At 41.2% G+C, this 57,671-nt stretch carries 49 protein-coding genes (1 of these 49 only partly in view); 24 read left to right on the plus strand and 25 right to left on the minus strand.

Features of this window, described 5'->3' with window-relative positions; all coding sequences use genetic code 11:
- The first annotated feature begins 13 nt into the window (after positions 1-13).
- The 6 genes from NK987_RS14245 to NK987_RS14270 all read left to right on the plus strand — a co-directional run bounded on the left by NK987_RS14245 (position 14) and on the right by NK987_RS14270 (position 7,428).
- Positions 14-2,125, plus strand: a complete 2,112-nt coding sequence (locus tag NK987_RS14245) for a peptidylprolyl isomerase (protein ID WP_259264395.1) — start codon at positions 14-16, stop codon at positions 2,123-2,125.
- Positions 2,126-2,231: 106 nt separating this feature from the next.
- Entirely contained in the window at positions 2,232-2,498 is a 267-nt protein-coding gene (locus NK987_RS14250; protein ID WP_258422439.1) for a DUF493 domain-containing protein, read from the plus strand.
- A 12-nt stretch (positions 2,499-2,510) separates the two neighbouring features.
- Positions 2,511-2,738: a 4a-hydroxytetrahydrobiopterin dehydratase gene (locus NK987_RS14255; RefSeq protein WP_258422440.1), complete on the plus strand. Its 228-nt coding sequence runs from the start codon at positions 2,511-2,513 to the stop codon at positions 2,736-2,738.
- A gap of 2 nt (positions 2,739-2,740) precedes the next feature.
- Entirely contained in the window at positions 2,741-3,454 is a 714-nt protein-coding gene (rsmI, locus tag NK987_RS14260) for a 16S rRNA (cytidine(1402)-2'-O)-methyltransferase (protein ID WP_259264396.1), read from the plus strand.
- 116 nt (positions 3,455-3,570) lie between these two features.
- Entirely contained in the window at positions 3,571-4,368 is a 798-nt protein-coding gene (locus NK987_RS14265; RefSeq protein WP_259264397.1) for an inositol monophosphatase family protein, read from the plus strand.
- Between the two features lie 75 nt (positions 4,369-4,443).
- A complete protein-coding gene (locus tag NK987_RS14270; RefSeq protein ID WP_259264398.1) occupies positions 4,444-7,428 on the plus strand; it encodes an AsmA-like C-terminal region-containing protein in 2,985 nt (994 codons plus the stop codon).
- Between the two features lie 44 nt (positions 7,429-7,472).
- Here the strand turns inward: NK987_RS14270 and NK987_RS14275 are convergent, their stop codons facing one another.
- Positions 7,473-8,378 (minus strand): AEC family transporter, encoded by a 906-nt coding sequence (locus tag NK987_RS14275; RefSeq protein ID WP_259264399.1) that lies wholly within the window; start codon positions 8,376-8,378, stop codon positions 7,473-7,475.
- Between the two features lie 136 nt (positions 8,379-8,514).
- Between NK987_RS14275 and NK987_RS14280 the strand changes: the two genes are divergently transcribed.
- The gene (locus NK987_RS14280) at positions 8,515-8,745 is read left to right on the plus strand and encodes a hypothetical protein (RefSeq protein ID WP_258422445.1); all 231 of its coding nucleotides are present in this window, start codon (positions 8,515-8,517) and stop codon (positions 8,743-8,745) included.
- Here NK987_RS14280 and NK987_RS14285 read toward each other — a convergent pair.
- Positions 8,742-9,116 (minus strand): UDP-glucuronosyltransferase, encoded by a 375-nt coding sequence (locus NK987_RS14285; protein ID WP_259264400.1) that lies wholly within the window; start codon positions 9,114-9,116, stop codon positions 8,742-8,744. The two genes, NK987_RS14280 and NK987_RS14285, sit on opposite strands and share 4 nt — an antisense overlap.
- 144 nt (positions 9,117-9,260) lie before the next feature.
- On the opposite strand from NK987_RS14285, the gene NK987_RS14290 reads away from it, so the two are divergent.
- The 6 genes from NK987_RS14290 (at position 9,261) to rpiB (ending at position 15,383) form a co-directional block, all read left to right on the plus strand.
- A complete protein-coding gene (locus NK987_RS14290; protein ID WP_259264401.1) occupies positions 9,261-9,623 on the plus strand; it encodes a hypothetical protein in 363 nt (120 codons plus the stop codon).
- A 78-nt stretch (positions 9,624-9,701) separates the two neighbouring features.
- The gene (locus tag NK987_RS14295) at positions 9,702-11,969 is read left to right on the plus strand and encodes a TonB-dependent receptor (protein ID WP_259264402.1); all 2,268 of its coding nucleotides are present in this window, start codon (positions 9,702-9,704) and stop codon (positions 11,967-11,969) included.
- A gap of 19 nt (positions 11,970-11,988) precedes the next feature.
- Positions 11,989-12,672, plus strand: coding sequence for an SGNH/GDSL hydrolase family protein (locus NK987_RS14300; protein ID WP_259264403.1), 684 nt, complete (start codon positions 11,989-11,991; stop codon positions 12,670-12,672).
- A gap of 136 nt (positions 12,673-12,808) precedes the next feature.
- Complete coding sequence (gene glyA / locus NK987_RS14305; RefSeq protein WP_258422450.1) at positions 12,809-14,077, plus strand: serine hydroxymethyltransferase; 1,269 nt, start codon at positions 12,809-12,811, stop codon at positions 14,075-14,077.
- A gap of 15 nt (positions 14,078-14,092) precedes the next feature.
- Positions 14,093-14,953, plus strand: a complete 861-nt coding sequence (gene tatC / locus NK987_RS14310; protein WP_258422451.1) for a twin-arginine translocase subunit TatC — start codon at positions 14,093-14,095, stop codon at positions 14,951-14,953.
- Positions 14,946-15,383 (plus strand): ribose 5-phosphate isomerase B, encoded by a 438-nt coding sequence (rpiB, locus tag NK987_RS14315; RefSeq protein WP_258422452.1) that lies wholly within the window; start codon positions 14,946-14,948, stop codon positions 15,381-15,383. The genes tatC and rpiB overlap by 8 nt, the downstream gene beginning before the upstream one ends.
- A gap of 245 nt (positions 15,384-15,628) precedes the next feature.
- Here rpiB and NK987_RS14320 read toward each other — a convergent pair whose 3' ends face one another.
- Positions 15,629-15,964 (minus strand): zinc ribbon domain-containing protein YjdM, encoded by a 336-nt coding sequence (locus NK987_RS14320; RefSeq protein ID WP_258422453.1) that lies wholly within the window; start codon positions 15,962-15,964, stop codon positions 15,629-15,631.
- A gap of 300 nt (positions 15,965-16,264) precedes the next feature.
- On the opposite strand from NK987_RS14320, the gene NK987_RS14325 reads away from it, so the two are divergent.
- A complete protein-coding gene (locus NK987_RS14325; RefSeq protein ID WP_259264404.1) occupies positions 16,265-17,056 on the plus strand; it encodes a M15 family metallopeptidase in 792 nt (263 codons plus the stop codon).
- 17 nt (positions 17,057-17,073) lie between these two features.
- Here the strand turns inward: NK987_RS14325 and NK987_RS14330 are convergent, their stop codons facing one another.
- From NK987_RS14330 to NK987_RS14420, 19 genes are all read right to left on the minus strand, one after another.
- On the minus strand, positions 17,074-17,466 hold the full coding sequence (locus NK987_RS14330) for a hypothetical protein (protein WP_259264405.1): 393 nt from the start codon (positions 17,464-17,466) through the stop codon (positions 17,074-17,076).
- Positions 17,467-17,501: 35 nt separating this feature from the next.
- Positions 17,502-18,602: an eCIS core domain-containing protein gene (locus NK987_RS14335; protein WP_259264406.1), complete on the minus strand. Its 1,101-nt coding sequence runs from the start codon at positions 18,600-18,602 to the stop codon at positions 17,502-17,504.
- A 43-nt stretch (positions 18,603-18,645) separates the two neighbouring features.
- Entirely contained in the window at positions 18,646-19,956 is a 1,311-nt protein-coding gene (locus tag NK987_RS14340; protein ID WP_259264407.1) for an ATP-binding protein, read from the minus strand.
- A gap of 7 nt (positions 19,957-19,963) precedes the next feature.
- The gene (locus tag NK987_RS14345; protein WP_259264408.1) at positions 19,964-21,508 is read right to left on the minus strand and encodes a contractile injection system tape measure protein; all 1,545 of its coding nucleotides are present in this window, start codon (positions 21,506-21,508) and stop codon (positions 19,964-19,966) included.
- 11 nt (positions 21,509-21,519) lie between these two features.
- Positions 21,520-25,341 carry a PKD domain-containing protein gene (locus NK987_RS14350; RefSeq protein WP_259264409.1) on the minus strand — a complete coding sequence of 1,274 codons (3,822 nt, stop codon included), beginning with the start codon at positions 25,339-25,341 and terminating at the stop codon, positions 21,520-21,522.
- A gap of 2 nt (positions 25,342-25,343) precedes the next feature.
- Complete coding sequence (locus NK987_RS14355; protein WP_259264410.1) at positions 25,344-28,325, minus strand: hypothetical protein; 2,982 nt, start codon at positions 28,323-28,325, stop codon at positions 25,344-25,346.
- Positions 28,325-31,915 (minus strand): hypothetical protein, encoded by a 3,591-nt coding sequence (locus NK987_RS14360; RefSeq protein ID WP_259264411.1) that lies wholly within the window; start codon positions 31,913-31,915, stop codon positions 28,325-28,327. Before NK987_RS14360 ends, NK987_RS14355 begins: the two co-directional genes overlap by 1 nt.
- Before the next feature lie 6 nt (positions 31,916-31,921).
- Complete coding sequence (locus tag NK987_RS14365; RefSeq protein ID WP_259264412.1) at positions 31,922-32,338, minus strand: GPW/gp25 family protein; 417 nt, start codon at positions 32,336-32,338, stop codon at positions 31,922-31,924.
- Between the two features lie 3 nt (positions 32,339-32,341).
- Positions 32,342-32,635, minus strand: a complete 294-nt coding sequence (locus NK987_RS14370; protein WP_259264413.1) for a PAAR domain-containing protein — start codon at positions 32,633-32,635, stop codon at positions 32,342-32,344.
- A gap of 6 nt (positions 32,636-32,641) precedes the next feature.
- On the minus strand, positions 32,642-34,411 hold the full coding sequence (vgrG, locus tag NK987_RS14375) for a type VI secretion system tip protein VgrG (protein WP_259264414.1): 1,770 nt from the start codon (positions 34,409-34,411) through the stop codon (positions 32,642-32,644).
- Positions 34,412-34,421: 10 nt separating this feature from the next.
- Entirely contained in the window at positions 34,422-35,138 is a 717-nt protein-coding gene (locus NK987_RS14380) for a CIS tube protein (protein ID WP_259264415.1), read from the minus strand.
- On the minus strand, positions 35,138-35,308 hold the full coding sequence (locus NK987_RS14385) for a DUF5908 family protein (RefSeq protein WP_259264416.1): 171 nt from the start codon (positions 35,306-35,308) through the stop codon (positions 35,138-35,140). Before NK987_RS14385 ends, NK987_RS14380 begins: the two co-directional genes overlap by 1 nt.
- Before the next feature lie 10 nt (positions 35,309-35,318).
- Positions 35,319-35,816 (minus strand): phage tail protein, encoded by a 498-nt coding sequence (locus NK987_RS14390; RefSeq protein ID WP_259264417.1) that lies wholly within the window; start codon positions 35,814-35,816, stop codon positions 35,319-35,321.
- Positions 35,817-35,818: 2 nt separating this feature from the next.
- Positions 35,819-36,250, minus strand: a complete 432-nt coding sequence (locus NK987_RS14395; RefSeq protein WP_258422468.1) for a phage tail protein — start codon at positions 36,248-36,250, stop codon at positions 35,819-35,821.
- A 46-nt stretch (positions 36,251-36,296) separates the two neighbouring features.
- Complete coding sequence (locus tag NK987_RS14400; protein WP_258422469.1) at positions 36,297-37,712, minus strand: phage tail sheath family protein; 1,416 nt, start codon at positions 37,710-37,712, stop codon at positions 36,297-36,299.
- A gap of 31 nt (positions 37,713-37,743) precedes the next feature.
- Positions 37,744-38,361 (minus strand): hypothetical protein, encoded by a 618-nt coding sequence (locus NK987_RS14405; protein ID WP_258422470.1) that lies wholly within the window; start codon positions 38,359-38,361, stop codon positions 37,744-37,746.
- Positions 38,362-38,363: 2 nt separating this feature from the next.
- On the minus strand, positions 38,364-38,954 hold the full coding sequence (locus NK987_RS14410; RefSeq protein ID WP_258422471.1) for a Pvc16 family protein: 591 nt from the start codon (positions 38,952-38,954) through the stop codon (positions 38,364-38,366).
- A gap of 135 nt (positions 38,955-39,089) precedes the next feature.
- Positions 39,090-39,749: a response regulator transcription factor gene (locus tag NK987_RS21430; RefSeq protein ID WP_275982547.1), complete on the minus strand. Its 660-nt coding sequence runs from the start codon at positions 39,747-39,749 to the stop codon at positions 39,090-39,092.
- Between the two features lie 241 nt (positions 39,750-39,990).
- On the minus strand, positions 39,991-41,397 hold the full coding sequence (locus NK987_RS14420) for a hypothetical protein (protein WP_258422472.1): 1,407 nt from the start codon (positions 41,395-41,397) through the stop codon (positions 39,991-39,993).
- Between the two features lie 92 nt (positions 41,398-41,489).
- Between NK987_RS14420 and rbfA the strand changes: the two genes are divergently transcribed.
- The 6 genes from rbfA (at position 41,490) to NK987_RS14450 (ending at position 49,258) form a co-directional block, all read left to right on the plus strand.
- Positions 41,490-41,864, plus strand: coding sequence for a 30S ribosome-binding factor RbfA (gene rbfA / locus NK987_RS14425; RefSeq protein ID WP_259264418.1), 375 nt, complete (start codon positions 41,490-41,492; stop codon positions 41,862-41,864).
- A gap of 17 nt (positions 41,865-41,881) precedes the next feature.
- Positions 41,882-43,105, plus strand: coding sequence for an FtsX-like permease family protein (locus NK987_RS14430; RefSeq protein WP_258422474.1), 1,224 nt, complete (start codon positions 41,882-41,884; stop codon positions 43,103-43,105).
- 757 nt (positions 43,106-43,862) lie between these two features.
- On the plus strand, positions 43,863-45,929 hold the full coding sequence (locus NK987_RS14435; RefSeq protein WP_259264419.1) for a S9 family peptidase: 2,067 nt from the start codon (positions 43,863-43,865) through the stop codon (positions 45,927-45,929).
- Positions 45,930-46,005: 76 nt separating this feature from the next.
- Entirely contained in the window at positions 46,006-46,998 is a 993-nt protein-coding gene (locus tag NK987_RS14440; RefSeq protein ID WP_259264420.1) for a formylglycine-generating enzyme family protein, read from the plus strand.
- Positions 46,999-47,025: 27 nt separating this feature from the next.
- Positions 47,026-48,339, plus strand: a complete 1,314-nt coding sequence (locus tag NK987_RS14445; RefSeq protein ID WP_259264421.1) for a Gfo/Idh/MocA family protein — start codon at positions 47,026-47,028, stop codon at positions 48,337-48,339.
- A 1-nt stretch (position 48,340) separates the two neighbouring features.
- Positions 48,341-49,258: a hydroxypyruvate isomerase family protein gene (locus NK987_RS14450; protein WP_259264422.1), complete on the plus strand. Its 918-nt coding sequence runs from the start codon at positions 48,341-48,343 to the stop codon at positions 49,256-49,258.
- Positions 49,259-49,783: 525 nt separating this feature from the next.
- Here NK987_RS14450 and NK987_RS14455 read toward each other — a convergent pair.
- On the minus strand, positions 49,784-50,953 hold the full coding sequence (locus NK987_RS14455) for a hypothetical protein (RefSeq protein ID WP_259264423.1): 1,170 nt from the start codon (positions 50,951-50,953) through the stop codon (positions 49,784-49,786).
- Between the two features lie 410 nt (positions 50,954-51,363).
- On the opposite strand from NK987_RS14455, the gene NK987_RS14460 reads away from it, so the two are divergent.
- The 4 genes from NK987_RS14460 to NK987_RS14475 all read left to right on the plus strand — a co-directional run bounded on the left by NK987_RS14460 (position 51,364) and on the right by NK987_RS14475 (position 55,977).
- Entirely contained in the window at positions 51,364-51,894 is a 531-nt protein-coding gene (locus NK987_RS14460) for a PH domain-containing protein (RefSeq protein WP_259264424.1), read from the plus strand.
- 129 nt (positions 51,895-52,023) lie between these two features.
- A complete protein-coding gene (locus tag NK987_RS14465) occupies positions 52,024-53,703 on the plus strand; it encodes a PQQ-dependent sugar dehydrogenase (protein WP_259264425.1) in 1,680 nt (559 codons plus the stop codon).
- Between the two features lie 278 nt (positions 53,704-53,981).
- Entirely contained in the window at positions 53,982-55,328 is a 1,347-nt protein-coding gene (locus NK987_RS14470) for a PhoH family protein (protein ID WP_258422483.1), read from the plus strand.
- Positions 55,329-55,620: 292 nt separating this feature from the next.
- On the plus strand, positions 55,621-55,977 hold the full coding sequence (locus NK987_RS14475) for a hypothetical protein (RefSeq protein WP_259264426.1): 357 nt from the start codon (positions 55,621-55,623) through the stop codon (positions 55,975-55,977).
- 73 nt (positions 55,978-56,050) lie between these two features.
- Here the strand turns inward: NK987_RS14475 and NK987_RS14480 are convergent, their stop codons facing one another.
- Positions 56,051-56,806, minus strand: a complete 756-nt coding sequence (locus NK987_RS14480; RefSeq protein ID WP_241125922.1) for a LytR/AlgR family response regulator transcription factor — start codon at positions 56,804-56,806, stop codon at positions 56,051-56,053.
- Positions 56,807-56,951: 145 nt separating this feature from the next.
- A protein-coding gene (locus NK987_RS14485) for a LytR/AlgR family response regulator transcription factor (RefSeq protein ID WP_258424157.1) crosses the window boundary here: on the minus strand, positions 56,952-57,671 show its 3' portion. The gene runs 15 nt beyond the window's last position; only the last 720 of its 735 coding nucleotides appear in the window; its start codon lies beyond the right edge, outside the window; it ends in the stop codon at positions 56,952-56,954.

Raw genomic sequence — 57,671 nt, forward strand, 5'->3', positions numbered from 1 at the left:
AAAAAACAGGAGAATGGCTTTAATTAAAAAAATCAGACAAAGAACAGGTCTTGCAATCGGTGTTATAGCAGTTGGATTAATATTTTTCCTCGTCGGAGGGGATCTATTGGGCCCTAATTCTACTCTTTTGGGTAGTAGCGCAAACAATGTGGGAGAGATTGCAGGTGAAGACGTTTCCTATGAGGAATACATCCGAAAGATCGAAGAGATCAAAATTTCTTTCCAACAAAATACAGGAAGAACTCCTTCCGAAAATGAAATGAGCACTTTGCGCGAGCAAGCTTGGCAGGCATTGATTGTCGACAAAGTTTTTGCAGAGCAATATGAAGCCTTAGGTCTGACCATCTCCGATGCTGAATTGGTAGATATGGTTCAGGGAAAAAACATCATCGCCGAATTGAGGCAGCAACTGACCAATCCCGCAACGGGAGAATTTGACAGGTCTCAGCTGATTTCTTTCTTGCAATCCCTCGAAACCGCAGGTCCTGAGCAAGTGGCGTTCTGGGAGCAGCAGGAAAAAATGTTTGCAAAAGGAAGATTAAGAATCAAGTACGACAACCTGCTTTCAACTTCTGAGTATGCAAACTCCAAAGAGGGTAAACTTGAGCACAGGATGGCAAACAGCATTGCAGATGTGGATCATTTATTCATTCCTTTTTATGCAATTTCAGATTCCTCAATTGAAGTTTCTGACAGTGAATTGAAGGCTTACATATCCAAATATCCAGAAAAATTCAAAGTCAAAAATGCAGCTGACTTGGAATATATCAGTTTTGAGTTGATTCCAAGTTCTGAAGATTCTTCCGCTGTTATTTCAGAAATTAAAAAGTTGACAGAAGAATTAAGAGCTTCCGACGCTGATTCTGCTTTTGTATTACGTAATTCAGAAGGACAAAATCCTTTTGTTGTAGTTGCTCCCGGCGAAGAATTGCCAAATACATTGACTTCTAATGTAGACGATATCCAAGTAGGTGAAACTTATGGCCCATTCCTTACAAACAGGTCCTCATATGTTACCCACAAGGTGACTTCAAAATTTGAAGGAACTCCTAGAATGAGAGCTGCACATATTTTATTTGGCACGCAAGAATTATCAGAAGACGCAAAAGCTGAAGTAAAACAAAATGCAGAAAGAGTCCTCACAGAAATTCAGAACGGACTTGATTTTGCTACTGCAGCCGCGCAAAATGGACAAGACGGAACAGCACAAAGAGGTGGAGACCTTGGTTGGTTTGCCAAAGCGGATTTCGTAGAAGCCTTTGCTGATGTTTCATTTGCAGCCAAATCAACAGGTCTAATCAACAGATTGGTAGAAACCGAATATGGCTACCATATTATTTCTGTTACTGAATTGCCAAAGACTACCTCTTACAAGATCGCAACGATCGAGTTGGAGTTGGGTCCAAGTGATGTGACAAGAAACGACGTTTTCAGAAGAGCTGACTCCTTTGCTTCCACTTCAGGCAATACTGCTGAATTTTCAGCCAATGCTGAAAAAGATGGCTACAGAATCATCCAAGCTAACAATGTAGATGCATTTGCCAGGACTTTGAATAACCTACAAAATGCTAGGGAAGTTGTCAGATGGGCATTCAATGAGGCATCCGAAGGATCTGTTTCCCCGGTATTTGAATTGGACAATGCTTACATTGTGGCCAACCTTAAAAAGAAATATGAAGAAGGTACCGCTACTTTGGATCAAGTGAGACAGCAGGTATTGGTACAGGTAAGAAACGATAAGAAGGCAGAAATCATCAAAGAAAAACTCTCAGGAAAAGCAACGCTTGAAGAAATGCAGGCTGTATTTCCAAATGAGGCTTCCCTTGACAAATCTCCTGACCTGAGAATGAACGCATCTGTTCTGCCTGGCGTAGGTTATGCTCCTAAAGCAATCGGAGCTGCTTTTGGATTGAAAAATTCAGGTGATATCAGCAAGCCTATCCATGAAGATGTAGGTATCATAGTGATCAAATTGAATTCATTGACTCCTGCAGCAGATATTGCAAGCTATAACTCTTACCAAAGCCAATTGACTTTGAATGCTTCCCAAAGGACAGCTTACATGATCATGATGGCATTGGAAGACCTTGCAGATGTGAAGGATTACAGATATAAATTCTTCTGATATTCATATCAGAAATAAATAGAACCCGTGGGATTCCTCACGGGTTTTTTTGTGCAAATGGATTTTATTTTTACACAATGGTGTTTATCCATTAAAATCGTAAAAGATGGAAGATACATTTAACAGGCAGGCTTTTAAAGACAAATTGGAAGCTCAGACTACTTTCCCTACATTGTATATGTTCAAATTTATCGTTCCCAATGGCAGGGAATCACAAGTGGCCGCATTATTGCCTAATAATAAAATGACCTTAAAACATTCCTCCCAAGGAAAGTATGTCTCCGCTACAATCAAGGCCCTGATGCCAAACAGCGATTCAATTATGGACATATATGAAAAGGCTTCGAATATCGAAGGCGTAATATCACTTTAAACCAATCAAACCATGTGGACTGAAAAAAATAACAAACTAAGCAAAACCTTTAAATTCAAGGATTTTCAGGAGGCTTTTGCCTTTATGACTAGAGTGGCTTTTTTAGCAGAATCACAGGGTCATCATCCCAATTGGAGCAACGTCTATAATACCGTAGTGATCGAACTCAATACCCATGATGCCGGTAATATCGTTACAGAGAAAGACCACAAACTTGCCAAAGCCATTGATCAGATTTAAATATGTCGGAAGAGAAGTCGATCAATCTGTTTCTGGTTCCTACGCCCATCGGAAATTTAAAAGATATCACGCTTAGGGCGATAGAAGTACTGAATTCCGTTGATGTGATCTTGGCAGAAGATACGCGTACTACGGGAAAATTATTGAAACACCTAGAAATCAAAAGGCCGCTTCAGAGTTACCATATTTTCAACGAGCATAAAGCCGTCGAAAAATTAGTAGAAAGGATGCGGCGTGGGGAAGTGTTGGCCCTTGTCAGTGACGCCGGTACGCCGGGTATCTCAGACCCGGGATTTCTTCTTGTAAGGGCCGCTAAGGACGCGGGTCTTGAAGTCAACTGTCTTCCCGGCGCTACGGCTTTTGTGCCCGCATTGGTCAACTCAGGGCTTCCAAATGACAGGTTTACTTTTGAAGGATTTCTTCCCCATAAAAAAGGGAGAAAAACAAGGATCGAATCTTTGTTGGAAGAATCCCGCACCATGATATTCTACGAATCACCGCATAGGTTGATGAAGACCTTGGAGCAGTTTGCCGAGGCATTTGGTCCAGATAGAATGGCAAGTGTATCCAGAGAACTGACAAAAATCTATGAGGAAAATGTCAGAGGAACATTACAGGAACTTGTTGCCTATTACCAAGAGCATCCTATCAAGGGTGAGATCGTATTGGTAGTACAGGGAAGGCAAAAAAATGATGCCTATTCAAATGAAAACTAATCAGGCTTCTTTCTCTTATATGAACAAGTTCTGAAAATTGTTGAATGCAGATAGATTCACAGCATATCTTTGCATCGGTATATTTTTCAATTCAATAAAATTAACCTTCTCGCAATATGATTGACCTTTTACCAATCCTCCAACAAACAGAAATAGTCGCCAAGGAAGCCGGCGCATTTATCCGCAAAGAAAGACAATCCTTTGACCTCAATAAAGTCGAGCAGAAAGGGCTGAACGACCTCGTATCTTACGTGGATAAAGAGGCTGAAAAAATTATTGTTGACCGACTCAGCCGGATTTTGCCTGAGGCGGATTTTATCACTGAGGAAGGAACAGGATCAACAGATGGCAAAGAATATACCTGGATCATCGATCCTTTGGACGGTACCACAAATTTTATTCACGGACTTCCGATTTTCTCGGTAAGCATAGGATTGAAGTTTCATGATGAAATTGTCCTAGGTGTAGTCTATGAGATCAATTTTGACGAGTGTTTCTATGCTGTCAAGGGTAAAGGCGCATTTTGCAACGGTAAGCCGATCCATGTGAGTCCCGCCAAAACATTGGGAGAAAGTCTGATTGGGACAGGTTTTCCTTACAGTGCCTTTGGTCAGATTGATAATTATTTGAGTGTTCTAAGGCTTCTGATGGAAAAATGCCATGGCTTGAGGCGAATGGGAAGTGCTGCAGTTGACCTTTGTTATGTGGCTTGTGGAAGGCAGGATGGTTTTTTTGAATATGACCTTAAGCCTTACGATGTGGCGGCCGGAATCATCATCATACAAGAGGCCGGAGGAAGGGTTTCTGACTTTGAAATGGGGGATGATTACCTTTTTGGTAAGAAAATTGTAGCTACCAATGGTCTAATCCACGACGAACTCGGAAGTGATATCCAAAAAATCTGGAAAAAATAGAAAAGTTGGGTTCTTCCAATCGGAATCCAAAAAACATCTTCCTCCGTTATTAAGATTGCCTTAATCCATTCAATCATGAAAAAAACGCTGCTCATCATATTCGGTATTTTTATTTTTTTACTTGTTTCTCTCTTTGCTTTGCCATTTATTTTCAAAGACAAAATCATAGCGCGCATAGATCAAGAAATCGCCTCTTCAGTCAATGCACAAGTTTATTATGACATCAATAATGTCAGCCTGAGTGTATTTAAAAGATTCCCTCATATTTCGGCTACGGTTGGAGATTTTGGAATTGTAGGAAACGAGCCTTTCCAATCTGATACCTTGGTCCATATGGATAAGTTACAAGTGGATTTTAACTTAAAGTCAATCTTGTTTGAAGATATCCCGACATTGACGGGAATCCACTTAGACGGCGGAAGTCTGTTTGTCAAGGTTTTGGAAGATGGGACCGCCAACTACGATATCACCTATCCTTCAGAAGCAGACACAGTTCCTGAAAGCAACTTTCAGATTGCAGTTGATCTGATCCAAGTCAATGACCTTAATTTGATCTATGATGACATGTCGCTCGGGTATTTTATGGTCTTGGGCAATGTCAACCTTGAAGGAAGTGGAGACTTTACCGCAGATGTATATGACCTTCCTTTAAAAATGGATGCCCTGATCGGGGATATATCCTATGATGGCATCAGCTACCTTTCAGGCAAGCAATTCAAAGGAGAAACGACCATGAACATCGACATGGCCAATATGAAGTTTGCCTTTGGAGAAGGGGAATTTGCTCTCAACGATTTTTTGTTTGATTTGACCGGATTTATAGCCATGCCTGCGGAAGACATTGAAATAGACCTTGCGTTTGAGGGAAAAGACAATACGTTTAAAAGCATTCTTTCTTTGATACCGGGAATCTATACTGAGAGTTTTTCCGATTTGAAAACTTCTGGTACCATGGATTTTGAAGGATTTGTAAAAGGTATTTATAATGAAACCAGCATGCCCTCCTTTGATGTATCCTTGAATGTGACAGATGGGATGTTCCAATATCCGGATCTTCCAAGGCCTGTTAGCAATGTAAACATTGAATTTCAGGCAAAAAATGAGACTAACAATCTGGACAATACCATCATTAATATTCCTACTTTCAACCTTGATTTTGGTAGCAATCCGATTTCTGGGCGTTTCTTTTTGGCAAATCTGACCAGTTATGAAATGGATGGAGCTTTGATCGGAAAACTGAATCTTGAGGAATTGACATCCATTTTCCCGATTGAAGGATTGACTTTGAAGGGACTTTTAGATGTAAATGCAAAGGCGAAAGGAAAATATGATTCTGTAGCACAAGTTATCCCAAACATCGATGCCAAATTATTGCTCAGCAACGGGTACATCAAAAGCGCGGATTATCCTGCACCGATTGACAAATTGAATGTTTCAGCCTCTGTTCAGAACAATACAGGAAAAATGAACGACTTTATTGTGGACCTGAATCAATTTGGTTTTGTCCTTGAAGAAGAATCAATCAACGGAAGGCTAAAAATCAATGATTTTACGCGACTTAACTGGGATGGTGCTGTTAACGGAACAGTGGATTTGGGCAAAATTTTAGCAATTTTTCCTATCGAAGGGATGGACATGACAGGAAAAATCCAAGCAGATATCCAGACCAAAGGTTCCTATAAAGACGTAGAAGATGGTCAATATGGAAAACTTGATACCCGTGGCAATGTCGGCATCAATCAATTTTCCTTCACTTCTGCCGATATTCCTCAAGGCATCAAGATCAATCAGGCAAAAGCTGATTTTTCTCCCGACCGTATTTCATTAAGCCAATTTGATTCGCAGGTGGGGCAAAGCCCAATTCAGGCTACAGGATTCCTTTCCAACTACCTGAATTATTTCCTTAAAGAAGACGAGACTTTGAAAGGACAGTTGAGTTTGACTTCAAGCAAGTTCAATGTAAATGAATGGATGACCGCATCTACCCCGGCAGATACTGCTGCGCTGACAGTTATCCAATTGCCAAAGAATATAGATTTTTCCATGTCTGTGGCAGCTGATGAAGTTCTGTATGATAACCTCACTTTGAAAGAAGTCAAGGGGAATATGCTCCTTAGAAATGGTGTCCTCAGCTTTTCTGATGCATCTATGCGGACACTTGGTGGTCAGATGACTCTAAATGGCACTTACGATCCAAGCAATTTGGCAGAACCTAAATTTGATTTCAGCCTTAATCTTGCCAATCTCAGTATTCCACAGGCATTCCAATCTTTCAATACAGTCAAGGCTTTTGCCCCGATTGCCCAGCACCTCGCCGGAAACTTCAATTCCACATTGGCTTTCTCGGGTAAATTGGGACAGGATATGATGCCAATTCTTTCTTCATTGGATGGGAAAGGGTTATTGAAAGTGGCAGAAGCAGCGTTCAAAGACAGTCCGATCATCCAAGGTGTGACGAGTCTTACCAAGCTGAATGACACCAATACACTTCAGCTTAAAAACATCTCTATTCCAATAGAAATCAATAACGGTGTTCTTGATGTCAAGCCTTTTGATGTCAAGCTTTGGGACTATCAGGCAAATATCCAAGGAAGCACCGGTTTTGACGGGACCATCAATTACCTGGTCAACATGCAGGTTCCTGCAGGAAAATTCGGGGCGCAAGCAAATACACTTTTGGCGGCTATTTCTGGAAATGAAGTCAACGAATCAACAATCATACCGGTGGCAATAAGCCTAGGAGGAACGTATAATGCGCCTAAAATTGGTTTGGCTGGTGGCAACAGTATTGAAACCTTACTTGCAAATTCTCTGAAATCAAGAGTGAGCAATGAAAAAGAAATTATCCAACAGGAAGTAACCCAGCAGTTTAAAGCGGCGGAGGACAGTTTGAAAAAAGAACTGAAACTCAAAGCTGATATGGTTCAGGACAGTGTCAAGAAAGAAGCAGACAAGAAAATAGAAGAAACAAAAACCAAAGCAGTAGACGAAGCCAAGAAAGTGCTGAAGGGATTGTTGAAGCCCAAGCCTGCCAAGCCGGATTCGACGAAGTTGGATTAATTGGATATTTGGTTAAGGGTTATTTGTTAATGGCGTTAAGCTAATTAGGCCACGATAAAGTACCAGATTCCCAAAGTTAAAAAAGAAAGCGGTATACCAATTCCTACCAAAAGGGAGGCAAGTTTTGGTTCGAGATCATGGGTGATGGCTATGATGGATCCTGTAATCATCGGTGCCATTGCAGCTTCCATGACAGAGACTTGCAGGAGCAGACCTTCCAATTGGAACACATATTTGAATAGGACAAGAATTATCAAAGGAATCAGGACGAGTTTATAACCCAATCCATACCACAGGAACTTAGACCTCAATGCCTCAAAGTTCATTTTTACCTGTAATCCCACGGATGTCAATGCTACCGGCGTCAAAGTAACCGTGATGAGTTGAAGGAAAAAATCAAGGTTTTGACCGATTTCTACTCCATAAAAATTCAAACCAAAAGCGATCAAAAAGAACATAAAAGGTGGGAAAGTGAGAATCTTTCGGGTTATGTCTCTTTTTCTCTTTTTCTCAAAGCTGTAGACGGATGCGACAATTATAGCAAGGCTGCTGACTATGATAAAGGAACCTGCCTGATCAATCAGCAACGCAATCTGCACACCTTCCTCTCCATAAAGTGCCTGTATTATCGGGATTCCCACAAAAGAAGTATTTGCCAAACCTGCGGTGATGACCAGGCAACCTGTGACGGAATTTCCCCAATTATGTATTTTGCCAAGTGTGCCAAATATCAGCCAGGAAAGTCCAAATCCTAACCATGCGGAAACAACGGGTAGCAATAGCTCCGGACTCAGATCGATTCTAGGGAGGTACCGCAAAGCCAAAGCCGGTAGAACCACATAAATCAGGTAGTTGTTCAGGTATTTGGATGTATTGGCAGGGACGATTCTGAACCGTTGTAAAAAAATACCCAAGCATAAAAAAACAACAATAAGGATGATGTTTACCATGTATTGAAGGATGGCTAATAAACAGATTGATTTCTAAAAGCCAAAATAGGGTAATTCTAAAGTTAACACAATCGTAATTTATAATTAACCGATTCTATGATCTATTCCTTTTCATTTGTAAGGTAATAACTGAGCAATGATGAAATTGATCCCATTAGTCATCGAAGGAAAAAGAATCGTTCAACTCTCCCAACTCACCATCGATCAGGCCAATGACCTGAGGAGTTGGCTGCCTTCTAACAGCATCAAAAAAGTAAATTTTCAGGGAATGGAGATCAGTGACTGCATTTCTTTTGAGACGTATGAATATTGGTTCAGAACATACCATAGCATGACGCGTGCATACGAAACCATGTTGGATTTTTAATCTAATCCAAAACCCTTCCTTTTTTCAGAAAAATATTCTTTAAGGTCAGGATAATACCTGCTTTCCACCTCAGGAATTCCCAATAGCGTCAGCCCCATATTTCCCGATGCTCTGTCCCAATCCGTTTCCATTGTTTCTATCATAAAAACCACTTCTTGGGTAGACAAAGTTTCAAAGCTCTTGGAAGGACTCAGGTTGATGTCATTGCCATAAAAATCCACTGCTTCATAGTAAATCATTCCGTCTAATAAGTTGGCATAGATACTAATGACTTCACCCCACTGACTTTCGGGGAAGTCCAATCGGATCAACAAAACGGAAGTCAATCCGGATTCGAAGTATTCTTTGGGTCTGTATTTGAAATCAACCATACCGGGAAATTACTCAAATTATGTCAAAAGGTCGTTTTTTGACAGTTCTAAAAGTGAAATCTGAAAATCAAAAAAGTATGAATGGTAATTTTTGATTAACATTCTTAATTATATTTGCGTTTACTGTTTGTATTGTTGAAAAAAGTGAAAAAATTTCGAAACATAGTCCCATTCCTCAGTCATTTCAGCTTGGCCCTCATGCTCAGCATTTTGGCTAATGGGGTATTGTTTTTTCACTCTCATGAGTTGAATGGGAAGATCATCACCCACGCTCACCCCATTCTGACTTTAGAACAGGAATCCCAACCTGACCATGGGCATACAGAGGAGGAACTGATCATTCTGGATCTGCTCGCACATGCTGATTATATTGTTTATCAGTTTGAAGTTCCAGTTCCTGAATCTATTGTTTTTGATCAAAGTTTTGAATCTTCACTAACTTCTATTGAGTTTTTTACCCAAGTCCAATTGGGATTTGACCATCGGGGGCCACCCGCTATTGCCTGATTTTTACCTTGTTGAGTTCATCAAAATCCAACTCAATTTCATTTTAAATTTCTTTCTTACTTTCTAGCAATTCTAGCAATGCGACTATTATTCGTTATTGCCTTTACCCTGATTTCAGTTGGTGTATTGGCAGCACAAGATCTTACTATCACAGGACGTGTCCTTGATAAAAACACCAATTCTCCTTTGCCGGGTGTATCTGTTTTCGTTCCCGAACTCAATCGCGGCGTGGTTACCGACTTAGATGGAAACTTTAAAATCACCTCTCTTCCTGAGAAAAACATTACTTTCCAGATTTCATTTATCGGATATTCCACTCAGGTACAAACAATCAGGCCTGGCAATTCGGCCAAGTCCCTGGTCATCCAGCTGGAGGAATCCACCACCAATATTGACGAAGTGGTGATTTCCGGCGCTTATATCATGAGCAAGGAAAGTTCTCCCATCAGCATCGAAAAGGTGGACCGAATGGCAATTCTCAAAATGCCTTCACCAAGTCTGATGACGGCCCTCACCAGAACTCCTGGAGTCAATGAAATTTCCTTAGGACCAGGCATCAGCAAACCTGTCATCAGAGGCCTTTCTTTTAGCAGGGTTTTGTCAGTATACCAGGGAGGAAGATTCGAAAACCAGCAATGGGGTGCCGACCATGGATTGGGATTGACCGAAACAGGAATCGGCAATGTCGAGTTGATCAAAGGTCCTGCTTCCTTGATTTATGGATCAGGAGCGATGGCAGGTGTGGTCAACTTGATAGAGGAAAAAGATGCTGCCCAAGGCGATGTTGACGGGTATGTCAACTTGCGTGGATACAGCAATAATCTTGGACTTCGGTCAGAGGTCGGAGTGAAAGGAGCCGGAGAAAATGGTTTTGTATGGTCCATGAACGGGGCCTTGGAATCCCATGCCGATTACATTGACGGTGATGGCAGGACTATGGGAAACACAAGATTCAATACCCAAAACCTGAAAGCAGGTGTCGGTCTTCAAAAGAAATGGGGTGATACCCGACTCAGGTATACGTACATGAAACAGAAGCTCGGAATTTTGGATGAAAATGCCATAGATGAGTTGGCAACTTTTAGAGGAGACCGCAGTACCCAAGTTCCTTATCAAAATGTAACTGACCATTTCTTTTCCTCCGAAACCAATGTGTTTTTGGGAGAAGATAAGTTTAAAGCTACTTTTGGATTGCATAAAAACCTCCGGGAAGAATTGGAATCCGGTGGGTCAAGTGTGGATTTGGGTCTGAACCAGACCAATGTAATGTACGACCTTAAGTACTTTAAGTCCTTGAATCCACATTTAGAGGCAATCTTTGGCGTTCAGGGTTTTGTACTCAACACAATCAATTATGACGACGCTTTAGAATTTTTGATCCCTGATGCCAGGAAAGACGACCGTTCTGTTTATGGCTTATTGAATTATAATAAAGACAAATGGGTAATTCAAGGTGGATTGAGGTATGATTATAGAAAAGTAAATGTAGATGCAAGTGCCCCTCATTTTATCGATTTTGGGTTTATCCTGCCTGGAGAACCTGAAGACAGGAAACTTGAGAGGACATTCGATGGAGTGACCACGAGTGGTGGGGCTACCTTTAGACCGGATGAAAAATGGAGATTCAGGTTAAACATTGCGCAGGGTTTCAGAGCTCCCGATTTGGCGGAATTATTTTCCAATGGGGTACATCCCGGAACCAGAAGATTTGAAAAAGGAAATGCGTCCTTTGAAAGAGAACAAAACATTCAGACTGACTTTGGTATCCGTTACAGCGGCAAAGGATTTGCGCTTTCCGGAGAAGTTTTTTATAACAGCATCAACAACTATATTTTCTTTGCCCCTACCGGAGAAGTGCAGGAAGATTTGGATATATGGTCATTCGAGCAGGCAGATGCGAGACTTTATGGCGGAGAAATTGAGTTGGATATCCAGCCAACATCCATCAAGTGGATCAGTGGATCGACTTCGTACGCCATGGTCATCGGACAGAGAAGAAATGACATGACATACCTGCCTTATATTCCGGCATTCCGCTGGAATCAGAATGTGGATTTCAGGTTGAAAGATATCGGGATTATCCAAAAACCATACATAAGCCTATTGGGTTCTTTGGTTTTTGATCAGGAAAGAGCAGCACCTTTGGAGGAGGCAACTCCGGGTTATTTCCTTTTGGGGATGAATATCGGTGGGAACCTAAAAATCGGAAGCAACACCATGGATATTTATGTCAGTGGAACCAACCTTTTGAATAAAGCTTACTTGGATCACCTTTCCCTGTTTAGGCCTTTTGGCGTCAATCAGATGGGAAGAAATATTGCGTTGAATGTCAGAATTCCTTTTTGAAAGGAATAAATATCTATAAATGAACAAGATTGTCAAGGTAATATTTTGGGTTTTCTTTTTGGGACTGAATGCATGTATGGAACCAAGGGAAAACCCATCTTTGACAAAATCTGATCCTAAGATCCTTGCTATCGGAAACAGCATTACCTGGCATCCACCGGCCTCTGAAATCGGTTGGAACGGAAATTGGGGCATGGCGGCAAGTTCTGGGGACAAAGATTATTTTTCTGTGTTAGGCTCTTTGGTCAAATCTATAAAGCCGGAGGCTAATCTGAAAAGGGAAAACGTGTATCCTTTTGAAAGAGGCTTTGAATCCTTTGACTTTTCTTATTATGATCATCTCCGAGATTTTAATCCCGACATTCTGATTATCAGATTTGGAGAAAATATCGGAGAATCCGAGGTCACCGGGAATGTACTTGCGGAATCAATCAAATTTTTTTCCGATTACCTGGCAAACGGCAGAAAGATGGAAGTCATTGTCACAACTACTTTTTGGTACAGCGAAAAAGTAAATCAGCAACTTATTTTGGCTGCCCAAACAAACGGCTGGGAACTCGTAAACCTGACAGATCTTGGATCAAAAGAAGAGAATATGGCCATTGGGCTATTTCTCCATGAAGGTGTGGCTAAACATCCTGGTGACTTGGGTATGGAAAGGATAGCAAAGAGGATATTTGAAACTTTGAAAAAGTTAATTTAAAATAAATTCCATTTGCAACAGATCAAATGAGGCAGATGCCTTTTTGAATGGTTTTATCCAAGCGCTTTTGTATATATTCCATTGGATAATCCATCGAATAAAACTAATTTTGGCCGACCTATTAAAATACCCCCCCATGAAAAGAGATCAGGCTATTTTTGACCTAATTACCAAAGAGGAAAACCGTCAAAAAACCGGAATTGAGTTGATTGCCTCCGAAAACTTTACCAGCAAACAGGTAATGGAGGCAGCAGGAAGTGTATTGACCAACAAGTATGCAGAAGGCCTCCCGGGAAAGCGCTACTATGGCGGTTGTGAAGTTGTAGACCAAATCGAGCAACTTGCAATCGATCGGGCAAAAGCACTTTTTGGTGCCACTTGGGCCAATGTGCAGCCACATTCCGGCGCTCAGGCCAATGCAGCTGTTTTCTTGGCTGTCCTTAATCCGGGAGATCCGATTTTAGGTTTTGACCTTTCACATGGAGGTCATTTGACACACGGTTCTCCGGTTAATTTTTCAGGAAAATTATACCAACCGCATTTTTACGGTGTAGAAGAAGAGACAGGAGTAATTGACTACGACAAAGTTGAAGCCAAAGCATTGGAAGTAAAACCAAAACTGTTGATCTGCGGTGCTTCTGCTTACAGCAGGGATTGGGATTATGAAAGGTTGAGAGACATTGCGGACCAAGTTGGGGCATTGTTATTGGCAGACATTTCACATCCTTCGGGCTTGATTGCAAAAGGACTTTTAAATGACCCTCTTGAGTATTGCCATATTGTGACCACTACCACCCACAAAACCCTCCGTGGACCTAGGGGTGGATTGATCTTGATGAGAGATGATTTTGACAATCCTTTTGGACTGAAAACACCAAAAGGTGAATTGAGAAAAATGTCCTCTCTCTTGGATTCAGGCGTATTTCCCGGAACTCAAGGCGGACCGTTGGAACATATCATTGCGGCCAAAGCAATCGCATTTGAAGAAGCACTTTCAGATGAGTATATGGACTATGTCCTGCAAGTCAAAAAGAATGCCGCTGTCATGGCTGAATCATTTGTGGGCTTAGGCTACCAGATTATTTCAGGTGGTACAGACAATCACATGATGCTGATTGACCTCCGGAATAAAGACCTGACGGGTAAACTGGCTGAAGAGACCTTGGGTAAAGTTGACATTACTATCAATAAAAACATGGTTCCTTTCGACACCCGATCGCCATTTGTCACTTCAGGAATGAGAGTGGGAACAGCGGCTGTCACCACCCGTGGGTTGAAAGAAGAGGACATGCGCAAAATCGTATCCCTCATAGACAGGGCATTGACAAACCATAGTGATGAGGCAGAATTGGCCAAAATCAAATCTGAAGTCAACGGTTGGATGGTTCAGTTTCCATTGTATTAATTATTCTAAAAAAGCGTGGCCTTAGATCAGTATAAAGAAGAAGAGGAAGAAGAGGGCATGTCCTTTTTGGATCATTTGGAGCAGTTGAGATGGCACTTGCTGCGGTCTGCGGCTGCCATATTAATATTCACCGTTGCTGCTTTTCTAGCCAAGAGTATTGTATTCGGCGTTGTAATCCTTGGTCCTTCCAAAGTTGATTTCATCACCTACAGGGTACTTTGTCAGATTTCTGATTATTTTAATGTACCTCCTTTGTGTATAGATACACTTCCTTTTACCATCCAAAGCAGGCAGATGACGGGACAGTTTTCCATGCACCTGACCTCAAGTATGGTAGTGGGATTGATCGTCTCATTTCCGTATTTATTTTGGGAAGTGTGGAAATTTATCTCTCCCGGGCTTTATTCCAAAGAAAGACAAGCGGCCCGTGGTGCGGTGTTCTTTGTCAGTTTGTTGTTCTTTTTGGGGACCGCTTTTGGATATTTTATCCTTGCACCGCTTTCTATCAACTTCCTTGCAAACTACCAATTGGATCCAAGCATCCTCAATGAATTTGACATCACGTCTTACATCGGTACCTTGACCATGCTGGTATTGGCTTCTGCCATTATGTTTCAGCTTCCTGTTGTGATTTATTTCCTTTCCATGTCAGGTTTGGTGACAGCAGCGATGTTGAAATCTTACAGAAGACATTCTATCGTGGTCATCCTGATTGTTTCTGCCTTGATCACTCCACCGGACGTAATCAGTCAGGTTTTAATTGCAATGCCGATTTTGGTATTGTATGAAGTGGGGATACAGGTAGCAAAAAGGCTAGAGAAGAAGCGCGCCAAAAAAGAATTGGAAGACAACTTGAAATACAAAGACAATGGATAAGAAAATTGCAGTCGGAGGAGACCATGCGGGTTTTGAATATAAAACCAAATTGATCAATGTGCTTGAAGCTGCCGGGTATGAGGTAAAGGATTACGGTCCGTATACTTCGGCTTCAGCTGACTATCCTGATTTCGTACATCCGCTATGTAATGCCATCGAAGCCGGGGAATTCAAGCAGGGAATCTTAATATGTGGCAGTGGCAACGGTGTTGCAATTACCGCCAACAAACATCAGGGAATCCGGGCAGCACTGTGCTGGAATGAGGACTTGGCAGCTTTGGCAAGACAACATAACGATGCCAATGTATTGGCTTTGCCTGCAAGGTTTATTTCATTTGACCTAGCGTCAAAGCTTTCAGAAATATTTCTGACCACAGAATTTGAAGGGGGCAGACATGCCACTAGGGTGAATAAAATCGCCTGTAAATAGCAAATCCTCCTCATGAAAATGGGGAGGATTTTTTTTGTTCATTGTCCATGGTTGATAGTCCAAAGACGATGGAAATAAAGTGAATTGACCACAGACCACGGTTGACAATCCATTGCCGCTTCAATTGGACTTCAATCTAGGTTTTTCCAAGATTCCTTTAAAACCCACCGAGATACTAAAAATGCCCAAATGCTAGAAAAATGTCCGTAAATCAAAAATCGTACTTCGTAACTCGAACTACCTTCTCAAGCTTTTTTCACAAATTCAGACTTCAAGGCCATGGATCCGAATCCATCTATTTTGCAGTCGATATTGTGGTCACCCTCTACCAATCTAATGTTTTTCACTTTTGTGCCTGCCTTAATTGGATGCGCAGCACCTTTGACGGGAAGGTTTTTGATGATGGTGACAGAATCCCCGTTTGACAATATTGCCCCGTTAGAATCTTTTACTACCAAACCCTCTTCAGCTTCTGCCTCCTCAGCTTCCCATTCAAAAGCACATTCCGGACAGACAAATTTGCCATCCAATTCATAAGTATATTCAGATTTACAGGCTGGGCAAGAGGGTAGGTTTTCCATGGGGTGAATTTAAGGTAAATACTTAAAAATGTATGGTGGGAATCCGAATTCTTAAATAAAATTACTTTTAGTTTTTTTTAAATAGGTTGAAAAAATTTTATCCAATGTCAAAAAAGTTTGCCTTTGTCTAGGAATTTTTGTGGGTAAAAAATTTGAGTAATTATTGGCAAGAAGAATCAAAAATACTTAATAGTCATTTTCATTTTTTACCAGAAATGCATAATTTAAAATCTAAATAACTGAAAGGCAAAGTATTGTATTTTACCTGTCGAATTTTTGGAATCTAAATTATTTTGAAAAATGAGCACAACGGAATTGATCAAATTTGTACAGACTTGGTTAACCGAAAAAGGATATTTCCAAGGCGCAGTAAATGGAAACATGGATCCCTCGACCCTACATGCCATAAGTAAGTTAACTGAAATTCCATCTGACTGGTCAGGGAAGAGAAAACTCATCGGATCTGTCCAACTAATCTGCAAAGAATATGGAGTTGATCCTGGACCTTTGGATGGATATTGGGGACCCGATACAAAACACGGTTATGAGACCGTTATCTTCATTAGAAACAAGGGACAAAAGCCTCCGGTTTGGCGCCCTGAGGAAATCACCCTACCGGTCAGTAGATGGCCCAAGCAGTTTACACAGGAGTTTGACAATTTCTATGGTCCCAAAGGAAGTAGTCTTGTTATAGCCCAAAGTGCCTATCCGCTTAAATTATCCTGGAATCCTAGCCAAATTGTAAATCGGTTTACTTGCCATCAAAAGGTAAAGGCAAGCGTTGAAAAGGTTCTGAAGGATGTCCTGGCCCACTATGGAATCGAAGAAATCAAACGATTGAGGCTGGATTTTTTTGGAGGATGCTATAATGACAGGGCAATGCGTGGAGGGACTAAACCAAGTATGCATAGTTGGGGAATTGCCTTGGATTTCGATCCAAAAAACAATGACCTGCACTGGGGAAGAGACAGGGCTACTTTTGCAAGACCGGAATATGAAGCGTGGTGGCGTATGTGGGAAAATGAAGGATGGACAAGTCTGGGACGTCAGAGAAATTTTGATTGGATGCATGTCCAAGCAGCCGGGATTTGAAGTAATTGAAAGGATGCCTAAGAATTTAAATCAGAAACATTGTCAGTTTTTGTATACTGAATTAATTCACCCTCTGGGGTTAATTTGACTATTGAACTTCCGACGACACTTTGGTTATAGGATTCATACGCAAGGTTTATAGTAATTCTTACAGCTTGGCTACCCTGATGAATGGTATTGTTGAATGAAACATTTATTGTTAATTCCCCATTTTGTTCACTCTCAATTCTATCCAATTTTGCATCCGTTATCCTTAAATTTTTTCCGTTGGATTCAAATTTAAAGGAAATGCCGATTTCAATTTTATCAATAAATCTAAATCTCAGTTCAGATATATGGGAATATGACTCTCCTGAAATTTTGGCCTGAAGTTTATGGTTATCACTTACTTTAAACGAAGTTTTTATCATTTTCTTATTTGTCTTATTGATAGACTTTTCAGCCTTTACCCGATTTCTGTAAAACCAAAATAATCATGAGATGTGATACTTAAGTCACCATCGCCACCTCTCAAACGCAATTGTATTGATCCTGGCTTTTCACTTACAAACCAAGAGTTGGTTTCATTGACATTTATAGTAAATCTGAAAGAAGCACTTCCTGAGGCCAAACTTCTTGGTGTGATATTGACATTTACGCTTCCTCCCCACCCCGGCCAATCGTAAACATCCAAAATTGAAAGTGAAATATTTCCTATGGCACCGGCGTCATCATATAGAAAAGTAATTCCGAATTTTATTCCCATTTTCCTGGAATCACTAGTTCCTCCCCAAACAGCAAACCTATGTGTCGCTTCATAAATCTGGGCGCTGGGATGTGCGGTTTTATGTGCTGCAACATCACTTCCACCGCTCGGCAACAATACTCCCTCAACTTCATCGAATGTATAGGAAACATCACCCGATGCCGCTGATGTCGCATCATTTGCTACTTGATATCCCAATGCACCTGCCGCTATCCACTCTGCGGCACCCATTGCGGCAACCACAGCTGGAAGGGCAAATTGGGTAACATTGTTTTGGCTTTGCGGGGAACTTCTCTTGCGATTATTGGGTAGGGTATGTGGAGATTTAATTCCTCTAACTGCATTTTTACCCAAATCTCCGGCTTGGGATTCTAAATGATTTTGGTCATTTATGGGAGATCCGAATATATTTTTGGTAGGGTTTACCATTCCTTCCCTTTGTTGTTTGACATGGGTAAATTCATGACCAATGAGGTTTTTTCCTTCTTCAGATTCAGGGTTAAAGCGATTTGGAGCAAAATGAATCGTTTCTCCTCTTGTAAAAGCAAGTGCTTGGAATCGACTTGTTTCAACAGAATCTTTAACAATATCAACTTGAGAAAAATCTTCTCCCAATCCTTTTTCTAAATTATTCTGGAGATTTTTGGGAATTACATCTTTGGATTTCCCCTGGCTTCCATTTGGCTTAAAGAAGTTTCCCTGAGAGTTAAAAAAATCATTTTCTTCGCTTTTTTTAGAAAATAACCCTGTAACCTTTCGTGAGTTTGTTGGTTTTTTTGATATCAGTTCTGAATTTTTCATGTCTATCTCAATTAATTCCTGATTACTTTATTTTTTTTGCTTTTCACTTTCCTTCTTTTTCCAGTTCTCTCCTTATTCCTTTTACCATAAGTTCTTTTGTAAGAATGGAATTTTTGGTATCTAAGGATACCAAAGAAATATATTGGATAATATTCAAAATATGGGAGCCTGTGAGCTCAAAACCATCAGCTATATCTTTTAGAATAAGATCCTGACCCATTTGAAGATTTTCAGGGATAGATTTTTTCCACAAAGCCAATCTATCTTCCGCCTTTGGTGCAGGGAAATAAACAATAGAATTGAATCTTCTGATAAAGGCTGTATCAATATTGTTTCTGAAATTAGAAGCCAATATCACCAAGCCGTTATAGCTTTCTATCCTTTGGAGCAGGTAGGAAACCTCCTGGTTGGCATATTTGTCATGGGCATCCCTCACTCCTGTCCGCTTTCCAAAAATCGCATCTGCTTCATCGAAGAAAAGGATCCAATCTTTGTTTTCCGCTTTGTCAAATAAGGCTGAAAGGTTCTTTTCAGTCTCCCCGATATACTTCGAAACGATCATAGACAAGTCAATTCTGAAGACTTCCTTTCCTGTATATTTTGCCAGTAAAGTGGCAGTGATGGTTTTGCCTGTTCCCGGTGGGCCGTAAAACAATGCCCGGTACCCCGGCTTGAGTTTTCTTCCAAGATCCCATTCTGCGTTAAGGGTCTCTTTGTGCTTGAGCCAAATCTGCAATTCCTTTACCTGATGCCATACTTGATCGGGTAACACAAGGTCTTCCCATGTCATTTCCGATTGGAGATGCTCGGCTGGGAAATTGATGCTCAGCGAAGGCAGGGAGATTTTCCCTGTTGTCAAAACTTCCACATATTCGGGATCCATTACCAATTTTCCACCTAACCTAGGTTCTCCTATTTTCACTGGTTCCAAATAAAGAATGCGATGTTTGAAAAGAAGATTGCTCTGGTCTAGTAGAGGTAAGTATTTCAACCTTTCTTGAATATCCAACCCTGCCAGTATGAAAAGAATGGTTTCTCCTGTGGGGACCATACCCCTGTGTTGATCTAGTTTGACTCCACCGAATTCAGGAAAATCCCCACCGTGGGGAAGAAATTTTTGAATGATTTTGTCAAAAAACCCGGGAATAATATGAGGAACCAAAGTCGTTGTCAATAAGAGGAGGTTTTCTTTGGTTAAGTTGTAAAGTCTTGAAAGCTTATATAATGTGCTTTGGTTGTCTAAGCTCAATCTTGTGGAATTAGGATCCTCAATTCTTTTTCCTTCAAAAAAGTTTTCAAGTCTGTTTTTCGTACAGACCTCCAAAAAATCAATAATGGTTCTGATATCTTCCATAGCTTTCTTATTCCCATTCTACAAACATCATGTCCTCCATCCAAGGCAACTTGACGATGCCCATTCCCCAAGGTAGCTTGGCCAGCAGCACATCCACAGTCTTCCTTTCCACTTGAAGTTTCCAGCCTTTTTCAACCCGGCTGATTTTGCCGTTTCGCTGCAGGAAGGTTTCCCTCAATCCGCCAATACTTGTATTTTTCAATACTGACCAATGTCCGATGACTGCCTGAAGCAATTCCTCACTTTCAATTTTGAATTGCTCGCTGATCTCAACTTCCTCCCCTAGAATTTGAGAAACGCCCATTCCGCAAAGGATTTTGTTGAGTGGATAGAAATTTTCAGAAAGGTTGTTCTCACCAAAAACCAAAAACTGAAGTATTCTGGCTGCGAGGTATTGGTCATATTCAGCCACAAACTTTCCGTTTTCTGTCAATTGAAGATTGCTGAAAAGCCCTGTCAAAAAAGGATGCAACAAGACCAATCCGGCATTTTCCACGAATATTTCATCGGAAAATTCTGATTCAATCTCGATTTCTTGTCCCATTTCTTCCTTGTTTGTTATTTTCTCCAATCCTGAAAGGGACGCAGAAAAGTCCATTTCAGCTCCTTCTTCGGCAAGGTTTATTCCATTATGCGTGGCTTCGGTGAGAATCTGAAAATCTAATTCTGTTAAGGAATTTTTTAGCTTTAAAATAATTTCAGGATCAATTTGTAGAATTTTTTTCCACAAAATCATTTTCTTCTTCTGAAATCCTGGATTAGAAACTTCTGTAAAAAGTGCAGTGAATGCACCTAGGAGTTTTCCATCTCTAACTAATTCCTGACCAAAATATTCCGCCAGAGCGGACAGGTTTTCTTGTGAACATTGGTTGATCAGTATTTTTTGAAATTGTCCAGATGAAGAAGGTTCTGGATCGGAAAAGGTAAGTGTCAAAGTTCGAATCAGGATTTTATTTAGAGCCGTATTCCTGCTCCTATTTAGGTATTTGACCAAATCTGATTCATGAGAATTTAATTTCTGAGTCCAGGCTATGATTATTCTGGAGATAAAATCTTCTGAAAATGAACCAAATAGCCGCTGAAAGTAGGCAGGAGATTTAATTAAGATTTTTTTGAGGTTCTCCAAAAATGACATTTCAAGCACCACTGAATCTTCCAATTCCCTTGGACTCGAAAAAGAGCTGTTCCATGGAAAATATCCTTTTTCCAAAAAGTGGATAAATACTTCCTCAGCCTTTTTTTCGACAGGGACAATTTCCTTTTTTCCGAATTGTGGGAGTTTCAAATTTTCCTCTAGTTGGACAAGGATCTTTTGTAAAAACTCCTCTTCCCAATTGGAATAGGATAAGTTTCCACAATCCAGCTCAAGCTTTTCCAAGACAATTGTTTCATTGGGATTTCCATGGCGGTCAAATACCTTCTCTAAAGCCGGTTTGATTTTTTCGTAGAAAAACAATCCAAGACTATCCTGCAAACCCAATCCTTCCTCCAACCCTTCAAAATCAACCTGAAGGGATGCAGTATGTATTTTATGGTTTTGCAGCACTGACATTCAATTTCTATTTAGAGGATCCCACTGATTTTTTTGAGTTGGTTGAGGTATTTCGGTTTGGTGTTTACCTCGCCATTTTCCTCTGTCTGTACAATAGCCACGCCCGTGTCGTTGGCAATCCTGAGTACAAGCTGGGACTCAAGCCTTCCGAATTCTCCGCTCGACCTCATATCGGCCCAAATAACCGTGTGTTCTTCGATGACTTTGAAAATATTTTCCATTGGTATTTTAGCCTCATCAAAATCCTCTTTTTGGATGCACACTATATATTGTGCCAACAGATTCAATATCCTATAGAGCTCAAACCCAAAACTTCTGAATTCTTTTATCTCTAAAATTAAATTTTGAAGCCCCTGAAGCCATTCAACAAATTGGGACAACAATCCTGTGCTGACAAATTCACTTACAAAAAAATCGATTTGTTTATCAGCAGTCTCATTTGCGATGACCCTCATGGCCTTAAAGAATTCCTGTATTTGGCCATAGGAGTCATACATTTCTTTAAACCTATTGAACAGATCGTTGGAACCTGTACTGTCAAATCTTACAAATGCATTAATAATGTCACTAAGTGGACCACAGGTTTTGGTTCTGACATCATCTTCTCCGGTTCTCGCATCTACTTTGACATTGACCGAATCGGTACTGCTGTTTCCACTTGGATCAGTGACTTTCAGTCCAAATTTGTATTCTCCAACCAATAAACCGGTCACAGTGGTCTGGACTTTGTCAGGGCTCGTAATGGTAGGTGTCATGGTTCCTCCGTCAAATGTCCAGTTGAATGAAAGTGTTTCGCCCTCAGGATCAGAAGAATTACTCCCATCCAAAGTTACCGTACCCGGAGTATTTGGGTTCCTGATGACAAGGGACTGGTCCGGACCGGCGTTTGCGATTGGGGCATTATTCTCAGGAATCGTTACCATAATGGTAACTGAATCTTGAGCAGAGGCACCTCTGTCGTCTGTTACTTTAAGACCAAATTTGTATTCTCCTTGCAGCAATCCTGTAACTGTGGTTTTTGCCTTATCAGGACTTGTGATAGTTGGTGTCATTGTCCCACCTTCAAATGTCCAACTGAAGATAAGCGGGCCTCCTTCGGGATCAGAAGAATTACTTGCATCCAAAGTTACCGTCCCCGGAGTATTGGGGTTCGCAATTCTTATGGATTGGTCATCACCCGCATCAGCAATTGGTGGTTTATTATCAGGTTCTTTTTCCTCAGGAATTACATAAGCGATCGGTGGACACTCACTGCAGCAGAGGTATGGAAGGTAGAAATCAGCTATTACAGTTCCCTTCGCGATCGGAGTAGCCTGGTCTCGAATCTCTTTGTCTCTGATATTGAGCGCATCAAGAACGCTTTTGGCAGCGTCTCCAAGATTCATTTTTTTGATCAGGTCAGAAGCAAATTCAAATTCTGTGCGCTTGGAGGCAATCGCAAGTTCTTGTACATCCTTGCCAATGTTTGTTGAAATACTGGCTTTTTGAGGTTCAGCTTTTACTGCCAAAGTCTCTTTAGCCAACACATTTGTCAAGGTATTTCTTGTAAATAAATCAAGGTTTAAGTTTGGATTTGCCAATTCAGGCAAAGTCAAAACCCTTTCTACTTCACCGTTGTAGACTAAAATGAATGTACCCCCTTTGGTTACCCCGGCCTTATGTTCTAATCCGGGATGCTTTTTGAAATACTCATTAAAATTGATGGCTGCGTGGTATTGCTCCAGTCTTTTGACGTATTCTTCTTTGAGGGCAAAGAGTTTTTCATTGGCACATTTGAAAAGCAGTTCATTGTTGCCTTCAGAGAAGTAACTTTTGATTTCTTCATTTTCTGAGTTTGCGGCTTCTTTGATCAGGCTGGCAACGGTCTTGGAATAGGGAGTCCATAACTTATTGTAAGCATCTTCATCAAACTTGTCAAGGTCAAATGAAAGCAGGTACTTCACTATTTCAGCCAATTGTTGAAGGAAAATCAATAACAAGTCCGGTTGCTTGATGATGTATTCGAAAAATGCTTTTTGGTCAACAATGAAATTGGACACATCCTTAGCAACAAAATCGGCCAGTTTCTCGCCTTCCTCCACATCACGCAAAGCTAGGTTTTTGATGATGTCGGCATTGGAAATACTGATGGCTTGGTTTTTAGAGATGTCCGATTTGATGATTTTTTGCATATCCACCAGATTTTTGGAGATATAAAAATCCCTTTTCAAGGTCAATCCACCCAGATTTTTGTTTGGTTCGATGGTTCTTTTAGGTCGGAGATTTCCGACATATGCCATGATTTGTTGCAATTGACAGACGATGCCGGTGATCATCACCCGGTAGTCAGATTCAAGGTCTTGGACATGGCAGCGGATTTCTTTGCCGTTCAGAATTGCCGAAAGGTCCATGGCATTAAGTGCCAAAACATCAAAAGGAAGATTGAATCTTTGTTTTTGTCTTATGATTTCAGTCAGGGCAGTACGGTAGTTTTTGCTTATATGCCCCTCGATTCTGAAGGCATTGTACCTTTCGATGTCATACAAAAGCGGATTCTTGACAGGTTCGGGAGCATCGCTTTGGATGGCGGCCCGGTAACCGAGGTTGTACCTTTGGTTACCACTGTAGCTTCTGCTGAAGTACCAGACAGGATTGACTGCCTTCCAGTCATAGTAATATGGAATGGCTCTGTAGCTGATAAAGTCATTTCCCAAAGAGGTTGGGGTAATGGCGATTGCCTCGGAACTTTGGAGTTTGTCTCCCATAAATCCTTTGACCATCGCTACCATTCTTTCCAAAAGCAAAGTTGCCTCTTCGGCATTTTTTCCCTGCCCATTCAAAATCGGCGATGATTCGAAATATTGTCTATGGGCATTCCTTTTTCCCAAAAGGGTATTTTCATTTGCCAATCCCAAGGTCAGGTGCATGGGGAAATCCATTTCTTCGGGGCAACATTCCCCAAAAACCTCTCTCACTTTAGCCCTGAATTCAATATAAGCCTTGAGCAGATCGTCCACAAAATCGTAGAAATACTGCACAAAAATCCTTTGGCCTGTTTTGCCGGACAGCTTCTTTTTGACTGTGATGAGGTTTAGGCCTTTGAGGGGATTTTCAGCAGGAAGTCCAAGAGGTACTGCAAACCTGTCCCAACTTCGAATCAGATTTTCGGAAAGCTTGGTCAGCGTATTGTCGTCTGTGATTGCCAAAAAACCATTCAGAATATCTTCAGCTGTTTTTAAATCTGCCACAGGCACATTGTAGCGCTTCAAAAGTATTGAGTTGAATGAAATGGTTTTGCCTGAATCAAAAAGTGTTTTTTTAACCAAGAGAACCCTCAAGGTAAAATCCATCCTGCTTCCTTTGTCATTGCAATCCTGCGTGTCACAGTTTTTGAGATCTACCTGTTCGGCTTCAAGAAATAAGACAATGGCATAATCCTGCTTATTGATTGTACTTATGGATTTTTTGCCTTCGGTTTCTTTATCTGTGTCAGGGATAAGTTGGAGGATATCTTTGGCTCCATAATAAGGGACATTTTCCCTGTTTTCCTCACTACATTGGGTCAAAAAATACAGGTCATTGGGAAGAACCGGCGGCAAATAGGAGATAAAATGTGTGTAATTCGTATCACACAGCTGAATCAAAAATCCCTGCGAAGTCAGTCCGCAGCCTTTGCTGATTCGGATGGCTGTATTCGAGGAGTTGATTTCCAATCCGCAGACGATACCTCGGCCTACGAGTTTGATACGCGTCAGCCTTTCCTGCTGCTCCAGGTAGTTCAACAAGTTGTTCAGGTGTCCATTGGACAGCACCTGATCAGCTTCAAAAACGGGGTAAGATTGTAAAGGCTGCATGATTATAATTTTTGAGTTCCTAATATTGTTTTGCCCAGCATGACCGGGTTCTTGTCGGCGTCACTTTCCTCACAGTCGTGAAGTGTTGCCTTTGGATAAACAGAGTTGAGTTTTGCCAATATTTCCAGCATCCTGTCATTGGCCTCCTGATACGTTGCATGGTTTTTTCCCGTAGCCTTGAATAGGGCGAGTTCATGGATCCATGTCTGATAGCGCGATTCAAATTCCCGGAGTTTTTCATTGCTGACCCAACAGATTTTCAATTGAACATGGGCCGGGGCTTCCTCACGGATTTTCTTTTCGAAGTACTGACGAAAGGCCATATCGTCGAAATGCTTTGGCCAATGCGGTAATACGACCGAAGCCCTGAAGGAATAAAAATCCTCCTCGCATGGGCAGTCGCAGTCATGCAGACAGACTTCCATCAGATTAAAATTCTTGCTTTTCGGTCTCAAAAGCAGGTGTTCAATCAGGTGAAGCCCTTCTGGCTCATTGCAATCCTGGGTCAGTTCTTCAATGATTTCCTGAATGGCTTCCTGAGCAGCTTCCTCGGTTGCAAAGGTTTTTTCACTTTCCAGAATGATGATGTTCTGCTTTTTGAGCTTAATTTTTTTGGTTGTGTAATGGTAATTTTCGGGATTTGTTCCCAATTCCATCACTTCTGCCAATACCGCTTCAGCTGTTGCTTTGTCTTCAAACTGTTTTGAAACCAGTCTGACTCCGTTTCTGGAAGTCAGTGAAAAAGAATGCATACAGTGGATTGTTTCTCCGACTTCTTTTTCTTCGCAAAGGATCTCAACATTTTTGATACAGTACAAAAACCGTCTTGTAAAATCCCTGATTCCGGTCAGGTAGCTGATTCTTTTTTCCAAGCCGGACACATTATCTGTATCCCAAAGTTTGGTTTCATCAAGGTTGAAACCTTCATCCTGCGGAAAGTAATTGAAAGCCAAAGAGCGTGAATAGCTTATTTCGGGATAGGCTTTTAAAGTCCGGATTTTGAGGTCAACGGTTTCTCGGGACCCGATTTTTTCAAGACTGATATTCTCAAGGTTGATCCGGTACATGAGTAAGGCATAGTCGTTAAAAGACTCTGCAAACCTTGCCAAAAGATGGTCAAGAAACTTGTTCCTTCTTTCAAAAAACAGGTTTTGATTTTCGTAAAGTCTTTTCCATAAAGCCTGACTCTCAGGATTGAGTGGATCGTTGACTATGGCTTTTTCCAAATCTGTATGAAGGATTCCGTCGATTTCCCTGATGCTTCCAAGGTATTGGGCAAAATAGGTTTGCCTGATTTCATCTGTCGAAAATAGGCTCTTGGCATTGGAGAGCTGTGCATTGAAGTCGGCCAATAGCTGCTCAAAAAACATGAGATAGCCTTTCAATTGCTGTTGTTGTGCTATTCGGAGGTCATCAGCATGTGGCGGAAGACCAAACTCTCCTACACCATAGACCATCGGCAAGTCGTATTGGACAGGCCAATGACTCATGGTGTCGCGTTTATTTCCTTTTGGTACAGGAAGATCTGCAAAGGTAGGTACCAACTTCCCGATTGAATTTTGGGCATGGAGCAACTGAATGGTATCCCTGACTTCCTCGTAACGGGAAAGAAATGGGAAGCCATCTTTGAAAAAAAGGATTTTTGAAAAACTGGTGCTCATTACGGGTTTGTGCAAGGGGGCAATAGGCAAGCACCAAGAAATGCCTTTTTGGCCGGGAACAGGTTTTCCGTCTTTGTCATATTTGGTCATGAGAAAATTACGGATTCCCTTTACACCTTGAATATCCATCAATAAGTTGATGATATCTGAGGCGTAAATCACGGATCTCAGCTGCGCGTTTTCTATTTCTTTGGTATCGATAAAGCCATGTGCCAGTCTAGGTCCCTCAAAAATCTCCTCGGTCGGAACTCCTTTTTCCATCAGGTCTTTCAGCGTATAAAAAGAAACGGGAGGATTGAGGTAATGCTCAATGGTAAAATATATCTCTGCCTGAACCCGCTCGATATCAGTGTCTGCACTTACATCCACATCAAAGCAAAATGCAACTTCCTCAGAATCGATCGGCTCAACAAGGATAAAATCCTCGCACAGATTCCTGTTTTCATGAAGGATCTTGATTGCATTTTTTAGAATGCCCTCAGCTTTGGAGATTTTTTCCAGATATGTGTCAAAAATCAATTGTCCATACGCAGTATCTTGGAGCATAAAAGCGACATGGCTGTCAAGAATTTTTCCTTTGGAAGGGTTTTTTGGGATGCTTACCCTGAATGGGATTTCGATGATTTCCCCGTCAGGCAATTCAATTTTGAAGTTGTATACCCAATTTTTGGAAGGGTTTTTTTCTATGGAAAAATTGGAAGGGTTTTCAGTCAGCACTTTTTTATTGACTACCTTGATACTTGGAAGCTCGAATTTGACTTGAAACTCCCCTGCTTCGATATCTACCATAGGAGAAAGAGGGAAAGCAATGTTTTCCAGTTCAATATCCCCGGTATTGAGATCACCGAGTTCCTGATCGATGGACAGATCCAAAAGGACGGTGTAAAGGCCTTTTATTACCAGCTCCTTATCTGTTTTTTTATATTGCAGTTTGTCTTCCTCACAGTTGAGATAAATCGGGACTTCCTGTTTTCCGTCAGTAAAAAGCCAGGCGTTGTTGATTCCCTGAATGTCGACTAAGAGTTTTCTGTAATCCGTGATAGTCAAAGGAGCAGATGTCAAAATCTGCCTTGCTGTGAAAAAAATCTGCCCGCTAGCCTGAGTCAAAAGGTCTTTGATATCAAAGTTGGTCCGGTAACCCAATTCTGTGATGGCATAGCAAAGCGCTTCCAACATGGTAATTCCCGGATCGTGGCTATTGTAATCCGTCCAGAGATTGCTCGAAAGCTGTTCGATATGAGCCAATCCTTCCTGACGCAACCGCTCATAGTCCATAGAATGGGCCAGTGTGGGATTTTTTGGTATGGTCGGAGAGGTTTTCATCAGCAGTCGCAGGTTTGGATTACTTGGATGATATGACGGGGAGCACTTGTATTGGATTCTTCATAATGTGAAACCAATACCGATCTGGAACTTGAGGCAATGATCTCTTCCAAGTCAAATATTTTCTTGGAGACTTTTCCTTCTTCGTTTCTGATGATGTGGTGGATTTTGAAGCAACTCAAAAAATCCACATAAGGTCTTTCCTCCACAAAATTGATTAGCGTTGATTTGTTGATTTTTCCTCCAAATGTGATTTTTTGGCTATTGTCCCAAGCCCAAGGACAGAGGAATTGCTCGATTTCTATATCCAAGAGATTCCTGTAAAACACCTCATCCATAAAGTCATGAAACCTGACCTCAAACTCCAGTTGGACCTCCTCAAATAGTGGGTTGACGATATGTAGTTGGGCAAAAGGATTTTTTAATTTTTCCAGAAAAATGGAAGTGTCAATCAGTGTGGCTATGGGAGTATATGGTCTGAGTGGATTGGAGTTTGAATTGTTTTTGAGGTCGGGAATGCAGATGACAGTCACATGGCCCGGAAAATTTTCACAGAAAACATTCTGTCCGTTCTTTTCATAAAATCCGGTATGGTTAAGGCACTTGACCTGATACATTGAAGGAAATTCCTGCAAAATAAGGTGTTCATAATCCCAGATGCTGACCGCCCTTTGCTTGTGTCTAAGTCTCTCACTGATCCTTTGGTAATAATCAGGATCACTTTCTCTTACCCGTCCTCCGGTCGAATCTGAAGGTTGGGTTATGGATTTGATAGCACTATCCGAAAGCTTGAGTTTGCAGACTGTACCAGTGGGAAGTGTACTTCGGAATTCGATTCCTTCAGATTCTGATTGGACCAATTCAGCCAAAGCTCCTTGGGCTTTGATATCAATGATTTTGCAAACGGCGTCGGTGTTGCCTGCGACCGATGCCTTTATCCAAATAAGACCGGAAGTCAAGGCAGTATGTGCCAATCCTGCTTCTTTTGGAATATTCAAAGTCAGGATTCCTGTTCTTGTGAGGTTGATTGTCCCGTCGATGACTTGATTGTCCTCAAAATCGGTCCATTGGTTTTTTTCAATTAAGAAGGACCAAGTGACAGGTTCCTGATTTTTCAGTGGGTTGGAACTGCCATCAGCAAGAAGAAAAAGCAAATTGATAGAAACGGGAGTAACAGCTTTCGCTATTCCTATCAAAAGCTCCCCTTCTTGGCTGAACCGGGGGACAAGCGACATTTCTCCGGGTATAGGCATGTAATACCCAAATGGAGACAGGTTAAAAAATGCATGTTTTGGATTTGGATTGCCTGCGATCGGGATATTTTCGGAGGCAGTATAATCAATGGAAAATGATTCGGAAATTATTTCTTTTGGAACAGGTACAGAATTGCCGGATACTTTGAGCAAACCTGAAATCTCAGCTACCTTTTGAAGGTTGGCAGTCAGATTTTGATCGAATGCCAGGTTTTCAATTTCCAAAGCTTTTGCCTCGATTGCTTTGCTTTCCACTCTAACAGCTTCAACAGGCTGAAAACTTCCCTGCTGTGAATTGATTACAATATTGTCCAAGGCTTTATTAACCTCTGCCATGTGGGAAGACAAAGAATAAGAAGAAGAATTCAATCTGATTCTGAGGAAGCCTTCATATGACTTTGCCTGAAGGAATTCATTGCTTCCAAAGCCAAGAGAAGCTTGTTTGAGAAGATTGCCCGCGGTGCTTTTTTGAACCAAATAGCCATCCCCATCCTTGGGAAATGGATAGGATTCCCAATCGTTTCCATGGATGTATTCACAGTATATTGGTACCGAAATGGGAAGGTTGATTTTGAGGTAATCCAGTTTTTTCTGGAATATTTCTTTGGAACCTATATAAAAACTGGCATTTAGTTTTGGAAAATCACCAAAAGGTTTGAAGGGTTTGGATGCATCTACCGACCCGCCATCACTGCTGAGTGCAAGGTCTTTTGCTCCGACCACATTGACGGAGAGATTGATGGAATTAATTGTATTATCCATCAGGTCTTCATACCAAATGTTGCTTGCACTTTGGTCGAGACGGGCCATCATAAGCGGCAATGCGGTATTGAAGTTTTTCTTGTGGGTTTTTTCGGAATAGGGGAAAATCGGTGGTTCTTCTACCCCAAGGGAAAATTTTAAAGTCAACAAATTTTGATTATCCGAAAATGAAGCGTCAACGTCTTTTGAAACCCAGTCCTTTTCTCCGGTCAGGGAAATATTGAAAGGAATGGATTTTGAATTCCCAAACAATCCAAGTTTGGAAAAGGAAGTCTTGGCCTTCAGCGGTTTTGCAAAAGTCACTGATAAAGTGATGCTCCTTTCTCCTTCTTTGAGGAAAAGTAGATTGGAAGCTATCGCAAATCCAGCCTCTTGGGTTGGGATCATTTTCCTATCACCGAATGCAAACCAGCTTTTGTCATCCCCTTCAAATTTTCCGCCGATTCCGTCGGAACTATTCAGCACAGGGTAAGCCAACAGGTTTTTGTTGTGGACCTGAAACGCCTTGATTTCCTTGACCTCAGCCTGATTGAATACCACATCTTCGGTCAGACTGTAGTGCATTTCCTTTCCGTTAGGGTCTTTTCCTCCTTTGAAAAGCGTTCCTTTTGTCAACAAATGCTGAGAGATGTGTTTTTGGAGATTGACGGTCAGATGGACTTGATCAGGAATCGGATTTTGGTTTTTAAGCCGAAGGACATCTTTGTAATAAAAATCAAGATGCCTGACACCAAAATCGTTGAGGCTGTTTTGGGCCGCATTGAATAATTTTAAGAATGTCAAAAAAAGTCCATAATGCGGTTCATGGCCGGAATAGTCAGTTAATGATTTTGTGAAAAGATCTTTGGCTTTTTGGAGTATAGCTGAAATTCCGCTTAGCAGCAAGGAAATCTGATTGTTGAAAATATTATGGTTGATGACATGACTGATTTTTTCGTTTACAGCTGTTCCGGGAATGGTAATTTTCAACCTTTCAGCTGTGGGTGAAAAATAAGTCAGGGACAAGGGTTGGTTTGAATCAATTGTATTTACGGGCGAGTTAGGATCAGTTTGGTTGGAGCCCGAAAAAAGCCCGAGGTTGTCAGTCCTGAAATTTGAAAGTTTTGAAAATGGCGCATTGAGTTTGGTCTCGATGACAGATTTAATGGTCTGTTGGTAATCTGTCTCCTCCTTTAAAAATCGGCATTGTTCATCTATAGTTTTGACTAAAGAAAAAAGTAAATCATAAAAAAATTTGAATTGTAAACTTGCTTCCGCTTCATCAGAGGAAGCAATTCCAAGTTTGATTCTTTTGTAAATCAGCTTGTTGTAATCGGACACTTTGAGCATGTCAAGAGAAAGCAAAACTGCCAAAACCACAGAAATATCCACTTTCATCAAAGGCTCCCAAGTGCCTGCATCTGTATTGTCAAGGGCTTTGAACTTGAGGTATGTTGCATAATTTTTTGCCCAAAGGATCAAATCTTCCATAGACCTTTCGTCCACCTTGGCAAAGTTGGGAGAGAGTGCTTCCAGTTTTCTTGTCAACCGGTCCACTCCTTCTCTGGTCAATGGGTTTTTGTCGTTGCAGGCCATATTGGTCTATGTCAATTCGGTTCCTTCAGTTTTATAAAATGGAAATACAAAGTTGAACCGTGAATTGGTGGCTCTCACCTTGTAAGTAATGGTGATCAAAATCCTTCCTTCAAGTTCCCCGGTATCATTGAGCTCGATTTTTTCGACTTCAATCCTCGGCTCATGGTACAGGATCGAAGTTCTGATCAGGTCAATGATATAGGTTTTGAATGTGGTGGTAAGCGGTTCAAACACCAGTTCGTGGAGGTCACAACCATAGTCAGAGCGCATCACCCTTTCCCCTCTTTTGGTCGAAAGGAGAATTTCCAGGCTGCTTTGAATATCTGCCTCATCAGCTAACATCTTGGTTTTGCTCCCCTCACTGTCAAACTGTGGAGGGAAAGACCAGCCTGTACCTAGAAATGAGCGGTTTATGTTTTCCATTTTTTATCCTCCTATGATTACTGTGGGACATCCTATGACAATCACTCCTCCATGAGCTGTGGAATCTCCCATTCTGGCTGCGGGTTTTCCTCCGATCATTACTGTCCCCGAACCCGCAATGATCGTATCAGGCGGGCCCGCACATGTTGCCATATCTCCAAGTCTAGCCGCAGGAAGTCCCCCGATCAAAACAGTTGGCTCGCCCGCCGGCAAAATCGGTCCACCGACATGTGGCGTTCCTCCCGGCGTGAGCATCGGGCAAATATGCATATCTGTGATTCGAGCAGCTAAAGGCATAATTCATTAATTTATTTTGACCAGACTTCCTTTGATATTGACCATAGCTCCCTCAAGGTCAGCAGTGCCGCTGCTTTTTAAACTCAATCCTGCAGATGCTTCCAAACTGATATTCATATCTGCTTTGAGGGCAATCTCGGGAGCGGCAAAACTGATTTTGGTTCCTCCTTTTAAGGAAATTTCTTTTGGAGATTCCATTGAAATCCCATTGTCATCCATCACCATGACATTACCGATCGGATCTTCCACCTTAACAGTGCCTGCGGTATCGTCCATGGTAAATTTCCTTCCACCGGGAGTCTCTATGACGATGCTTTTGTCGCCTTCATGGATTGTAATTTTGATTTCTGACCTGGAGACATAGCCTTTTTTGTCATTGGAATTCTCAGGTTCCATGGGTGTAGGCTTGGCACTGCTGTGTACCATGCCCAAGACGATCGGATGGGAAGGGTCTTCATTGATAAAGCCAACAATAACTTCATCATCTATTTCCGGCCTGAAAAATGTGCCGCGGTTGTTCCCGGCATCCAAAGTCGCCACTCTGGCAAAAATCCCTTCGTCATTCATATTGACCATGGGAAGTCTGACTTTGACCCTGCCTTCACCCAAAGGATCCATGATATCTGTGACGACTCCGACCTGTAATCCCTGGATTCCTGAGAATTGTCCACTTCCCGAACTTGCCGAGTGTGAATTGAATTTTTCGGTATAAAAATCTTCATGCCAGCCTAAAGTCGCTTCTGTTTCCCAATTTCCGTTTCTTACTTGATGCTGAACCGCACTTACAAATGCTTTTCCGCTGAATTGTTCACCTACGCCATTTAACTCTATCCAATCGCCGGGATTAACTTCTGCATTTCCCATAAAGGTCACTTTACCCTTAATTTTGGAAAGTGCCTGTTTCTGTTTTTTTGCATCAGCCAAGGATTGCAAGGCTTCGTTTGAAAGTTTAACAGCAGTTTTGATTTCAAATTCCTGACCGTTGATTTCAGCCAAATCCGAAGTCTGCACATTTCCCGGAGATGCTCCCGTGAGGTCCGCCCCTTCTGATTCCAGAACAGATTGATTGGCATAATCCCATGAAAATGCTCTTACCGAAGTGGATTGGGTCCTTACATCTGTATCCATTTTCATAGAAATGATGTCTTCCCCATAGGTGAGTGATAGAACCGCTTCCTGCGATGAATCAGGTTTGAAAACAGAAAAAGTGCTTCCGTCCATTCTCAATACCATACCATTAGAGTCAATCCTGCAGAGAATATAATCCCAATCACTGACGTTGGCCTGAACCAATTGCTCTTGTTGGCTCCCAAAAGTTGGAATATCCAAATCGGTCAAACCGTTTTCCTGAAGGATATTCTCTACAATTTCATTGTCACGGAGTTCATTGAAATGTCTGCTTTTCTTTGAAACAGTCATTTTCACCGATTCATGCTTGCAGGTAATCTGGAGCAATGTCTGACTTCCACTGATCACATGGGAGTTTCCGATGATGATTCCTTTGAACACAGATTTGTCCTCGGTATTGTAGCCAAATTGGATATCAATGCTTTTTCCCAATGCAAACTCAGCGCTGTTTCCAATCAAAAAATCCGAATCCGAAGCCGAACCATCCACCACCCTGATTACTGCAAATGGTATTTTGTTCAGCTCCTTGTAGACAGTCATGTCAATGACCTGAATCCGACCGGATACTTCCTGATCAGTCGGCGCACCTGGACCGTTGCCCAATAGGATTTTTGAGGTCACAAGTTCATGTCGGTCTGTTGAGATCATTGTCTTGGTTTTATTTTGCTAATGGAGGAAAGAAAATCTTTGATCCGGTCTTGATATTTCTAAAACTGTCAAGGGAGTTGAAACCGGCAACATTGATATAATGGATGTCCCGTTCATAGATTTTTTCGGTGAGAAGGTCAATCCTGTCTGTACCTTTAAAAACCCGCTCATGGGTAATGTCTGGACTTTCCCTGTTTTCTTCCGCAGCTCTTTCCACGTCTGCGATACTCTCCGCAAACTGGCATTTTGCAATGGCTCTGATAGGTTTGCCATCGGGAGCAAAGACTTTGTATTCAATATCCATCTGCTTCAAGACACCTTTGAAGAGAAGTTCTCCCCAATGGATCTTCAAGTAATAAGGTCTGTGTTTATCAGACTGGTAATCAATGATTTTGTGCTTGAATGCTTCAATCTGCTCTGTGACATTGGCTGGCTTTTCAAAGGGATTGGCGATCCCGAGGCTCAATACCGACATGTCTTTGACTACTCCTGTCGCATCAAACAGAAAATCAAAATGGAAATCTCCGGGAAGAATCCTGTTGAATTTCATGTTGGCGCCTGAAGTGCCCGGAGCCTGAGTAGCGTCAAATTCAAACTTATACGAAACGTTATAAGTAGCAGGATTTACCAATGCACTGAACTTGTGATCAGGCACAGGATTTTTGAATTCTGCATCCGAATAGGCCTGTACGTAAAGTTTTTCGGCTTTTTGGCCAAGATCGATCATTACCTTTCAAGTTTTAGCTGTATCATTCTCAAGACTTCTTCTGTCACCTCTTTGATTAATTCCTGCTTCATCTGATTCATATCAGGTGGACTGGAATTTTGAGGAGTTGAATTCCCGCCGTTGTTTCCCACTGCGGCTCTGATCTGGAGTTCTTTGATTTCTATCGGCATAAGAGAAGGATTAAATTCCGACACTTCCTGAAGCGCTGATATTGCCAGCCATAGAAAGAGCAGAATCCAAGCTGATTATATTAAAATATTGGTAGCTCAGTGTGATTGACTCAATGACGATTGAACTTTGTTCCGCATTGAAATTCGAAACAGACCATTTTTTTGGAATGGCATTTACCACATACCAGGATTGGATGGGAATGTGCTGTTCGTTGAGCAGGCTGATGATGATGTTGACCGGTTCAAAGACAAAGTTTTCAAATGCGTTTTTGCACCACATCAATATTCCCGAACCAATGAACATGCCTCTTTTCAACACCAAATCGGAGTATCTTGCCCTTACTGGCAATTCCCATGTAAACCTGTTTTGGCCGCCTTCGATGACAGTTTCCATCATCATTTCCATATCAAGTCCACTGACTTCCTGAAACCTGAAATCATTTGGCGTTTGGGGAAACAGTTGGAATACAACTGAAAAATGGAAACCTACCGGTGGATATGAAAACATGGTTACTCGTTTATCATGGTGAGACCTTCATGTGCTATTTCCAGAGTTTCAATGGCCGTTTCATTGCCGGTAGCATTGAGGTCCGTAGATTGGACCTTGATGGGCCAGGCATTTTTTACCCGCCAAACGACTACCGGCGCATGGCTTTCATCCAACAAAGAAATGATCAGATCCCTTCTCTCTATGGTATTCAAAGCCACGGTATTCCACCATTGATAGAATTGGTTGTCGCCTTGGAAGGTGCCACGTTTCAGGGTAATGTTGGAGAAGCTTTGCATCCCCGGCATTTTGATTTTGGAATATTCGGGACTTGCGCCGTCTCTGTATTCAATTGGTTCGATGGTTACTTCAAGTCCGGTTACTTCTGTAAATCCGATTTTGGTTCCGCCCCAGTCAACCTGGAAATGGAACTTTGGAAGAGGATAATTGGCCATGATATTTTAGGTTAAATGATTTTAGAATTTTTTAAGTGAAAAGCCATTAGGATTCCTGCATCTTGTGAGAGAAGCGTAGGATGATGAATTCTGCAGGACGGACTGCAGCCATGCCGATTTCGACTATCAGCCTTCCTTCCAGGATGTCCTGTGCCGTCATCGTTTGTCCCAACCCGCATCGTACATAAAATGCATGCTCAGGTTTGGCTCCTGCCAAGGCCCCCTGTCTCCATAGTAGTGTCAGGTAGTTTTCAAGCATGGCCCGAAGCTTGACCCAAGTGTTCGCATCATTAGGTTCAAATACGAATTGCATAGTGGCTTTTTTGGATGATTCCTCAACCATGATAAAAAACCTCCTGACATTAACATATCTCCATTCGTTGTCATTTCCTGCCAATGTCCTCGCCCCCCACACCAAAAATCCTTTTCCTTGAAAAAATCTGATGGCATTGACTGATTTCCCGGAAGTTGGATCTATGTTCATACTGCCTTGCTCTGCTTCACTGATTTTGGCAGTCAAGTCATATACCGCGTTGAGAGAAACATTTGCAGGAGCTTTCCATACACCCCGGGACCCATCCACTTTGGCATAAACCCCCGCCATAGCAGAAGAAGGTGGCAATGTTGGGCTTAATTTTTCTCTGATTTTAGCCAATGCAAAATTATATATCGCAGTTTCGGTGTTGACCAAAGTTGATAATGCTACCGCTCCTGCTGCTGTTCCGTCAGTAGTGATGGTGACATCTACTTCAGCTTCATCGAATGCAAAATCAAAAGTTGTTTTTAGCGATGGATAATATACAGCTCCATAATTGAGGCTGTCATTTTTTGTAAATGCATCTCTGAAGTCGCTGATACTTGTGGTATTGTTGGTACCCGGAGTATGCACATCAAGGATGGTAAATCTGTCCTGAAGTTTGGCACATTGGTCAATGGCAGAAGAAACCAAGGTATAATAATCAGCTTCATTTAGTGTATTGACCGCATCAGGAAATACAAGAATAGTAGGTTCATCTTCCGCTTCACAAGCCAAGAGGCCATCATCATAATCCCCGGGATCTGCAGCTCCTGTGGTGTCTCCTATAGAAATAATGTAGCATGGTCCTCCTCCGTTGGTAAAATACATCCTGAGGTTATAATACATCGTATACTCCGATGGATCTGTGATGGTGGCATCACCTGTCATCGAAACCCTCACGCCACTATTGGTGGTGATATCGACGGTTACAGCTATGCCTTGTTCATTTTCAGCTTTCCCAAAGTAATTTTCATATTCTTTGAGGGAAAAAATTTTGGTGGGAACATTCAGAAGGGATTCCCCGATTTCATTAATAGCAATCTGAGTATAGCCGATAAATGCCGGAATAGCGGTTTCGACTTGGGCTACTGAAGGAGGAAAGAGAGGGATTTCATTGATATAGACTCCCGGTGTCTTAATGGCGGATTCATTGATTTGTGACATTGGATAATGGTTTTATGGTTTCTTGATTTTTTCAGTTGTTTAAATGAATGGTGAACAAGTGTTCATTTTCATTACCATTTGCAGCAGTATAAAATAGAGATTGGGAAGGTACATCCGTAAATAATCGATGGGTGCTCGAGCCTTCAGTCACAAGGTCAATGACACCAAAACTTCCACTTAGATTGATTGTAGCAGTGGTCCAGGTTCCGGGATTGCCGGGAGTAAAAATCCGGACAGTATCCCTAGAAGTGAGCGTTCCTAAAGTAGCCCCTGAAAGTGACATGGAATTGGCAGATGCCCTGACATTTATCCGAAACCGGAATAGGTTTTCTTTGCCATGGTTTGCGGGAACCTGTGTTTGGTCTTTTAAGGAATTCTTGATTTCGAATAAAAATCGCGCACTGAAACCATTTGGGAGCCTAAAATAAGGAGTATCTTCAGCCGAATTGATTCTGATAAAACACAGCAACATGTCCTGTCTGATTCTGAAATGGATGTCATGTTTTTTGAAAAGTGATTTTGTAAGAAGGTCTGGTTCGATGCTGATGAAGTCTGTGAGAATACCTCCATTGGCAGCGGAAAAAGGGAATGCTTCATGGGCAAACCGGATAGAAAATAACTTTTCGAACTTCCAAAGAATCCTGTCCATAGTCAGCGTGGGATATTGTTGAACTGAGCATCGATTGATTTGACAAGTGGGATTTCCATACCCTCCTCCAAGCTGTCTATGTAAGCAAGCCTCATTTTATACACCACGGAAGGGATATATTTTCCCCCCATGATTCCCCATAATTGATTCAACTCCTCAAAATTTGTATAATGGAGGTCAAAAAGGATTTTATCCAAACCAAAATCGGGAAGAGTAGGGATTTCCGAGACTGTGAAAATTGAGTTTCTCTGGAAGAAAGCAATGACCTGGGAAATCCTTTGTAGACCGATATTATACTGTTCTTTGTTGGCCCCAATCAGCAGGTAGATATTTAGAAAAATTCCGGGATTCCGGGCCACTCCTCTTGGGAGTCCCGAATTATCGAAAATCTGCCTGTTGGCAGCCATATTCCTCAGTGTACTTTCTTGTTGGATATTCACCACGGATACTACCACGCGGTCAGTAATATTGCTTTCGCTTCCGGCCTGGGCAGAATCCACCATGGACAGATTACCAAGCATCACATCAGGTTCTGCAGTGCCGATATGGGCATTCAACAAAACAATTACCGTATTTAAAACCTGGTCTATCATGTTGCGAGATAAAATGTCAAAAATGAATCAAAACAATATCTTGGGGAAAAATCGATTGATCTAAAACCCCAAGATGGTGTGGTTATTCAAAGTTGACTATTAAAACCCGCAAAAAAATCCATGAAAATATGGATTTTAAAAAGTCATGGAATTCATGGATATGGGATAGATGTTTCTTGCGACCGCTTCCCTGACTAATCCGGCAGTATTGCGCACTCCCATTTTTTGAATCAGGTGGAGGCGATGGGTCTCTACGGTACAAAAACTTATGAAAAGTTTATTTGCGATTTCCTGTGTAGTGTATTCTTCTACGATTAGCTGCAGTATTTCCTTTTCTCTTTTTGTCAAAGGGTGTTTCGCCGGAACAGCGGGTACAATGTCTAGAATATTTTGGGTTAAAAAATGCCGGAGTTTTGGATCAATATAAATCCGCCCTTTAATACTTTGACTGATTGCTTCTTTGATATTTTTTGTATTGCAATGCGGAAGAAAATACCCTGAAATTCCTGCCTTTAGAAAATTTTTGACTATCAGGGGATCTTTGTTGTCACAAAACACGAAATTTTTTGATTCAGGAAATTTTTTATTGAATTGGTGACAGATTTTCAAAGCAGGTTTTATTTCGTTTGTTACATCCATCCATAAAAAATCCGGTTTTTCACTTTTGTTAAAATCCATTGTTGAAGATTCACCAAAGGTCAATAAAACCACCTTTGTCCTTTCAAAATTTTCCAACACCTGATTAAGTCCTTTGGAAAGCAATGTGTTGTTGCCGATGATGCAGTGATTTTCCATTGTCGTCTGCTTTTTAAAAGTGAGAATATCCTAAAATTTCAAAGCCTATTTAGAGTAGGTTGTTTTGGAATGGCATTTGAAATTCAAAACCAAACACGAGAATAATTTGATTCGGAATGTTCAATGCATGATAGAAACAGGGATTATAAACATAGCAATAAAAAATCGATTATTTACAATTGAAAAAGTGATAATAATAGAATTAAAAAAATAAAAATTATTTAATTATCAAGATAAAAAACTAGTTATTTTTTTTGAGAAAGTAATTTGTCCCTTGCTTTTCATATTGCTGAGAGAGAATCGGAATACTTTTCAAAAGTTCGGCAAAAACACCATCCTCGTCAATGACTATTTCCGGCTTTTCCTCTAGAAAGTTGTTATATACCTCCACCGTATTTTCCAAGTCCTCCTGATTCTGGATGATATTTTTTGATAAGCGATAATGAAGGTAGGGTGTGGCCAAAGAGGATTCATGATAATATCCCAAATCTTCCCCGAGAACAAGAATCCTTTTTCCTTTAGAAATCTGGTGTTTATCTTCGATTTTTACAGCATAAGTATCGATTTTACCCGTATTGATTTGCATCAAAGTCCATACAATGCCAATGGCAGGAAGTCCAAAGATGAATATTGCTGTAAGCACTTGGATGGCAATTCCTTTCTTATATACCACCAAAAGAAGTGAAATGAAATAGGCCAAAGCAGGCAAGATGACGATAAATTGGTAAGGTGTGCGCCTGTTGGTCAACAGAAGAGAGGAAACCGCAAAAATGGAAAAGATAAGATTCAGCTGAAGCTGCTTCTGTTGGTTGACTGTCTGGGATTTTACAATAAAACCTACAAAAAAGCCCAGCACTGAAAAGAATAAGGGCAATGCGAAAAGCAAAGCCAAATCTCGGTAGGAAACATGGGCATAGCTTTCGATAAGTCTGGGTGCAATGGTAAACTCGAAAAAGAAGGCCTCAAAACCATCAATCCAAAAGTAGTACAAGGCACAGAATACCAGTGGCATGGCGTATGCAATCAAAGAAACGATAATCTGCTGGAAGGAAAAACCACTGACTATTATGCCCGAAACCAACAAGAAGGGGAGAAATGTAGCCAAAGGGAAATGAAAACAAGCGGCAATACCCCCAAAAATACCTACCAACAATACCGCATCCGAACCCTCTTTTTGTAATACTGTCTGTGAAAACAACTGTCCCAAAGCAAGCACGATAAAGGTACTTCCCATCAATGCGGGCGAAAGCGTCACCAGGTCGAAAGAAACATAAAACAAAACCGTCATCACAAATGCCGGTATATAGGTATTGTCTTCAAATGATTTGTACCTGATAAACAGGTAATTGACATACACTACCTGGAAAAGGACAAAAAAAGCTGCAATAACTTTATAAGAAAGTAAAGATTTGCCAAATAAGAGGTACACTACCCAATAGACTCCTGCTGATAAAGGTCCAGTATCGTCAATGATATCAATATACATATGCTTGCCTTCGGCCATTCTTTCACCCAAAAGCATCCAGATCATCTCAGGCTGAAGGATAGGAATATCCACTATCCAGATATAGACTGCACTCATCAGCAGCATAATCCCCAAAATGGCGATTAACCTAAACGGATCGTTGATTCTAAAAAAACTTAACAAACTGAGGCTATTTCTAAGGATTGGACAAACTGCAGGGTCGAAATTAAGTGTTCCGCATTTAATTCACTAAATTTGTCACAATAATTAGAGATATGGAAAGTAAAAGACAACAGAAATTCAATAAACTTATCCAAAAGGAATTGGGTGGAATTTTTCAAAAAGAAGCAAAGCATATTATCGGATCTGCCTTCATCACAGTTTCGAGGGTGATTATCAGTCCTGACCTGAGTGTGGCGAGAATATACCTCAGTTTTTTGGTAGACAAGGACGGCGCTGTTTTTGAAATATTAAATGATAAAAAAAGCGAAATCAGAAAACATCTGGGAAATAGAATCGGCAAATCGGTGAGGATTGTTCCTGAACTGGCTTTCTTTATAGATGATTCCGCTACTTATGCCCAGCATATGGATAAGGTCATAGGAGACCTGAATATACCTGAGGCCACAGATGAGGATGAAGAAGAATAATTAACTTTTCACGATCCTTGAACCTCTCCTTTTTTATAGCCTATCGTTATTTCCGTAGTAAAAAGAAACGGAACTTTATCACAGTGCTTTCCCGCATTTCGATGATCGGGGTGGCTGTGGGAACCATGGCCTTGGTGATCGTTTTGTCCGTTTTCAATGGTTTGGAAGACCTGGTCAGAGGTTTGTATGCCTCTTTTGATGCAGAACTGAAGATTGAATCCAAGATGGGCAAATCATTTTTAGCCGAAACGGAATGGCTCGAATCCATTTCCGAAATTGAAGGGGTGGAAGTTTTGACAGAAGTGATTGAAGACAATGCCCTATTCAAATACCGCGATTACCAGCACCTTGCACGCTTAAAGGGCGTCTCCGAAAATTACATGCAGCAGGGAAGGTTTGAAAAAGGCTTTACTTGGGGAAATCTTAGCTTAGGCACCGAAAACCAGCCAAAGGCGATCATGGGTCGGGGAGTCGGGTTCTTTCTTTCTGTCGACCTCGACAATGATCTGGATTTGCTTCAGGTCTTTTATCCCAAAGCCCCAAGAAGTGCAGGTTCCATTGACCCAAGTCAGTTGTATAATAAAGGAATTCTAAAGCCGGGTGCTTTTTTTAGTGTGGAGAAGGAATTTGATGATAATTATATCCTAGCGCCCATTGGATTCGTCAGCAAGTTGCTCAATTATGGTCAAAAGAGAACTGCCCTTGAGGTGAAAGTCAAAGAGGGCGCAAACATTCAAGATGTCAAAGCCAGGTTGATTTCATACTTGGGAGAGGAATTTACGGTCAAAGATACCGATGAACAGCATGCCCAAATCCTCCGGACGATCAAGATTGAAAAGCTTTTTGTCTTTTTGACCCTGAGTTTCATTTTGGCTGTGGCTTCCTTCAACATCTTTTTTTCCTTGTCTATGCTTGCAATAGAAAAGAAGAAAGACAATGCCATATTGTTTGCGATGGGTGCCAAAGAAAGTCTCATCCAAAAAATCTATCTCAAGCAAGGAGCTATTATAGGATTGAGTGGAGCGGTCATCGGCTTGGTTTTAGGATTTTTGATCTGTTGGATTCAAGATAGATTTGGCATTGTCACTTTAGGGATATCCTCTTCGATTGTGGACGCATATCCTGTCAAGATGATTTGGTCCGATTTTCTTTGGACGAGTATTTCGGTTTTTGCAATTACTTTTTTCGCCTCATTCCGCCCTGCGTTTATTGCCTCGAAGGTCACGCCAACGGACCTTTGATGGAATGTAGTAAGTACAATTTAAATTGGGAATTAAGATTTACGAATAACGAGCTCGATTCTTTGCTCCCTCCAACTCCGTAGACTCTGTTCAATCTTCGGTAAAAAATTCCGATTGTTAAAAAAATAAAAAAGCTGTGAATACATGCTCACAGCTTTAGTCAATTAACAATAAACCCAAAATAACCAGCTGTAGGAGAAGGATTCGAACCTCCACAAGGCAGTTAGGCGAAACACGAGCTCCATGTTTGCTTTATCCTGAGATCCTTACCCCCGAGAAAGGAGGGCTTGTCTGCCAGTTTCAACACCCTACAATATAAAGTTTTCAATTTTTTGAGTGCCTTTTGCCCTCATTCTTATTTTGTGATCTATGCTGTAGGAGAAGGATTCGAACCTCCACAGGGCAGTTAGGCAAAACACGAGCTCCATGTTTGCTTTATGCTGGGATCCCTACCCCCGAGACCGGAGGGCTTGTCTGCCAATTTCAACACCCTACAATGTGTAAGAAGACCATTTGTCTTTCTTGATGATTCAAAGTTAGTAAAACATCCATTAGATTAAAATTAATTCAATAAAATAGCTAAAAAAATACATTATATTTAATAATGTACCATTAATGTTAATGATATGGAAAAATATCAATCAAGATTTATTTGGATGTTAAAAAATCGGCAATCAAAATTTGGTATGAAATTCTGGTTCCAAATGTTAAATTGAAATTCTTTCAACCTTTTCGGATCCTTAACCACACGAATTATATGAAATATTTCCTTTTGGCAGCTTTTGTTCTTGCCTTTACTGTTCAGGTTTCGGCCCAAAATGAGAAAAAGGACCCGACTTTTGAAGAAGTTATCTCTCTTAGAAGTGTTGGTGCAGTGGTCATGTCTCCAAATGGAGACCTTGTAGCTTTTACCCAACAGGCTTCTGACTGGAAAGAAAATCGGTTTGATACAGAGATATGGCTGGTCAAAAACGGTAGTGACCCCTTTCAGGTTACCAACAATCCTAAAAACAGCAGTTTTGCACCGGCATTCTCTCCCGATGGCAAGTGGCTGGCTTTTTTGGCTGACAAAGGAAATAAAACGCAAATCCATGCGATCCGATTAAATGGTGGAGAGTCCATCGTAATCACAGAAGAAGAGGAAGGAATAAGTGCATTTCAATGGCATCCTGACGGAAAAAGGATGATTTTTGCGAAAAGGGAAAAGGATGATCCCTCCAAAAAGAAAATCGAAAGCAGGTACGGTGGTTTCTTTATGGATGACAAAGATTATTCCTTGACGCATTTATGGGAAATCGCTTTTGATCCAAACCAGCCCAATCCATCTGAGTTACCTTGCTATGAATCGGCCGATTCTCTCAAAACTGCAAATGGATGTATCACGAGAGCCAAGCCAAAAAGACTGACTGAAGGGGATTTTAATGTAAACGGTTTCAAAGTCTCTCCTGATGGAAAAATGGTTGCATTTAATCATCAGCCCAATCCCCTGATCAATTCATTTGCTAAATCTGATATTTCAATTTTGGACCTGGAAAGTGGACAAAGTCAGATTTTGGTCCAAAATCCAAGTGCTGATAGCTTTCAGGACTGGTCACCGGATTCCAAACAATTGCTGTACACAAGCTATGTGGATGATACTGTTTCAAATTTTTATACCAATTCGAAAATTTTTGTCATTGATGTGGGATCCAAAAATAGCAGGCAGATTGCATCAAATCTTGATGAAAATCCATCAGGATTGACTTGGAATCCCAAAGGGATTTACGGACTTTTTTGGCAAAAGACCCAGAGACATCTCTATAGGATTGAACCCAAAGACGGTACCTTCACGATCTTGAAAGGATTTCCGGAAATGGTGACAGGGGTTTCTTTTTCCCAAACAGGAGAAAAACTGGCTATCAATGCCCGCAACGGAAACCAACTCAATGAAATCTGGGTAAGCAACGTCCAAAAACCTGCTGCAAAAAAAGTCACCAACCTGACAAAGCAGATTGAAAATTGGAAGGTGTCCCAAAGCGAAGTGGTGGTCTGGAGAAGCAAAGACGGAGCCCTGATAGAAGGTGTCTTGCACAAACCTGTAGACTACGATCCTACCAAAAAATATCCTTTGATGGTGGTGATTCATGGCGGTCCAACGGGGATAGATACCCCTTCTCCAGTTCCGGGCTATGTCTATCCGATAGTGCAGTGGCTGAACAAAGGCTGTCTTGTCCTCCAACCCAATTACCGTGGATCAGCCGGATACGGCGAGGCATTTAGATCTCTCAATGTTGAAAATCTCGGCGTGGGAGATGCTTGGGATGTCCTGAGTGGGGTAGATAATCTCAGCGCAAGCAACCTGATTGACACGACTAGAATGGGGGTTATGGGTTGGAGTCAGGGAGGCTATATTTCGGCATTTTTGACTACCAATACTGACAGGTTCAAAGCAGTAAGTGTCGGTGCCGGGATTTCCAATTGGATGACCTACTATGTCAACACGGATATCCATCCATTTACCATCCAATATCTCAAAGCCAATCCTTGGGACAATGAGGAAATTTACCGCAAAACTTCCCCCATGACCAACATCAAAAACGCAAAAACCCCTACATTGATCCAACATGGGGAGTTTGACCAGAGGGTTCCGATTCCAAATGCCTATGAATTACTTCAGGGATTAAGGGATCAAAATGTGCCTGCAGAATTGGTGGTGTACAAAGGTTTTGGACATGGCATCACCAAGCCCAAGGAAAGGTTGGCCGCCACTTGGCACAACTGGCAATGGTTTGCAAAATATGTATGGGGAGAAGAAGTCGAATTACCGACAGGAGAGAGCAAATAACCTTATACAAAAAACCAATCCATCAATTTCTTTTGAATCCCATAATTAGCTTAACAATCTCAAATTAACCGATGATATGAATCATATATTGAAAAGAACTGGCATTCTTGTAGTGATGGTTTCCTCCGTATTGGTGACAATTGCTTCATGGAAGTTTTTCGAGCAAGAAGCTTTTATTCCCTATTCCCAAAAGATTCCTGATTCGGGTCAAAGTTTTGGAATGGTACCGATTCAAGGAGGTAAATTCATGATGGGAAGTGAGGGAACGACGCCGGATGAAAGTCCGGTCCATGAAGTAGAAATTTCTCCCTTTTGGATGGGAACGCATGAGATTACCTGGGATATTTTTGAACTCTTTTTGGACAAAAATTATGAGGTCGCCATTGCAGAAAAAGCCCTACCTGCACAGGTAGACGGTCTTAGCAGACCGAGTATCCCGTATCTTGACATGACAGCCGGGATGGGCAAAGAGGGCAAGCCGGCCATCGGAATGACCAATTACGGTGCGATTCAATTTTGTAAATGGCTGTATCTCAAGACGGGGATTTTCTATAGACTGCCTACCGAGGCAGAATGGGAATATGCCGCAAGGGCAGGTTCAAAAAGCAGGTATTTTTTTGGAGAGGATGAAAAACTCTTGGATCAATACGCTTGGTACGCTGCCAACAGCGGAAACATTACCCACAATATTGGGCAGAAAAAGCCAAATCCTTGGGGATTGTACGATATTCTTGGCAATGTAATGGAATGGACCTCAGACCAATATGCAGCGGATACCTACCAGAGCAGGAAGGATAAGCAAGTGAAAGATCCTACCATTGAAATCAAAAAACTATATCCCGGAGCGATTCGCGGCGGACATTACAACAGTCCTGCTACAGACCTGCGCACCGCCAAAAGAACGGCATCAAAGGCAGAATGGAAGAGGATAGATCCACAGATTCCCAAAAGCCAATGGTGGTTTCCTGAAGCCCCTTTCCTTGGTTTGAGGGTTGTTAGACCGCTCAACCCGCCAAGTCAAGCAGAGATTATGGCCTACTATGACAGGGCTCCGATTACAGATTATTAAAGCAAATAACCATATAACAATACACTCATGAATAACCAAAATCAACGCAGGGACTTTATCAAAACTTCCGCAATCCTTGCCGGAGGAATGATACTTCAGCCTTTTGGCATGCCGGGGGCTTATGCTTCAGGAACGGATCAAATCAAACTTGCCGTCATCGGCTGTGGAGGCAGGGGAACGGGCGCCGTTTTTCAGGCCTTTGACACAGGACACAATATCAAACTCGTCGCGATGGCAGATGCTTTCAGAGACAGAATAGATAAGAGTTATACGCCGATCTTTGAAAAATATGGAAAAGACAAAGTCGATGTTCCTGAGGACAGGAAGTTTGTGGGCTTTGAAGGTTACAAGGAAGCGATCAAGCTTGCCGATGTCGTGATATTGGCTTCACCTCCGGGATTCAGACCGGACCATTTTGAGGAAGCAGTAAGGCAAGGCAAGCAGGTTTTTATGGAAAAGCCCGTGGCAGTCGATGCAGTCGGCATCCGCAAAGTGCTGGCAGCAGCCGAAGAAGCCAAAAAGAAAAAACTCAATGTCGTGGTTGGTCTTCAAAGACATTATCAGGACAATTACAGAGAAACCATCAAGCGTCTTCATGACGGGGCCATCGGTGACATTGTCGGTGGACAAGTTTATTGGAATGACGGAGGTGTATGGGTCAATCCACGCCAAGCGGGTCAAACCGAGATGGAATACCAAATGAGGAACTGGTACTACTTCAATTGGCTTTGCGGTGACCATATCAACGAGCAGCACGTCCACAATATCGATGTGGCCAATTGGGTAAAAAACAGTTACCCTGTGTCGGCTTACGGTACCGGAGGCCGTCAGGTCCGGACAGGCAAAGAGCATGGCGAAATCTTTGACCACCACAGCATCACCTTCACTTATGCAGACGGAACGGTAATCTTCAGCGAATGCCGCCATTTCCCTGGAGCAGCCAATAGGGTAGATGAATCCTTTCAAGGCACAAAAGGAAAGGTTTTCTTAAGTGCCGGAAACCACGGGAACATTTCAGATTACAAAGGAAATGCCATTTATTCCCACAATAGGGACAATAATCCTAACCCATATCAGGTGGAGCATGATGAACTTTTCGCTGCCATTGTGAAGGGAGAATACAAATTTGCTGATGCAGAAAATGCAGCAAAAAGTACTATGACAGCTATTCTTGGTCGAAATGCAACCTATTCGGGCAAAGTAGTTACTTGGGATGAAGCGCTAAATTCTGAAATAAGTCTGATGCCGGATACCTTGGCTTGGGATGCGATGCCGAAAGTCCTGCCAAATGCGGACGGCTATTACCCTTTTGCGATTCCGGGCAAAACAAAAGTAATCTGATATGAAAAGGAGAAATTTTGTTAGAAATATCAGTTTGGGATCTGCAGTAGCTGCTCTCGCCGGTGGCACAAGTCTTTCCTCCTTTGCAAAAAGCAATGCAGCCGGAAAGCCATTTAACCTGGATTATGCTCCCCACTTTGGGATGTTCAAAGCCCACGCTGGTGACGGGCTTGTATCCCAATTGGAATTCATGGCCGATCAGGGATTCAGGTCTTTGGAAGACAATGGACTGCTTGGCCGCACAGTAGAAGACCAAAATCTCATCGGCAAAACCCTCGAAAGGCTCAACATGCGCATGGGGGTTTTTGTGGTAGACGGTGGTGACAACTGGAAGATTTCACTCGCCTCCGGTAAGCAGGAGTTTATCGACAACTTTGTCGCTACCTGCAAAAAATCAGTGGAGGCCTCCAAGCGTGTCAATGCCAAATGGGCAACGGTTGTTCCCGGCTTTTTTGAAAGAAAACTGCCCATGGGAATCCAAACCTCTCATGTCATCGAAGCACTGAAGCGCGGCGCTGAGGTCATGGAACCAAGTGGATTGGTGATGGTTTTGGAGCCATTGAGTGATACCCCGGAGCTATTTCTGAGGTTCTCTGACCAAACCCATGCCATCTGCAAGGCGGTCGACAGTCCTTCCTGCAAAATCCTCTATGATGCCTACCACATGCAGCGCAACGAAGGCAACCTGATCGCGATGATGGATGCCTGTTGGGATGAGATAGCCTATATTCAGATCGGGGACAATCCTGGACGAAAAGAACCCGGAACAGGTGAAATCAATTACCTGAACGTCTTCAAGCACATCGATGCCAAAGGATTCAAAGGCGTCTGCGGGATGGAACACGGCAATGCCATTTCCGGAAAAGAAGGTGAGTTGGCCCTGATTGCAGCTTATAGAAAAGCGGATATGTTTAAGTAAAAAAATCACCGCAGAGCACACTGAGAGCACGGAGAGAAAGGAAAAAATAGCCAAGGCACGGAGAAAAAAAGAAAAATGAAGCCTGCAAAGGCGCCATTAGCGCAAAGAAGATAGTCACAAAAGAGGAGAGGAAAAAAGCATTCATTGCGGCGTATAGAAAAGCAGATATGTTTAAGTAGAATGTACTGTCAAAATAATTGTGAAGAGGTGGGGTTTTTGACTTCACCTTTTTGTTTAGTAGATCCCGTACAGCTGTCGCGATGTAATTCACTTGTTCTGGAACTATCTTTCGTTTGAGGGTATGGTTGAATATTCCAATTGCAAATTGGAAAGGATAAAAGGGTGGAATTACAAATCCCACCCAGTCGGGGATTAAAATTTCTTGAACTTTTTGGTTACTTTTTGTTTCAAGACAAAAAGTGACACCAGGATAAATGGTCAAAAAAACCATAACCACATCGAGAAAAAAACAAATAAATTCAACCCACTCCTTTGTTCTTGAACTTTTTTCCCAAACTAAAACGATCAATTCGTTTTGTTTCCATCATTTAGCTTTAACAAATAGTATGTATTCCAATCTTCTTCCCCAAGAAGCCTTTGATTTTTTTGGACAAAAATTTGTCCCTCTTTGTTTACGATAGGGGTTGAGATTGTTCCTGATGGCAATTCAATATCGTCCTGGAGCAATTTGTAATCTGAATCAAAAACTGCCGCATATATTGGTAAGGATCCTAAGAAATCCATCCACTCAGCTTGGTTTTCCCTGTCGTAATTCTTCACGATATTTTCGCCAGCTCCTTTTTTGTAAATAAGAATGATTTTGTCTTCGATCACATAAAGTTGTTCTATCATGGATGGGACTACCATTTCCAGCTTGGAAAATAACTCCGATGTGTTTTGTAAATTGGCCTGTGGAAAAGGGATTTGATCTTTCACATTCAGACTGACACTTTCTTTAAAAATCAGCTCTTCGTCCTGTTCTTCATAGACATAAAATTTCATTTCAGCCATCAGAAATAAATACCAAAGTTTTCCTTTTTTTATGATTTTAGGATGATATAAGAAATGAAAATTGCCGTCTTTGTAGATTGAAGTTTCGGGGATTTCCATTTTCAGCACTACCTCTTTTGTAATTGGGTCAAAAACTTCGAGCAATGGTTCATTGTAATATTTTCTATAGAATTTCTCTTGGTCTTCCCAATCTTTAAGATCCCTCTCAGGACGGTAGTATGCCAACTTATTTCCCAATTTAAATGCCGGTCTATTGTACGGATGCATATATAGATAATCCTCTGGTATTGGGATATTTTTGATTATCTCTCCTTCATTTGAAAACTGGATCAATCCCTTATGTAAATCCATGATTGTAAATTTCCCATCAAAAAAACCTCCTGAATAGACCATGTTTATCGCATTTGGTCCGTCTGTTTTGAGCTCAATAGGAGAGGTGATGGTACCGGATTTGTCAAAAATAAGGTAAGATGAATTCCCCTCTTCTTTTGCTAAGAACATACCGTCTTCCATATCAATTAATGTCAATTCTTCCAGGTGATTGACTCTGATTGAATCTGTAATTTCAAATTTATAATTTGTTGAAATGGATTGATCAGTGTTTTTGTCTTTTGCGCAACCAATCAGTGCTGCAATAAGAATCAGGCATGTAAAATATTTTATGTGTTTATAATTTGTTTTCATAGGTCACATAGCCTGTCCCGACTTTCGGGAGAATCTTCGCATTTTTAAAAATCCTCCCTAAGTTTGAGGTTCCCCTCATGCTCGATTTCATTCTCAAATTTAATGGAACGGGAAATTTCAGGCATGTTAAGTTATGTTAGAAAGGAATGCATAACTCTTAATTTTTCTATAATTATTACTGAATATTGCCCCACCTAGGTGAATAGTGGCATTTCTCTAGGTGAATTTGTAATTCAAGCTACCGAGAACTATCTTTCGTTTGAGCGTGTGGTTGAATAGTCCAATTGCATCCCGATGGCTATCGTGGATGGAGTCAAAGAAGGGTGGAATAACATGCCGATAGCTATCTACATACACTCAATCGCAGCATCAGTCGCTAAACTACACCCAGGCGCAGGAAACTAAAAAATATGAATTTACTATATAAAATAACTTTTGAAAATTCATTAAGCCATTTTCGATCAGTTTTTTATTACCTGATTGCAATTGTCGTTTTTGTTTTGGTGATGGCATTTATTTTTGGTGTATCTGATTTACGTGCCTTTATCGAAATTGGTGTGTTCTTTTACGGAGTCTTAATGGTTTTGCCAACGATAATCATTCATTTAAACTATTTTTTTGTAAATAAAAATACTGAAATGGTAATTTATCCGGAGAAAGAATCAATTCGTTTTTTTGAAAAAGAAGCTTGGAAACAATTTGGGTTTCATGAAATAGAAAAGGTTGAAGTGTACATGAGTCCTCAATTGTATAGGAAATCTACTGGTTTTACTCCATGGGATTCATATCATTACACGAAATTATGCCTAAAGGATGGAAAATCTTTGTTTATTACATGTTTAATGGCTAACGAATGGGATATTCTATTAAACGATTTACCGAGACAAATTTTTCAATCCCAATTTCCAATAGTTTTTATGGATAGGTCTAAAAAGAATTAGGTGTTTTAAGTCATGTTGTATCTGGATTCGTGTAGAATGACGTTCGAAATAAGTCCCACCTCCAAAATATTTTTATTTCAATCTTGACTAAAAATTTTTAGGTTTAAGGTAATCCCAAGAAATGCTTTGATGAAAAAACAAGCCCTTTCCATTGCTTTAGGTTTACTGCTGATCATTGGATGCAACACAAAAAGTAACCATCCTTTTGGTCAGGATATCCCTACTGACTCAGAACAAATAGCCATTGGCAAGTCCTTGTTTGAGCAAAATTGCTCCTCCTGTCACAACTTCACCCAAAAGACAATTGGTCCTAATCTCAGTGGCCTGACTTCTCAAATCGAGGCTGATTGGATCAAATCCTTTATCAAAAATCCACAACAGCTCCTTGAAGGTGGTGATGAGCGTACCAAAATACTTTTGGCAGAATACAAGGTACTGATGCCGGCTTTCAATCAGCTTTCAGAGGCAGAAATAGATGCTTTATTAAGTTACATGCATTCTTTTGGGTTTGCGGCTGAATTAGAAAGTGCAGCCGGGGAAGCCTTGGAAGATCCGATTCCGGAGAAAACAATGGATTCGGGATTGTCTTTAGAACTTGAATTTTTTACCCAAATCCCAGCCACCGATTCCATTTCCCCTTTGGCCAAAATCACCAAAATGGAAAGTGAACCTGTTTCAGGGAGGCTGTTTGTACAGGATCAGCATGGGAAAATGTATGAGCTGGTCAATGGAAAGCCAAAGCTATTCTTTGACCTGAGAGCACTTCGGCCGGATTTTGTATCCAAACCGGGATTGGCTACAGGATTTGGCAGCTATGCATTTCATCCCGAATTTGTCGACAATGGATTGCTATACACTTCACACACCGAGAAGCCGGGTTCCAAGACTGTGGATTTTGCCTATGCCGACAGCATCAAAGTGACGATGCAGTGGGTACTCACCGAATGGAAAACATCAAATCCTTCTTCAAAATCCTTTGTTGGGGAAAGCCGGGAGGTCCTCCGCGTAAATGTCGTCACACAGATTCATGGCATGCAGGAAATTGCCTTTAATCCCCATGCCAAAAAGGGAGATCAAGATTATGGCTTGCTCTATATCGGTATCGGTGATGGCGGCAGTGCCGAAAATGGTTTCGATTTTATCTCAGACCACAAAGGCAATGCCGTTTGGAGCAGCATTCTCAGGATAGATCCGCAAGGAAATAACAGCAAAAACGGAAAATACGGCATCCCAAAAGACAATCCATTTGTCGGTCAAAATGATAAAGCACCTGAAGTTTTTGCTTATGGATTCAGGAATCCAAACCGGATTTTTTGGGATCCAAGGGCAAGAATGATGGCCTCCGAAATAGGACACAAACATATCGAAGAAATCAATTTGATCGAGCCGGGGAAGTTTTATGGTTGGCCAAGGAGGGAAGGATCTTTTGTAATCAATCCAAAAGGAGATATGGACAAAGTCTATGCATTGCCTTCAGATGATGAAAAACTTGGAGCGACTTACCCCTTTCTGCAGTTTGACCATGACGAGGGCTTGGCGATCATTGCGGGGTATTTCCCAAATTCAGGGATTTTCAAGGGGAAATTCCTTTTCGGAGATGTGCCATCAGGAAAGGTTTTTGTTTCCGATCTGAATGAATCGGCTGCTCTCAAGATGCAGAAAGTCGGAATCAAGTATGAAGGAAGGGAGACTACTTTACAGGAATTATGTGGCAAACCAAGAGTAGATTTGAAATTCGGTCAGGATAAATCAGGTCAGGTTTACGTTTTGACCAAAGCGGATGGGAAGATTTATAGGGTAGTAAATTGATACTGATTGATATTCATCCCTAAATGGAGGTTTTGCACAAGCTTTCTAATAGAGTTTTTATGCAGACTATGGGTAAGAACCAATAGGGTTTTTTAGGTGGGAGGACAGTATGGATGGTCATGTTATCTTTTGCTCTGTTCCACAAACTTTTCCCCCTGAAAATCAACAGTCTAAGATTTTCCTTTTTGTTAACAATCTTATTTTCTATTGATACAATGGTAATCTATTTTTTATTTCTCTATCTTTTTACTAACAAAAACCTAGTAAATTATTAACCTATGCCTAGAGCTAAATCCGATAAAGACCGCAAAATCTTTGTGTTGGATACTTCGGTGATCCTATACGCACACAACTCGATCATGAACTTTGCGGAGCATGATGTGGTCATCCCGATTACTGTATTGGAAGAGCTCGATCAGTTCAAAAAGGGAAATGATACCAAAAACTTTGAGGCCCGTGAATTTATCAGGCTGCTCGACGGGTTAGCCAAAGATAACATGATCCACAATTGGACTCCACTAAATGGGAAGACCAAAGGATATTTTCGGGTATTGATGAACCCCGATAATAATATCAATGCAAACCTCATCTTTGGTGAAGAAAAAAACGACCACAAAATCCTGAATGCCGCGCTTCATTGCCAACAAATGGAAAAGGGCAGGAAGGTGATCCTAGTCAGCAAAGACATCAACCTCCGGCTCAAAGCAAAGTCCCTTGACATACATGCGGAAGATTACGAAACGGGTAAAATCAAAAACCTTTCTGAACTTGAAAATACCGGAAAATATTACTTGGAAGGCATAGAACCGGATATTATCAACAGGCTTTATGAGAATCATTCGGTCGAGTCCAAGCATGTTTTGGGAAATAAAAAAAGAAAAGCCAATGCTTTCTATATCCTCAAAAGCGAGAAAAACTCGGTGTTGGCCTATTACAATTCTGATGACAACATGCTCGAAAGGGTAGATAAGAAACTTGCCTATAACATCAAGCCAAAAAATGCAGAGCAGGCTTTTGCTTTGCATGCCATCCTGAATCCAAGGATCAAACTTGTCTCCATCCAAGGTGTGGCGGGAACGGGAAAAACGCTTTTGGCGCTTGCCGGCGCATTGGAGCAAAGAAGGGATTATAAGCAGATTTTCCTGGCAAGACCCATTGTTCCCCTGAGCAACAAGGATATCGGCTACCTTCCGGGCGACATCAAATCTAAGTTGAATCCTTATATGGAGCCACTTTGGGACAACCTGAAGTTTATCCAAAACCAATTCAAGGAGTCCGATAAAGAATTTCAAAAAATCACAGAATTGGTAAATCAGGAGAAATTGGTCATCCAACCTTTGGCTTATATCCGGGGAAGGTCACTTTCCAATATTTTCTTTATCGTGGATGAAGCACAAAACCTCACGCCACATGAAATAAAGACCATCATCAGCCGGGCAGGTGAAAATACCAAGATCATTTTTACTGGGGATATCTTTCAGATTGACACCCCTTATCTCGACAGTCAGAGCAATGGTTTATCTTATTTGATAGATCGGGTAAAAGACCATCCTTTGTATGCCCATATCAAGCTAGAAAAGGGAGAAAGATCGGAATTGGCGAATTTAGCAAATGATCTCCTGTAAAAATTGATTTAATTTTTGTAATCCGATAGAATATTCCGAAATTCTATCGGATTTTTTATTTTTTTATCGTTTTGGCGCAACCTTTGGCTCAGGTTTAAAGTTATCCAACTGTATCATTTCAGAAAATGTCATGTACGATATCGTACATATAATATCAATCATTTTGAATTTAAAAAACTGATAATCAATAAGATATAAAATTAGGATCAGAATTTGGCATAAGGCTAATACCTGCCACATTGAAAGCAGGTAAAGAAATTAAACCTTACACAATTACAAATAAAAGAAGAAAATGAAACCAACTATTTTAACTCAAAAAACAGTTTGTGCCTTTTTAGGATTAATGATGGCATTGACAATCTTGTGGGCTGCTAAGGCCGAGGCGAAAGTTGATCGAATCAACGAGGTAATCCCGATGGAATTTAATTTGGGATTGGGTGAAGTTCAGGAGAATGTTATCCAAGAATTTGAATTGGATCTTTCTGATCTGAAAGAACTTCCGACTATCACCATTATCAATAAATATGGAGAAGTGGTAGCCGAATTTTACGGTGATAAAGAAGAAATTAAGAAAAAGTTTAAAGGATCTTTTGAAAAGGCACTATTCGTTACGGACTCAGTAGGCCAAGAATTCTACCTTGTAAGATAGTTTAGTTGATTGTTTGGTTTTTTGAATAAAAAAAAGGTGAGTCATGCTCACCTTTTTTCTTTTTCCTGAAAAATTAACTTTCAGTAATTGTATTCAGTTTAGCGAGGAAGCTGTTATAATATTGCCTACCTACTTGGACTACCGCACCCATTTTAAGGTTGATGTCTTTGGTGTTGAAGCTTTCTATCTGTGCAAGCTGCACAATAAAGGATTTTTGTACCCTCAGGAAAAGATGTGGTGGAAGTTTTTCTTCCATGTCTTTCATCGATTTTCTGATGGTGAAATTCCGTGCTTTGGTGTATATGGTAACCATATTTCCATTAGCCTCGACATAATAGATCTCTTCATAAGGGACCCTTTCATACGCATTGTCTGCTTTGATAAAAACCGCGTCTACGACAAGATACGGGCTTTCGTCCTTTGTTCTTACTGCTACGGTTTCTGCTGCAGGTTTGGTTCTTTTGTTGTAAAGCACAATTTCTACAATGGCATGGATGTCATTGGTGTTAAATGGTTTTACAATAAAACCTGCCGGATTGATTCTTTTTGCTCTTTCAATGATGGTAGGGTCACTGTATGAGGTCACATAAACTAACGGTGCATCGACCATTTGTTTGATGATTTCTCCCAATTCGATACCGTCTTTATCTCCCTTCAGCTTGATATCCATAAATACCAAGTCGGGTCTGTATTTTTTGACGACTTTGATGGCTTGGTTGGCGGAGTTTGCGATGTCAATGTTGACGTAACCTAAAAGTTCTAAAATCTCTTCAATGTTTTCGGCTATGTTTACATCATCTTCGACGATCAGGATTCTTTCCTCTTTCATATGATTTTTATCGGGAAATAATACGTTAAAATAATTATTAAATAGATTTTATTGGTGGTGAAAATTATACGAGTGACTATTTACAAATTTTAGTTTTCACAATCAATATTTATTTGAAATTTCTCTAATAATCAATTATTTCGTTTTATAAACTCATCATGTCCTTAAATCTTGCAGCCTGTCTTCTGCTGACTTCGATTCTGTCTCCACCTTTCAAAGTCACCACCAATCCTCCGTTGAACCAAGGCTCGATGGCCTCCACCCAACTCAGGTTAATGATGTGTTTTCTACTTGCTCTGAAGAATGATTTCTCACTCAATCTTTCATCCAAAGCATTAAGTGATTTGTGGATCATTGGCTTGAAATTATCAAAATATACTTTGATGTAGTTTCCGTCGGATTCAAAAAGTCTCACATTGGATAATTTTACAAACCAGCAACGGTCTCCGTCTTTTACAAACACTTGGTCATCAAGGGTAAGTTTTCGACCTGCAAAAGCCCCTATTTCCTCTGATTTTTCCTGGTTTTCATTCAGTTTTTTCAATAGACGCTCGATGGCTTCACCCAGTCGCTTTGGTTCTATGGGCTTCAAAAGGTAATCCAAAGCATTGACCTGAAAGGCTTTGATGGCATATTCATCGTAGGCAGTCGTAAATACAACATGTGGTACATTGTCCAATTCTTCCAACAAATCGAATCCCGTTTTTTCAGGCATTTGGATATCAAGAAAGACCACATCCGGTGCCAATGCCTCGATTTTTTCTTTGGCATCATCCACATTATTGGCTTCGCCTACTATCTCAACTTGGTCGTATTGGGAAAGCAAGTTGATCAGTTCTTTCCTTGCCAGTCTTTCGTCGTCTAT

It is taken from the genome of Aquiflexum gelatinilyticum (genome assembly GCF_024813435.1).
In the GTDB taxonomy this organism is placed as follows: Bacteria; Bacteroidota; Bacteroidia; order Cytophagales; family Cyclobacteriaceae; genus Cognataquiflexum; species Cognataquiflexum gelatinilyticum.

Excerpts from the sequence above, each read along its gene's own strand:
- NK987_RS14245 (WP_259264395.1), top strand. The coding sequence starts at position 14 with ATGGCTTTAATTAAAAAAATCAGACAAAGAACAGGTCTTGCAATCGGT.
- NK987_RS14250 (WP_258422439.1), top strand. The coding sequence starts at position 2,232 with ATGGAAGATACATTTAACAGGCAGGCTTTTAAAGACAAATTGGAAGCT.
- NK987_RS14255 (WP_258422440.1), top strand. The coding sequence starts at position 2,511 with ATGTGGACTGAAAAAAATAACAAACTAAGCAAAACCTTTAAATTCAAG.
- rsmI (WP_259264396.1), top strand. The coding sequence starts at position 2,741 with ATGTCGGAAGAGAAGTCGATCAATCTGTTTCTGGTTCCTACGCCCATC.
- NK987_RS14265 (WP_259264397.1), top strand. The coding sequence starts at position 3,571 with ATGATTGACCTTTTACCAATCCTCCAACAAACAGAAATAGTCGCCAAG.
- NK987_RS14270 (WP_259264398.1), top strand. The coding sequence starts at position 4,444 with ATGAAAAAAACGCTGCTCATCATATTCGGTATTTTTATTTTTTTACTT.
- NK987_RS14275 (WP_259264399.1), bottom strand. The coding sequence starts at position 8,378 with ATGGTAAACATCATCCTTATTGTTGTTTTTTTATGCTTGGGTATTTTT.
- NK987_RS14280 (WP_258422445.1), top strand. The coding sequence starts at position 8,515 with ATGATGAAATTGATCCCATTAGTCATCGAAGGAAAAAGAATCGTTCAA.
- NK987_RS14285 (WP_259264400.1), bottom strand. The coding sequence starts at position 9,116 with ATGGTTGATTTCAAATACAGACCCAAAGAATACTTCGAATCCGGATTG.
- NK987_RS14295 (WP_259264402.1), top strand. The coding sequence starts at position 9,702 with ATGCGACTATTATTCGTTATTGCCTTTACCCTGATTTCAGTTGGTGTA.
- NK987_RS14300 (WP_259264403.1), top strand. The coding sequence starts at position 11,989 with ATGAACAAGATTGTCAAGGTAATATTTTGGGTTTTCTTTTTGGGACTG.
- glyA (WP_258422450.1), top strand. The coding sequence starts at position 12,809 with ATGAAAAGAGATCAGGCTATTTTTGACCTAATTACCAAAGAGGAAAAC.
- rpiB (WP_258422452.1), top strand. The coding sequence starts at position 14,946 with ATGGATAAGAAAATTGCAGTCGGAGGAGACCATGCGGGTTTTGAATAT.
- NK987_RS14320 (WP_258422453.1), bottom strand. The coding sequence starts at position 15,964 with ATGGAAAACCTACCCTCTTGCCCAGCCTGTAAATCTGAATATACTTAT.
- NK987_RS14325 (WP_259264404.1), top strand. The coding sequence starts at position 16,265 with ATGAGCACAACGGAATTGATCAAATTTGTACAGACTTGGTTAACCGAA.
- NK987_RS14330 (WP_259264405.1), bottom strand. The coding sequence starts at position 17,466 with ATGATAAAAACTTCGTTTAAAGTAAGTGATAACCATAAACTTCAGGCC.
- NK987_RS14335 (WP_259264406.1), bottom strand. The coding sequence starts at position 18,602 with ATGAAAAATTCAGAACTGATATCAAAAAAACCAACAAACTCACGAAAG.
- NK987_RS14340 (WP_259264407.1), bottom strand. The coding sequence starts at position 19,956 with ATGGAAGATATCAGAACCATTATTGATTTTTTGGAGGTCTGTACGAAA.
- NK987_RS14345 (WP_259264408.1), bottom strand. The coding sequence starts at position 21,508 with ATGTCAGTGCTGCAAAACCATAAAATACATACTGCATCCCTTCAGGTT.
- NK987_RS14350 (WP_259264409.1), bottom strand. The coding sequence starts at position 25,341 with ATGCAGCCTTTACAATCTTACCCCGTTTTTGAAGCTGATCAGGTGCTG.
- NK987_RS14355 (WP_259264410.1), bottom strand. The coding sequence starts at position 28,325 with ATGAAAACCTCTCCGACCATACCAAAAAATCCCACACTGGCCCATTCT.
- NK987_RS14360 (WP_259264411.1), bottom strand. The coding sequence starts at position 31,915 with ATGGCCTGCAACGACAAAAACCCATTGACCAGAGAAGGAGTGGACCGG.
- NK987_RS14365 (WP_259264412.1), bottom strand. The coding sequence starts at position 32,338 with ATGGAAAACATAAACCGCTCATTTCTAGGTACAGGCTGGTCTTTCCCT.
- NK987_RS14370 (WP_259264413.1), bottom strand. The coding sequence starts at position 32,635 with ATGCCTTTAGCTGCTCGAATCACAGATATGCATATTTGCCCGATGCTC.
- vgrG (WP_259264414.1), bottom strand. The coding sequence starts at position 34,411 with ATGATCTCAACAGACCGACATGAACTTGTGACCTCAAAAATCCTATTG.
- NK987_RS14380 (WP_259264415.1), bottom strand. The coding sequence starts at position 35,138 with ATGATCGATCTTGGCCAAAAAGCCGAAAAACTTTACGTACAGGCCTAT.
- NK987_RS14385 (WP_259264416.1), bottom strand. The coding sequence starts at position 35,308 with ATGCCGATAGAAATCAAAGAACTCCAGATCAGAGCCGCAGTGGGAAAC.
- NK987_RS14390 (WP_259264417.1), bottom strand. The coding sequence starts at position 35,816 with ATGTTTTCATATCCACCGGTAGGTTTCCATTTTTCAGTTGTATTCCAA.
- NK987_RS14395 (WP_258422468.1), bottom strand. The coding sequence starts at position 36,250 with ATGGCCAATTATCCTCTTCCAAAGTTCCATTTCCAGGTTGACTGGGGC.
- NK987_RS14400 (WP_258422469.1), bottom strand. The coding sequence starts at position 37,712 with ATGTCACAAATCAATGAATCCGCCATTAAGACACCGGGAGTCTATATC.
- NK987_RS14405 (WP_258422470.1), bottom strand. The coding sequence starts at position 38,361 with ATGGACAGGATTCTTTGGAAGTTCGAAAAGTTATTTTCTATCCGGTTT.
- NK987_RS14410 (WP_258422471.1), bottom strand. The coding sequence starts at position 38,954 with ATGATAGACCAGGTTTTAAATACGGTAATTGTTTTGTTGAATGCCCAT.
- NK987_RS21430 (WP_275982547.1), bottom strand. The coding sequence starts at position 39,749 with ATGGAAAATCACTGCATCATCGGCAACAACACATTGCTTTCCAAAGGA.
- rbfA (WP_259264418.1), top strand. The coding sequence starts at position 41,490 with ATGGAAAGTAAAAGACAACAGAAATTCAATAAACTTATCCAAAAGGAA.
- NK987_RS14435 (WP_259264419.1), top strand. The coding sequence starts at position 43,863 with ATGAAATATTTCCTTTTGGCAGCTTTTGTTCTTGCCTTTACTGTTCAG.
- NK987_RS14440 (WP_259264420.1), top strand. The coding sequence starts at position 46,006 with ATGAATCATATATTGAAAAGAACTGGCATTCTTGTAGTGATGGTTTCC.
- NK987_RS14445 (WP_259264421.1), top strand. The coding sequence starts at position 47,026 with ATGAATAACCAAAATCAACGCAGGGACTTTATCAAAACTTCCGCAATC.
- NK987_RS14450 (WP_259264422.1), top strand. The coding sequence starts at position 48,341 with ATGAAAAGGAGAAATTTTGTTAGAAATATCAGTTTGGGATCTGCAGTA.
- NK987_RS14455 (WP_259264423.1), bottom strand. The coding sequence starts at position 50,953 with ATGAAAACAAATTATAAACACATAAAATATTTTACATGCCTGATTCTT.
- NK987_RS14460 (WP_259264424.1), top strand. The coding sequence starts at position 51,364 with ATGAATTTACTATATAAAATAACTTTTGAAAATTCATTAAGCCATTTT.
- NK987_RS14465 (WP_259264425.1), top strand. The coding sequence starts at position 52,024 with ATGAAAAAACAAGCCCTTTCCATTGCTTTAGGTTTACTGCTGATCATT.
- NK987_RS14470 (WP_258422483.1), top strand. The coding sequence starts at position 53,982 with ATGCCTAGAGCTAAATCCGATAAAGACCGCAAAATCTTTGTGTTGGAT.
- NK987_RS14475 (WP_259264426.1), top strand. The coding sequence starts at position 55,621 with ATGAAACCAACTATTTTAACTCAAAAAACAGTTTGTGCCTTTTTAGGA.
- NK987_RS14480 (WP_241125922.1), bottom strand. The coding sequence starts at position 56,806 with ATGAAAGAGGAAAGAATCCTGATCGTCGAAGATGATGTAAACATAGCC.